At 68.2% G+C, this 56,964-nt stretch carries 48 protein-coding genes, 1 tRNA gene and 1 pseudogene (2 of these 50 running past the window's edge); 25 read left to right on the top strand and 25 right to left on the bottom strand.

Features of this window, described 5'->3' with window-relative positions; translation table 11 throughout:
- The 6 genes in view from CVV76_RS08935 to CVV76_RS08910 are tightly spaced (each overlapping or abutting the next) and all read left to right on the top strand, a layout consistent with a single transcriptional unit that may run on beyond the window.
- Nucleotides 1-826 carry the 3' portion of a cytosine deaminase gene (locus tag CVV76_RS08935; RefSeq protein ID WP_102224289.1) on the top strand. Its footprint begins 458 nt before the window's first position, so the window shows 826 of its 1,284 coding nt (coding positions 459-1,284); the start codon falls outside the window, past its left edge; it ends in the stop codon at nt 824-826.
- Entirely contained in the window at nt 823-2,223 is a 1,401-nt protein-coding gene (locus tag CVV76_RS08930; RefSeq protein WP_102224288.1) for an FAD-binding oxidoreductase, read from the top strand. The genes CVV76_RS08935 and CVV76_RS08930 overlap by 4 nt, the downstream gene beginning before the upstream one ends.
- Nucleotides 2,220-2,801 (top strand): NAD(P)H-dependent oxidoreductase, encoded by a 582-nt coding sequence (locus CVV76_RS08925; RefSeq protein ID WP_102224287.1) that lies wholly within the window; start codon nt 2,220-2,222, stop codon nt 2,799-2,801. The genes CVV76_RS08930 and CVV76_RS08925 overlap by 4 nt, the downstream gene beginning before the upstream one ends.
- Nucleotides 2,801-3,487, top strand: coding sequence for an NAD(P)H-dependent oxidoreductase (locus CVV76_RS08920; RefSeq protein WP_102224286.1), 687 nt, complete (start codon nt 2,801-2,803; stop codon nt 3,485-3,487). The genes CVV76_RS08925 and CVV76_RS08920 overlap by 1 nt, the downstream gene beginning before the upstream one ends.
- Nucleotides 3,484-4,458, top strand: a complete 975-nt coding sequence (locus CVV76_RS08915; RefSeq protein ID WP_102224285.1) for an isopenicillin N synthase family dioxygenase — start codon at nt 3,484-3,486, stop codon at nt 4,456-4,458. The genes CVV76_RS08920 and CVV76_RS08915 overlap by 4 nt, the downstream gene beginning before the upstream one ends.
- Nucleotides 4,455-5,258: a creatininase family protein gene (locus CVV76_RS08910; RefSeq protein ID WP_102224284.1), complete on the top strand. Its 804-nt coding sequence runs from the start codon at nt 4,455-4,457 to the stop codon at nt 5,256-5,258. Before CVV76_RS08915 ends, CVV76_RS08910 begins: the two co-directional genes overlap by 4 nt.
- Nucleotides 5,259-5,523: 265 nt before the next feature.
- Here CVV76_RS08910 and CVV76_RS08905 read toward each other — a convergent pair.
- Both CVV76_RS08905 and CVV76_RS08900 read right to left on the bottom strand, forming a co-directional pair.
- A tRNA-Gly gene (locus CVV76_RS08905) sits at nt 5,524-5,597 on the bottom strand.
- A 286-nt stretch (nt 5,598-5,883) separates the two neighbouring features.
- On the bottom strand, nt 5,884-6,606 hold the full coding sequence (locus tag CVV76_RS08900) for a winged helix-turn-helix transcriptional regulator (RefSeq protein ID WP_233192779.1): 723 nt from the start codon (nt 6,604-6,606) through the stop codon (nt 5,884-5,886).
- A gap of 178 nt (nt 6,607-6,784) precedes the next feature.
- On the opposite strand from CVV76_RS08900, the gene CVV76_RS08895 reads away from it, so the two are divergent.
- The 5 genes from CVV76_RS08895 (at nt 6,785) to CVV76_RS08875 (ending at nt 11,916) form a co-directional block, all read left to right on the top strand.
- Nucleotides 6,785-8,173 carry an FAD-binding oxidoreductase gene (locus CVV76_RS08895; RefSeq protein ID WP_102224283.1) on the top strand — a complete coding sequence of 463 codons (1,389 nt, stop codon included), beginning with the start codon at nt 6,785-6,787 and terminating at the stop codon, nt 8,171-8,173.
- 329 nt (nt 8,174-8,502) lie between these two features.
- A complete protein-coding gene (locus CVV76_RS08890; RefSeq protein ID WP_102224282.1) occupies nt 8,503-8,718 on the top strand; it encodes a DUF1127 domain-containing protein in 216 nt (71 codons plus the stop codon).
- Nucleotides 8,719-9,225: 507 nt separating this feature from the next.
- Complete coding sequence (locus CVV76_RS08885) at nt 9,226-9,912, top strand: SDR family oxidoreductase (RefSeq protein ID WP_102224281.1); 687 nt, start codon at nt 9,226-9,228, stop codon at nt 9,910-9,912.
- A 4-nt stretch (nt 9,913-9,916) separates the two neighbouring features.
- The gene (locus CVV76_RS08880; RefSeq protein ID WP_102224280.1) at nt 9,917-10,903 is read left to right on the top strand and encodes an amidohydrolase family protein; all 987 of its coding nucleotides are present in this window, start codon (nt 9,917-9,919) and stop codon (nt 10,901-10,903) included.
- Between the two features lie 230 nt (nt 10,904-11,133).
- Nucleotides 11,134-11,916 carry a gamma-glutamylcyclotransferase gene (locus CVV76_RS08875; protein WP_102224279.1) on the top strand — a complete coding sequence of 261 codons (783 nt, stop codon included), beginning with the start codon at nt 11,134-11,136 and terminating at the stop codon, nt 11,914-11,916.
- A 163-nt stretch (nt 11,917-12,079) separates the two neighbouring features.
- Here the strand turns inward: CVV76_RS08875 and CVV76_RS25395 are convergent.
- Nucleotides 12,080-12,305: pseudogene (locus tag CVV76_RS25395) on the bottom strand (nuclear transport factor 2 family protein); the annotation flags it as partial.
- Between the two features lie 40 nt (nt 12,306-12,345).
- A complete protein-coding gene (locus tag CVV76_RS08865) occupies nt 12,346-12,669 on the bottom strand; it encodes a hypothetical protein (RefSeq protein WP_102224278.1) in 324 nt (107 codons plus the stop codon).
- Nucleotides 12,670-12,715: 46 nt separating this feature from the next.
- On the opposite strand from CVV76_RS08865, the gene CVV76_RS24640 reads away from it, so the two are divergent.
- Both CVV76_RS24640 and CVV76_RS08860 read left to right on the top strand, forming a co-directional pair.
- The gene (locus CVV76_RS24640; RefSeq protein WP_146010273.1) at nt 12,716-13,093 is read left to right on the top strand and encodes a hypothetical protein; all 378 of its coding nucleotides are present in this window, start codon (nt 12,716-12,718) and stop codon (nt 13,091-13,093) included.
- 420 nt (nt 13,094-13,513) lie between these two features.
- Nucleotides 13,514-14,581 carry a serine hydrolase domain-containing protein gene (locus CVV76_RS08860; protein WP_102224277.1) on the top strand — a complete coding sequence of 356 codons (1,068 nt, stop codon included), beginning with the start codon at nt 13,514-13,516 and terminating at the stop codon, nt 14,579-14,581.
- A gap of 20 nt (nt 14,582-14,601) precedes the next feature.
- Here the strand turns inward: CVV76_RS08860 and CVV76_RS08855 are convergent, their stop codons facing one another.
- Complete coding sequence (locus CVV76_RS08855) at nt 14,602-15,321, bottom strand: Crp/Fnr family transcriptional regulator (RefSeq protein WP_158243122.1); 720 nt, start codon at nt 15,319-15,321, stop codon at nt 14,602-14,604.
- A 217-nt stretch (nt 15,322-15,538) separates the two neighbouring features.
- Between CVV76_RS08855 and CVV76_RS08850 the strand changes: the two genes are divergently transcribed.
- On the top strand, nt 15,539-16,822 hold the full coding sequence (locus tag CVV76_RS08850) for an MFS transporter (protein WP_102224275.1): 1,284 nt from the start codon (nt 15,539-15,541) through the stop codon (nt 16,820-16,822).
- Here CVV76_RS08850 and CVV76_RS08845 read toward each other — a convergent pair.
- A complete protein-coding gene (locus CVV76_RS08845) occupies nt 16,782-17,963 on the bottom strand; it encodes an amidohydrolase family protein (protein WP_102224274.1) in 1,182 nt (393 codons plus the stop codon). The two genes, CVV76_RS08850 and CVV76_RS08845, sit on opposite strands and share 41 nt — an antisense overlap.
- A 530-nt stretch (nt 17,964-18,493) precedes the next feature.
- Here CVV76_RS08845 and CVV76_RS08840 point away from each other — a divergent pair.
- Nucleotides 18,494-19,882: an MFS transporter gene (locus CVV76_RS08840; RefSeq protein WP_102224273.1), complete on the top strand. Its 1,389-nt coding sequence runs from the start codon at nt 18,494-18,496 to the stop codon at nt 19,880-19,882.
- Between the two features lie 61 nt (nt 19,883-19,943).
- Here CVV76_RS08840 and CVV76_RS08835 read toward each other — a convergent pair whose 3' ends face one another.
- From CVV76_RS08835 to CVV76_RS08800, 8 genes are all read right to left on the bottom strand, one after another.
- Nucleotides 19,944-20,324 carry a RidA family protein gene (locus CVV76_RS08835; RefSeq protein ID WP_102224272.1) on the bottom strand — a complete coding sequence of 127 codons (381 nt, stop codon included), beginning with the start codon at nt 20,322-20,324 and terminating at the stop codon, nt 19,944-19,946.
- 4 nt (nt 20,325-20,328) lie between these two features.
- On the bottom strand, nt 20,329-22,719 hold the full coding sequence (locus CVV76_RS08830) for an acetamidase/formamidase family protein (protein ID WP_199178544.1): 2,391 nt from the start codon (nt 22,717-22,719) through the stop codon (nt 20,329-20,331).
- Between the two features lie 70 nt (nt 22,720-22,789).
- Nucleotides 22,790-24,025 (bottom strand): acetamidase/formamidase family protein, encoded by a 1,236-nt coding sequence (locus CVV76_RS08825; RefSeq protein ID WP_102224270.1) that lies wholly within the window; start codon nt 24,023-24,025, stop codon nt 22,790-22,792.
- A 57-nt stretch (nt 24,026-24,082) separates the two neighbouring features.
- Nucleotides 24,083-25,711: an amino acid ABC transporter permease/ATP-binding protein gene (locus CVV76_RS08820; protein WP_102224269.1), complete on the bottom strand. Its 1,629-nt coding sequence runs from the start codon at nt 25,709-25,711 to the stop codon at nt 24,083-24,085.
- Between the two features lie 88 nt (nt 25,712-25,799).
- On the bottom strand, nt 25,800-26,732 hold the full coding sequence (locus CVV76_RS08815; protein WP_199178543.1) for an ABC transporter substrate-binding protein: 933 nt from the start codon (nt 26,730-26,732) through the stop codon (nt 25,800-25,802).
- A gap of 286 nt (nt 26,733-27,018) precedes the next feature.
- Entirely contained in the window at nt 27,019-27,636 is a 618-nt protein-coding gene (locus CVV76_RS08810; protein ID WP_102224268.1) for a class I SAM-dependent methyltransferase, read from the bottom strand.
- Nucleotides 27,637-27,652: 16 nt separating this feature from the next.
- A complete protein-coding gene (gene pssA, locus CVV76_RS08805; protein WP_332888538.1) occupies nt 27,653-28,405 on the bottom strand; it encodes a CDP-diacylglycerol--serine O-phosphatidyltransferase in 753 nt (250 codons plus the stop codon).
- Between the two features lie 2 nt (nt 28,406-28,407).
- On the bottom strand, nt 28,408-29,175 hold the full coding sequence (locus CVV76_RS08800) for a phosphatidylserine decarboxylase (RefSeq protein WP_269844485.1): 768 nt from the start codon (nt 29,173-29,175) through the stop codon (nt 28,408-28,410).
- A gap of 348 nt (nt 29,176-29,523) precedes the next feature.
- On the opposite strand from CVV76_RS08800, the gene CVV76_RS08795 reads away from it, so the two are divergent.
- From CVV76_RS08795 to CVV76_RS08760, 8 genes are all read left to right on the top strand, one after another.
- Complete coding sequence (locus tag CVV76_RS08795) at nt 29,524-29,988, top strand: hypothetical protein (RefSeq protein WP_102224265.1); 465 nt, start codon at nt 29,524-29,526, stop codon at nt 29,986-29,988.
- Between the two features lie 5 nt (nt 29,989-29,993).
- Nucleotides 29,994-31,718, top strand: a complete 1,725-nt coding sequence (locus tag CVV76_RS08790; protein WP_102224264.1) for a PHA/PHB synthase family protein — start codon at nt 29,994-29,996, stop codon at nt 31,716-31,718.
- Nucleotides 31,719-31,766: 48 nt separating this feature from the next.
- A complete protein-coding gene (gene fabI, locus CVV76_RS08785; RefSeq protein ID WP_102224263.1) occupies nt 31,767-32,531 on the top strand; it encodes an enoyl-ACP reductase FabI in 765 nt (254 codons plus the stop codon).
- 67 nt (nt 32,532-32,598) lie between these two features.
- Complete coding sequence (locus tag CVV76_RS08780) at nt 32,599-34,098, top strand: bifunctional enoyl-CoA hydratase/phosphate acetyltransferase (RefSeq protein WP_102224262.1); 1,500 nt, start codon at nt 32,599-32,601, stop codon at nt 34,096-34,098.
- Complete coding sequence (locus CVV76_RS08775; protein WP_102224261.1) at nt 34,095-35,309, top strand: acetate/propionate family kinase; 1,215 nt, start codon at nt 34,095-34,097, stop codon at nt 35,307-35,309. Before CVV76_RS08780 ends, CVV76_RS08775 begins: the two co-directional genes overlap by 4 nt.
- A gap of 23 nt (nt 35,310-35,332) precedes the next feature.
- Complete coding sequence (locus CVV76_RS08770) at nt 35,333-37,816, top strand: plasma-membrane proton-efflux P-type ATPase (RefSeq protein ID WP_102224260.1); 2,484 nt, start codon at nt 35,333-35,335, stop codon at nt 37,814-37,816.
- 140 nt (nt 37,817-37,956) lie between these two features.
- Complete coding sequence (uvrB, locus tag CVV76_RS08765; RefSeq protein ID WP_102224259.1) at nt 37,957-40,143, top strand: excinuclease ABC subunit UvrB; 2,187 nt, start codon at nt 37,957-37,959, stop codon at nt 40,141-40,143.
- Between the two features lie 227 nt (nt 40,144-40,370).
- The gene (locus CVV76_RS08760) at nt 40,371-41,111 is read left to right on the top strand and encodes a DUF4396 domain-containing protein (RefSeq protein WP_102224258.1); all 741 of its coding nucleotides are present in this window, start codon (nt 40,371-40,373) and stop codon (nt 41,109-41,111) included.
- On the opposite strand, the gene CVV76_RS08755 is transcribed toward CVV76_RS08760, so the two are convergent.
- From CVV76_RS08755 to CVV76_RS08710, 10 genes are all read right to left on the bottom strand, one after another.
- Nucleotides 41,095-41,430, bottom strand: coding sequence for a DUF5658 family protein (locus tag CVV76_RS08755; protein ID WP_102224257.1), 336 nt, complete (start codon nt 41,428-41,430; stop codon nt 41,095-41,097). The genes CVV76_RS08760 and CVV76_RS08755 overlap by 17 nt on opposite strands.
- 25 nt (nt 41,431-41,455) lie before the next feature.
- On the bottom strand, nt 41,456-41,773 hold the full coding sequence (locus CVV76_RS08750; RefSeq protein ID WP_269844484.1) for an antibiotic biosynthesis monooxygenase family protein: 318 nt from the start codon (nt 41,771-41,773) through the stop codon (nt 41,456-41,458).
- Between the two features lie 290 nt (nt 41,774-42,063).
- Nucleotides 42,064-42,540 carry an Hsp20 family protein gene (locus CVV76_RS08745; RefSeq protein ID WP_102224255.1) on the bottom strand — a complete coding sequence of 159 codons (477 nt, stop codon included), beginning with the start codon at nt 42,538-42,540 and terminating at the stop codon, nt 42,064-42,066.
- A 296-nt stretch (nt 42,541-42,836) separates the two neighbouring features.
- On the bottom strand, nt 42,837-43,706 hold the full coding sequence (locus tag CVV76_RS08740) for a trypsin-like serine peptidase (RefSeq protein WP_102224254.1): 870 nt from the start codon (nt 43,704-43,706) through the stop codon (nt 42,837-42,839).
- A gap of 296 nt (nt 43,707-44,002) precedes the next feature.
- A complete protein-coding gene (gene glcF, locus CVV76_RS08735) occupies nt 44,003-45,286 on the bottom strand; it encodes a glycolate oxidase subunit GlcF (RefSeq protein WP_102224253.1) in 1,284 nt (427 codons plus the stop codon).
- The gene (locus CVV76_RS08730; RefSeq protein ID WP_102224252.1) at nt 45,286-46,395 is read right to left on the bottom strand and encodes an FAD-binding protein; all 1,110 of its coding nucleotides are present in this window, start codon (nt 46,393-46,395) and stop codon (nt 45,286-45,288) included. Before CVV76_RS08730 ends, glcF begins: the two co-directional genes overlap by 1 nt.
- 74 nt (nt 46,396-46,469) lie before the next feature.
- A complete protein-coding gene (locus tag CVV76_RS08725; RefSeq protein WP_102224251.1) occupies nt 46,470-47,903 on the bottom strand; it encodes an FAD-linked oxidase C-terminal domain-containing protein in 1,434 nt (477 codons plus the stop codon).
- A gap of 107 nt (nt 47,904-48,010) precedes the next feature.
- Nucleotides 48,011-48,589 (bottom strand): thymidine kinase, encoded by a 579-nt coding sequence (locus CVV76_RS08720; RefSeq protein WP_102224250.1) that lies wholly within the window; start codon nt 48,587-48,589, stop codon nt 48,011-48,013.
- A 147-nt stretch (nt 48,590-48,736) separates the two neighbouring features.
- Nucleotides 48,737-52,078: a carbamoyl-phosphate synthase large subunit gene (gene carB, locus CVV76_RS08715; RefSeq protein WP_102224249.1), complete on the bottom strand. Its 3,342-nt coding sequence runs from the start codon at nt 52,076-52,078 to the stop codon at nt 48,737-48,739.
- A gap of 263 nt (nt 52,079-52,341) precedes the next feature.
- Nucleotides 52,342-53,592 carry an SAM-dependent methyltransferase gene (locus CVV76_RS08710; RefSeq protein ID WP_102224248.1) on the bottom strand — a complete coding sequence of 417 codons (1,251 nt, stop codon included), beginning with the start codon at nt 53,590-53,592 and terminating at the stop codon, nt 52,342-52,344.
- A gap of 235 nt (nt 53,593-53,827) precedes the next feature.
- On the opposite strand from CVV76_RS08710, the gene aspS reads away from it, so the two are divergent.
- Nucleotides 53,828-55,606 carry an aspartate--tRNA ligase gene (gene aspS, locus CVV76_RS08705; RefSeq protein WP_102224247.1) on the top strand — a complete coding sequence of 593 codons (1,779 nt, stop codon included), beginning with the start codon at nt 53,828-53,830 and terminating at the stop codon, nt 55,604-55,606.
- 79 nt (nt 55,607-55,685) lie between these two features.
- Complete coding sequence (locus CVV76_RS08700; RefSeq protein ID WP_102224246.1) at nt 55,686-56,441, top strand: alpha/beta hydrolase; 756 nt, start codon at nt 55,686-55,688, stop codon at nt 56,439-56,441.
- Nucleotides 56,442-56,553: 112 nt separating this feature from the next.
- Here CVV76_RS08700 and CVV76_RS08695 read toward each other — a convergent pair whose 3' ends face one another.
- Nucleotides 56,554-56,964 carry the 3' portion of a hemerythrin domain-containing protein gene (locus CVV76_RS08695; RefSeq protein ID WP_102224245.1) on the bottom strand. The gene runs 66 nt beyond the window's last position, so the window shows 411 of its 477 coding nt (coding positions 67-477); its start codon lies beyond the right edge, outside the window — the gene reads right to left on this strand; its stop codon occupies nt 56,554-56,556.

The following is a 56,964-nucleotide window of genomic DNA, read 5'->3' as shown; positions in this document are numbered from 1 at the left end:
CGACCTGCAGGCCTCCTGCCTCGTGGGCATCGACGGTGTCTCCGACGACGGCCCCTATGTGCAGACCGCCGATATCGTCGCGGAAAGCGGCGGGGTGCTGGGCTGCGTCACCTATCCGGTGGCCGATCTGAAGGAACGGCTGCGCGCCTTCTTTGCCCTTGCCGCGGCGCGCGGTCTGCACACCGACCTGCATGTCGATGAGACCGGCGATCCTTCGGTCGCGACTCTGCGCGTGATCGCCGAAACAGTGTTGGAGATGGGCTTCGACGCCCCCGTCACCGTGGGCCATTGCTGTTCGCTGGCCGTGCAGGAAGACGCCGAGGCCAGCCATACGCTGGATCTGGTGGCCAAGGCCGGTCTGAACGTCGTCAGCTTGCCGATGTGCAACATGTACCTGCAGGACCGGGTGGCCCAGAACGCGCCGCCCCGCACCCCGCGCTGGCGCGGGATCACGCTGGTGCACGAGATGCGCGCGCGGGGGATCAACGTCAGCTTCGCCTCCGACAACACCCGCGATCCGTTCTATGCCTATGGCGACCTCGACATGATCGAGGTGATGCGCGAGGCGACCCGGATCGCCCATCTCGACCATTCCGCCACCGACTGGGTCCACGCCTTTCTGACCAACCCCGCCAGGGCCTGCGGCTTCGACGCGCCCTCCCTCGCCCCCGGCGCGCCCGCCGATCTGGTGATCACCCGCGCACGTGGCTGGACAGAGCTGTTCTCGCGCCCGCAATCCGACCGCATCGTGATCCGGGGCGGCAGGCAAATTGACCGCACCCTGCCCGATTACGCCGACCTCGACCCCTTGATGAGCACGCCATGACCCCGAACATCGCCGCCGCCAAAACCGCCCTTTCCCATATCGAGCAGGATGAAAGCCCCTCGGCCATCCGCTCCAAAAGCCGCGATTTCTTCTGGTATTCGCCGCTTCTTAAGAAATGGCTCGACCATGTGGAGGCCGATTTCGTCGTGTGCCCGGCATCCGAGGACGAGGTGATCGAGATCCTGAAGGTCTGCTATGCCCACGACGTGCCGGTCACCGTGCGCGGTTCGGGCACCGGGAATTACGGCCAGGCGATGCCGCTGGCGGGCGGCTGCGTCATCCACATGAAGAACTTTGCCAAGGTGAAGGAGATCCACCCCGGCCGCGTCATTGCCGAACCCGGCTGCGTGATCCGCGACCTCGATCGCGAGACCAAGGAGAAATCGGGGCAAGAGCTGCGCATGACCCCGTCCACCGCCGCCACCGCCACAATCGGCGGCTTCATCGCCGGCGGATCGGGCGGTGTCGGCTCGGTCACCTGGGGCGCGCTGCGGGATCTGGGCAACATCATCCGCCTGCGGGTGATCACCATGGAAGAGGAACCCCGCATCCTCGAATTCCGCGGCGAGGAGCTGGCCCGCGTCAGCCACGCCTATGGCACCAACGGTATCATCACCGAGGTCGAGGTGCCGCTGGCCCCGGCCTATGACTGGGTCGACCTCTTCGTCTCGTTCAAGGATTTCTCCGCCGCCGCGCGCTACGCCGCCGATCTGGCGAACCAGGACGGCATCCTGATCAAGCTCGCCTCGGTCTACGAAGCGCCGATGGCGCATTCCTACTTCCAGCGTGTCAAACCGCATGTGACGCCCGACGATACCCTCGTGGGCCTCATGGTCGCCCCGCATTCCATGGACGGGTTCGAGACCTTCACCGCGCGGTGGGAGGGGGCAGAGATCCTCTATCGTTCCGACGCACCGACGTGGGAGCGTGATCCGGGCCCGGTGTTCGAATTTGGCTGGAACCACACCACGCTAAGGGCGCTGAAATTCCGCCCGGAGATCACATATCTGCAAGTGCGCTACGGCTTCCCCCAGCATCTGGAACTGGTCGAGAAGGTGCGCGAAACCTTCGGGCAGGAGGTTCTGCAGCACCTCGAGGTGATGCGCGAGAACGGCAAGGTCATGTTCGCGGGCCTGCCGCTTGTCACCTTCACCACGGAAGAACGGCTTGAAGAGATCGTGCGCCTGCACGAGGAGATGGGTTGCATGATCTTCAACCCGCACCGCTACACGCTGGAGGAAGGCGGGCGCCAGGCCCATGATCAGCGTCAGCTCGACTTCAAGCGCGAGGCCGATCCGAAGGGTCTGCTTAACCCGGGGAAGATGATCGCCTGGGATCGCAGCGACTGGGACTATTCAAAACCCTACGAATACCCGGGGATGAAAGCCGCCGAATGACCCGCGCCCTTGTCCTTTTCGCACATCCTGTGCCCGACAGCTTCAACGCCGCCGTCCACGAGACGGTGGTCGCGACGCTCATGGCCCGGGGCTGGGAAGTGGACGATTGCGACCTGTACGCCGAGGGCTTCGACCCGGTGCTGAGCGCGGCGGAACGGCAGGGCTACCACGACCTCGCGACCAACATGATCCCCGTCGCGCGCCAAGTCGAACGGTTGATGGCGGCGCAGGCGCTGGTGCTGGTGTTCCCGGTCTGGAACATGGGGTATCCGGCGATCCTGAAGGGCTATTTCGACCGGGTCTTCCTGCCCGGGGTCTCCTTCGCCATGGCCGACGGCGTGACCCGGCCGAACCTGACCCATATCGACAAGCTCGCGGCCTGCGCGACCTATGGCGGCGCACGGCTGAAGACCTTCCTTGCCGGCGACCCGCCGCGCAAGGTGATCTCGCGCGCGCTGCGCTACACGACGCAGCCGTCGCGATTCCGCTACCTCGCGCTCTACGACATGAACCGCGCGACAGATGCCGACCGCGCCGCCCACCTCGGCCGGGTGCGGCGCGAGATGGAGGCGCTCTGATGCGCGCCCTCGTCGTCTATTGCCACCCCCGCCCCGACAGCTTCACCGCCGCAGTGCGCGACACGGTGCTGGAACGCCTTGCCGCCGCGCGGGCCGAGGTGCGCCTGATCGACCTTTACGCCAGCGGCTTCCGCCCGGCGATGAGCGATGCCGAACATGCGGGATACCTCGAGGTGCCGGCGAACCGCGCAGGCCTTCACGCCGATGTCGAGGCCCTGATGTGGGCCGACACGCTGATCTTCGTCTACCCGACCTGGTGGTACGGGCTGCCGGCGATGCTCAAGGGCTGGCTCGACCGGGCGCTTTTGCCCGACGTGGCCTTCATCATGCCGAGGGGCGAGGGCGACACGATCCGCGCAGGCCTCACGCATATCACGCGGCTGGGCGTGTTCACCACCTGCGGGGCCAGCCGCATGCTGACATGGTTCGTGGGCGCCCCGGGCCGGCGAACGCTGCTGCGCGGAGTCGCGCTGATCTGCGCGCCGAGGGTTCGCCGCGCCTTCGCCGCGCATTACCTCATGGACAGTTCCACCCCCGACAGCCGCGCGCGGCACCTCGCTCTCGTCCGCCGGCGGATGGACCGCCTGATCGCCGGCCGCGCGCCCGCGCCCCGGCCCCGCTCCGCCCCGCTGTCCGAGACGTTGCAGGACGCCCTCGGCGAGGCCACAGACAAGAGCCGCTCATGACCGACGCGCCCCTGATCCCCCTTCTCGACTGGTCGCTCTACTCCGGCGGCGCCGACCGCGCGGGCTTCGTCGCGGCCCTCGGGCAGGCCTGCCGCGAAACCGGGTTCTTCCTGCTGGAGAACCACGGCCTGTCCGAGGCCCTGGTCGCCGAGACCTTCGCCCAGGGCGACGCCTTCTTCGCCCTGCCTGACGCCGAGAAGGCGCCCCTCGACATCCGCCGCAATCCCCACAACCGCGGCTGGGCCTGCCAGGGCTCGGAGGCGCTGGACGAGCAAAGCGGCCAGATGGACCGCAAGGAGGCCTTCAACGTGGGGTTCGACCTTCCGCCCCGCGACCCGCGCGTGGTCGCGGGGGAGCCGTTCCGCGGCGTCAATGTCTGGCCCGCGCTGCCGGGGTTCCGCGAGACGCTGATGCGCTATTACGAGGCGGCGCTGAACCTGGGCGTCACGCTGATGTCCGCGGTGGCCGAGGATCTGTCCCTGCCGCCCGACCGCTTCGGGCCCGAGTTCACCGAACCGATGGCGACCCTGCGCCTGCTGCATTATCCGGCGAGCGCGGGAACCGGCGCGGGCACCGGGGACCGCACCGGGGAAGGCATCGGGGAAGGCATCGGCGCGGGGGCGCATACCGATTATGGCGCCCTGACCCTGCTGATGACCGACGGGGTTGCCGGGTTGCAGGTGAAGCCCCGTGGCGCGGACTGGCTTGACGTGCCGCAGGTGCCGGGCGCCCTTGTCGTCAATATCGGCGATTGCCTGATGCGCTGGACCAACGATACCTATGCCTCGACGCCGCACCGCGTGCTGGCGCCGAAGGCGCGCCGACGCTCCATCGCCTTCTTCCTCGACCCCAACCCCGACAGCGTGATCGCCGCGCTGCCGGGCACCGGGACGCCCCGCTACCCGGAGGTCACGGGCGCCGACTACCTGCGCGCGCGCCTCAACGCCACCTACACGCCGGAGCCGAAATGACCACAGACCAGACGCGGCGCCTCGACTGGGCCCAGTACCGCACCACCGAATTCGCCGCGATGGACCCCGCGACCACGATCGCGATCCTGCCCACCTGCGCGATCGAGCAGCACGGGCCGCACCTGCCCACCGGGACCGACACCATGATCGCCGAGGGCATGCTGGCCGAGCTGCGCCGCACTTGCCCCGACGACCTGAACATCCTGATCCTGCCGGTGCAGGCGGTGGGCAAGTCGAACGAGCATGTTCACGCGCCGGGCACCCTGACCCTGACCGCCGAAACCGCGCTGCGCGCCTGGACCGAGATCGGGCTTTCGGTCGCCCGGGCGGGCATCCGCAAGCTGGTGATCGTGAATTCTCATGGCGGCAACCTCGACCTCGTGTCGATCCTGTCGCGCGAACTGCGGGTGCGTGCCGGCATGCTGGCGGTGAAATGCCAGTGGAGCGGGTTCGACCGCCCCGAGGGGATGTTCTCGGCCCGGGAACGGGGATTCGGCATCCATGCGGGCGATTACGAGACCTCGCTGATGCTCGCCTTCCGGCCCGAGACGGTGGACATGTCGAAGGCGAAGGATTTCCGCTCCTCCGCCGAGACCGCGCCGATCTCGCCGATCGGGCCGCTCTCCTACGGCTGGGTCTCCTCGGACCTGAACCCCGAGGGCGCGGTGGGCGAGGCCCATCTGGCCACCGCCGAGAAGGGCCGTACGACCTGCGCCGCGCAGGTCGCGGGCTTCGTCGAGATGCTGCGCAAGGTGCGCGACCTGCCGCTTGACGGATTCGCCCCCACCCTGCCGGGCTGATCGCGGACCACCACGGGGGATTGCAGCGCCGCACCCACCGCATCCGCGGCTGTTCCATACCCTCGGCACCCACCGCATCCGCGGGGGTTTCACACCCCCGCACCCACCGCATCCGCGGGGGTTTCACACCCCCGCACCCCCGTGGGATATTTTCGAGCAGAACGTGGGGGCGGGGCGCCTTTTCACCTTGCACGGGACGCTTCGAGTGGCAGGCCGCGCGGAGGGAGAGCCGCAGTGTCCCGGGAAGGCCAGTGTCGGGAAGTATTGGAGCGGGTGATGGGAATCGAACCCACGTATTCAGCTTGGAAGGCTGCTGCTCTACCATTGAGCTACACCCGCGCCTGGCCCTGAGCCATATTTTAGGGGGCAGCCGAGGTCAAGCGTCCTGGCGGCCGGCACCTTCGGTGTGAGTTCAGACAGAGCGTTCGGAGCCACCCTCGGAGCGCGTGCAGGAACGTGAAGCCCTGCGCCGATGCATGCGCTGCCGGAGTGGGTCTCCACGGGGGACGGCGCGCGCGCCCAAGCGGGGGCGGACCTGCACCGTGAGGGCATCACCCGCGAGCGGCGGAGGGCCGGGATCGGCCCAGGGGCGCGCCGAAGATCGCGACTTCTCCCCGGGGGCGGGTCAGCCGAGAGCTTCCCGGGCGCGTTTCTTCTCTGCCGCGAAGGGGCTGAGGCCGAGCCAGGTCTGCATGTCGCGCGACAATTGTCTGTCGCCCGTGAGCGTGAGGCTCTGCATCTCCCTTGCCGCGCGTACGGTGATCACCCCCATCCAGATCGCCGTCATCGTGCGCAAGTCGCAGCTGACGTAGAGGTCGACGTCGAACCCCGGATCGACCGAGCACAGGTCCACCTCTTCCCCCGGCTGGACCACCAGCCACCAGAGCCGCTGGGCCGGCGAAAGTTCGGGATACAGAAACTGAATCACGCAGCGGCGGTCGGGAAGCGGGGTCGGGTCGAGCCACCGCCGCATGTCCCACATCAGGAGCGAGGGATCGAGGTTCTTCAGGGAGACATCCGCCTCGAACCACCGCTGGCCCCAGAGACCGACCGCGTCGATTACCGCATGCAGGTCGCGCCCGGCGGGGGTCAGATGATATTCGGTTCCGCCATCGCCCGGGACGATCCGGGTCAGGATGCCGGCGCGCTCCAGCTCCTTCAGCCGTTTCGAAAGCAGGGCCGGGGACATGCGGGGCACACCGCGCCGCAGATCGTTGAACCGGGTCGACCCGACGACCAGCTCGCGCAGCAGGACCATGGTCCAGCGCGTGCAAAGCACCTCGGCGGCCATCGCGACAGGACAGAACTGATGGTAGCTGCCTTGGGTCATGAATGTGACCTCGTGCACATGAATATCCGCAGTCTACGCCAAAACAGCCTACGCCGAAATTGGCCTTCCGGCCAGTTCCGGCATCGGGCCGCGCGATTCACTTCGTGAACTGGATCGGTCTTCGCCCCGGCTTCTACACTGTCAGGGCGCCCAGGATTTTCGGGCGCGCACCTGTCCACCCACCGGAGGGAACGACATGTTGGATATAAAAGAAGCCATTACCGATTTCTCGACGGCCCTGCGCGGCACTCTCATCGGCCGCGATCACCCCGATTATGACGCGGCGCGCAAGCTCTACAACGGCATGATCGACAAGCACCCGCTGCTGATCGCGCGCTGCGCCGACGTGGCCGACGTCATCGCGGCAGTGAAATTCGGACGCGACCAGGGGCTGGAGATCGCCATTCGCGGCGGCGGCCACAACGGACCCGGCCTGGCAAGCGTCAGCGGCGGGCTGGTGATCGACCTGTCGGAGATGAAGGGCGTCCGCGTCGATCCCGCGAACCGCACGGTTCGGGTGGGGCCCGGGTGCAGCTCGGGCGATGTCGACCACGCGACCCATGCCTTCGGCCTTGCGGTGCCCTTCGGCATCATCGCCTCGACAGGCGTCGGGGGGCTGACGCTGGGCGGCGGCACCGGGTATCTGACGCGCAAGCACGGCCTGACCATCGACAACCTTCTCGAAGCCGACGTGGTCTTGGCCGACGGCAGCTTCGTCACCGCCAGCAAGGACAGGAACGCCGACCTGTTCTGGGCCCTGCGCGGCGGCGGCGGCAATTTCGGCGTCGTGACCAGCTTCCTGTTCCAGGCCCATCCGGTGTCGATGGTGCTGGGCGGGCCGCTGGCCTGGCCGGCAAGCCAGGCGGAGGAGGTGATGCGCGCCTTCCGCGATTTCGTTCCCGGGGCGCCCGAGGATCTGGGCCTGTGGATCGGGCTTCAGACCGTCCCCTCGGCCGCACCCTTCCCCGAACAGTTCTGGGGGCATGGCATCTGCCTCGTGATGGTGTGCTACAACGGCGACGAAGTGGAGGGACGCAAGGCGCTTGCGCCGCTTCTCGACAAGGTCCCGCCGCCGGCGCTCGATTGGACCGGGATGATGCCGTTTCCTGCGGTTCAGGCGATGTTCGACCCGCTGCTGCCGCCCGGTCTGCAGATGTACTGGCGCGGCGACTTCATCCACGACGTGCCGGACGCGGCGATCACGGCACATGTCGCCGAAGCCGCCAAGTCGCCAAGCGAGCTGTCGCTCATGCATCTCTACCCGCTGGACGGGGCGGCGGCGCGCGTCGGTGGCCCGGACACGGCCTGGAGCGCGCGGGACGCCCGCTGGTCGATGGTCATCGTCGGCTGCGATCCCGACCCGGGCAAGGCCGGCGCGGTCACCGAATGGACCAAGACCTACTGGGATGCGGTCCATCCGTTCAACGAGAGCGGCGGCTATTCGAACTTCATGATGGATGACGAGGGCGACGACCGGGTCAGGGCGTCCTACGGCGACAATTACCCACGTCTGGCCGAGATCAAGAACAAGTACGACCCGGACAACCTGTTCCACGTCAACCAGAACATCAGGCCCTCGGCCTGAACGATGCGGGACCGCTGGGGCGGGACCGCAGGCGCGGGATCGTGGCACGCGCGATCCCGCACCGCGGGCATCGGGCGCTGAGCGGGGAACGTCCCTGGCAAGGATGGCCGCTCAGCGCGCACCGGGGCCCTGCCTGGGCAGGACCGCCGAACGGCAGGGGCGGCAAGATCGGCGGGGGGCTTGCCCCGTGGGCCGCACGGGCCATCCCGCGATCCGCCTCTCGCGGCATGCACCGCCTGCATGCCGGATCTTCCCTTTCCCCGGATTGTGCAGGCGCAGCAATCGCATATGTTAGCGCCAACAGCGACGAACACGGAAGAGAGACGCAGATGGCGACCCTGAGCATGACCCAAGTGGCCGGCAATGCCCGTAACGGGCGGCTCGGCCTCCTGAAATCGCAACTCGACGCGGCCCTCGCGCGCCGGCGCGTCTACCGCACCGCGCTGAAGGAACTGCAATCCCTTTCGGACCGCGAAGTCGCCGACCTTGGACTGAGCCGCGCCTCGTTCCGCCACCTGGCGCTCGAGACCGCGAACCGCGGCTGACACCTTTTCGGAAGGCCCCTCCTCCTCCCTGGGCCTTTCGTTGCGCGCGGCGGCATCTCTCCTCCTCCCTGATGCCGCCGCGCTTTCTATCTCGGGCCCCGCCTTGCATCCGTGCGAAGCGGGCCGCCTCCCTCCCCCCACATCTTTCCCGAAATGAATCGTGCCGCCGGAACGGTGGCCGCGCCCCGCGATGGGCGGGGTCCACCGGCGAGATGGCCGCGACCAATCCGCGACACCCGCGCCTTCGGCTATCGGGGTGGACCGTCTTCCTGACAGCGCATGGCCCGGCCAGAGCGAGGCGGTGCATCGACCGGTTCGGTGTGCGCCGGTCATGGGCCCGGACCAGACCGGCAGCCCCCGGGTAAGCCGTTTCTACTCAAGCGGGCCAGTGCCCATGCCCTTCAGTTGCATCGGATGCAATGACTCCTTGCGGAGCATGCGTCTGGCGCAAATACCTCCGCCGCACCAGATCGACGGCAGAAGGACAGAGCCCGGAAAGGACACATCATGAAACGCATTCTCATCATCGGCGCCTCGCGCGGCATCGGTCATTCTCTGGCCTGCGAATTCGTGACCCGCGGCTGGCAGGTGACCGGAACGATCCGCGGCACGGCGGCGACCCCGCTGCATGCTCTGCGTGACGCGCACCCGCAGGCAGTCGAGATCGAACGTGTGGACATCAACTTCCCCGATCAGGTCGCGGCGCTGAAGTCGCGGCTGACCGGGCAGGCCTTCGATGCCCTGCTGGTGAATGCCGGCACGTCGAACGCCAACCAGGGCGAGACGATCGCCGAGACCACGACCGATGAATTCATCCGCGTCATGGTCACCAATGCCCTCAGCCCGATGCGGGTGGTCGAGGTTCTCAGCGATCTGCTGACACCCGAGGGCATCCTTGCCGTCATGTCCTCGGGCCAGGGCAGCATCGCGGAAAACACCAGGGGCGGGCGCGAGGTCTATCGCGGAAGCAAGGCGGCGCTGAACCAGTACATGCGCAGCTATGCCATCCGCGAAGGGGAAACCCGCCCGATGCTGCTGATCGCGCCCGGCTGGATCCGCACCGAGCTGGGCGGAGATGACGCGCGCTACTCGCTCGGGGAATCCGCGCCCAAACTCGTCGACGTGATCCTTGCGCAGGAGGGAAAACCGGGCCTGCGCTACGAGGATCGCGACGGCAAGACGGTGGCCTGGTGACCCCATGAAGATCATCGCGACCGAAGAACACATGGTCACGCCCGAGGTTGCCGGGGCCTGGGGCGCCCTCGGGCTGGCCGCGCGCGATCCTGGCGTGGCCTACCATGGCGTGGGCGAGATAGAGACACGGTTGCTTGACCTCGCCGAGGGCCGGATCGCCCTGATGGACGAGGCCGGCGTCGACGTGCAGGTCCTGTCGCTGACGACACCAGCACTGCACGACCTGGGTGCGGAAAGCATCGACATGGCGCGCCGCACCAACGACGTGCTGGCCGCGGCCCTCCGGCGCCATCCCGACAAGTTCCAGGCGATGGCAACCCTGCCCGTCGCCGCCCCCGAGGCCGCGGCGGAAGAGCTGGAGCGCTGCGTCACGGCGCTTGGCTTCAGCGGCGCGATGCTGTGCGGACGGGTGGGGGCGCGCAACCTCGACCATCCGGATTTCGCCCCGGTCTTCGAGGTCGCGGGCCGTCGCCGCATTCCCCTGCTTCTGCATCCCCGCGTCGCGCCGGATGCGGTGCGCACGGCGTGGTTCTCAGGTCTCGGCGATCAGGTCGAGGCCGCGCTGGCGGGCTATGCGGTCGGCTGGCATCTGGACGCCGGATTCCAGTTCCTGCGCCTGCTGCTGTCGGGCACGTTCGACCGCTACCCCGATCTTCCCATCATCCTCGGCCATTGGGGCGAGCTGGTCCTCTACTACGTCGATCGGCTCAGGGCGCTGGACCGGATCGCCGGGTTGCAACATCCGCTGGAAACCTACCTGCGGCGGAACGTCTTCCTCGGCGCCAGCGGCATGTTCTCGGTGGAGCACCTGCGCCGGGCGATCGGCATCGTCGGCCCCGAGCGGCTTCTGTTCTCGACCGACTACCCCTACCAGTACCGCCCCGGGCGGGAGGCACGGGCGTTCGTCGAGACCTGCGGGCTGACCGGGGAGGCGCTGGAAGGTTTTGCCCATCGCAACTGGCAGCAGTTGACCGATGCGATCCTGAGGTAGGCCCGCGTCTGCCGGGGCGCAGCCAGGGTGCAGTCGCGGCGAAGCAGGTCGGATCCCGGACGCCCGGCCGCCGGGGACCCGCTTGTCGCCTGGTGCCTGCTTGTCGCCTGGTGCCCCGCCCGGCACCGGCGCGGGAAAGGTTGCACCCGGCGCGTGGCGGACGTAGGCCGGGGGGATCGCCGCCCTCCCCCGGCACCCCGGCACCCGGTGCAGATCAGCAAGGAGCCCCGATGTCCTTCGCCCCCGACGCCTTTCGTCATCACCCCGGCCTCGCCGGCAAGATCCGCGACCCCGCGGAAAGCTTCTTCCGCGATCTCGACCTCGCGGAGATCGACGCGATCTGGGCCGAGGCCGATCTGGGCGCCAACCCGCGCTATCCCGATGCGGTCCGCGAGGCGATGCGCCACGAAACGCTTGCGCCGTGGCAGGGCAAGGACATCTGGGTCTTTGCCTACGGGTCGCTGATGTGGGACCCGGCGGTCTATTTCGCCGAGGTGCGCCGGGCGCGCCTTCCCGGCTACCGTCGCAGCTTCTGCCTGGTGGACCGGTCCGGCGGGCGCGGCACGGCCGAGGCGCCGGGTCTGATGGCCGCGCTCGACCATGGGCCGTCCTGCGACGGGCTGGTGTTCCGTCTCGCTGCCGAGACCGCCGACCGCGAGTCCGAGGTGATCTGGCGGCGCGAGATGATGGCGCCCTGCTACAAGGCGGTCTTCGCCCCGGTGGAGACGGCGCAGGGCCGCGTCCAGGCGCTGTGCTTCGTGGCCGACCCGAAGGCGGACATGATCGACACCGGGATCCGGCACGAGGATCAGGTAAGGTATCTCGCCACCGGCACGGGGCGGCTGGGAACCAGCCGGGAATACCTCGAGAACGTCATCGCGGGATGTCGGGAGCTTCGGATCGAGGATCCGACGCTGGACGCGCTGCTGGCCGAGGTCGACGCCTGGCCCGGGCGGACGCAAGCCGGGGATCGGGCGCCGACCCGGGATCAGGCACAGGTGCGTGAGGGCTGACCGCCCCTCCGACGCCCCCGGAAGTGGCCCCCGGGGACACACCCCGCGGTCCGCGGGTCAGGTCCGCGCCACCTCGAAGGCCGACCAGGCACGTTCGAAGGACGAGATGTCGAACCCCGGGAACGCGCGCGGCGTTGAGGACGATCCGCCCGGTCGCCTGCAACTTCGGTCTGCCGCACCAGATCACGTCCTCGGGCAGAAGGGTGCGGTCGGGAAATTCGGCCAGCGTCGCCATGGTTGCCCACGACGACCGAGGCGGGCGCGCGCATCATGATGTCATCGGCGTCGTAATCGTGCAGGGTGGCCATGCCGCGCTCTTCCCAGATCTCGCGGATGATGCCGATGATGTAATCCGGAAAGTCCCGGAACTTCGGGTCGAAACCTTTCACTGTTTCCATCATTCAGCTTTGCGGGCCGAGCCGCGCCCGATCAGCCGATCACGGTGGTCCAGCTTTGCAGCGTCACCAGGGCCTGGCCCTGGAACCACGCGTCCAGCAGGTCGAGACGCGCCCGGCCCGGATCCTCGGCCCGGACCGAGATCCTGCCATCGCCGCCGCAGCGCAGCAGCCGCGGCGTCAGGCCCGCCGCCGCCAGCGCAAGGCTGAACTGCGCCAGGCCCTGCCAGGTATCGGCGGTCTGGACGTCGAATTCATAGGAAAGTTCGCCCTGCGGAAAGGCGCGCCGGGTCTCGAGGATCTGCGCGACAGGAACTGCCAGTGCAGGGATCAACGTCTGTTTCGGGACAATGCCCATCTCGCCTCCTTCCGCGCGGCTGCGCGACAAACGTGAAGAAAACGCGATGGCTTTCTCCGCTTTAGCTGCATTTCTTTCGCGCCCGCAAGCTGATGCTCAAATCGGCGCGTCGTTCTTCATGCGTCTACCCCCCGCGGAACACCGCGGCAAGCCGATTCTCACCGGCCCGCCCTCGGCCATTTCCATCACCGGCCCTCCGGCCGGGGCGGCCGCCCGTCGCCCGTCAGGTCGGGGGAAGGCAATCCGCGGTCATGTCGTGGACCGGATCCTTGGCCGAGCACTGGATGCCGGAAATCGGGTATTTCGTGGATGTGGTCTGCTCGCACGCGGTCAATGCCAGGACGCTGAAAAGCATCGTCAATATGGCAAGCACTCTCATGATATGTCCCTCTCGTCCGACACAAGGCTGCTGCTTCGGGCCTGATCTCCGCCCCCGGCCGACGCGCCGTGCCCGTCGCCGGGGGCGGCCGTCACCTTCCCCGAATGTATGGCAACGTAGCGGACCCGCCCCCGCTCTTCCTTGATCGACGTCAAGATCTCGCCGCAACCCGATGCGGTCGCGCATATCGCCCGACGGAGCCGCGTCGGCCGACTCGCGCCCTCCTCCTGCAAGGTCTTCGCGACGGCTGATGACGCGGCGACGAACGCAAATATCCGGCGATCCGCCCCCGGGCACCGGTCAGTCAGGCCCGCCCGCGCTCCACTCCGGCAGGGCAAACGCCGAAATATCGGTCAACCCGCGCCGGCGGCTGCACGCCGAAGCCCCCCGCCAGCCTCCGCCCCTTGCGGTCGCGCGGCGCAGGGGACAAGCCGGGCAGGCAGAGCCTTCACGGAGCAAGACAAGATGACCACCGCTTTCGATCCCGAACGCATGGCCCAGGCGGTCGCCCTCGCCGAGGCGAGCGAATCTCCCTGGCCGCGGTCCATGTACTATGACGACGGCCGCTATGTCGGGAACGTGGAGTGGAACGAGACCGGCCCCTGGACCGAGATCGTCGGCCCTGTGGCGCCTCGCGGCGGGCCTGCCGGCCTCGTGCTGCGCGGCGGTCGGGAAATCGCGCGCTGGGGCGACGTTGACCGGGCCGACATGACCTTCTCGATCGCCAAGAGCTACCTGTCGATACTTGCGGGCGTGGCCCATGGCGACGGCCTGCTGCCGGACCTTGACGAGGCGGTCTGCATCCGCGTGCCCGGGCCGGTCTTCGAGGGGCCGCACAACGGCCAGATCACCTGGCGCCACTTCCTGCAGATGAACAGCGAATGGAGCGGGGAATTGTTCGGCAAGTCCGATCAGGTCGACCATTACCGACAGATCGGCCCCGGCGCCGACAACAGCCGCAAGGGCACGAAGCGCCCCCTGAAAACCCCCGGCAGCTACTACGAATACAACGACGTCCGCGTGAATGCCCTCTCCTTCGCGCTGATGTCGCTGTTCGGGCGCCCGCTGCCGGAGGTGCTGCGTACGCGGATCATGGATCCGATCGGCGCCTCGCAGGGCTGGCGCTGGGAAGGCTACGAGACCTCGTGGGTCGACATCGGTGGTCGCCGCATGCAATCGGTGCCCGGTGGCGGGCACTGGGGCGGCGGGCTCTTCATCTCGGCTGTCGATCACGCGCGCTTCGGCCAGCTGATCCTGCGCGATGGGGTTCACGAGGGGCAGCGGCTTCTGCCCGAGGGCTGGATGGCGCAGTCGGTGACGCCCTCTGCCACGCTTGCCAACTATGGTTTCCTGTGGTGGCTGAACCGCGGCCCGGCGGCCAATCCGGCGCTGCCCGCCGACGCTTTCGCGGCGCAGGGGGCGGGCACGCACCAGATCTGGATCGACCCGGAACATGACGTGGTCGCCGTGCTGCGCTGGGTCGCCGGTGACCGCGCGCAGAATGTGCTCGAAGCGATCGTGCGCGCGCTCTGACCGTGGGGGGCGCGCCGGGGTCAGTCCATCCCCGCGAGCTTTTGCAGCGCGGGCACGTCCATCAGGCGCAGCGTCCGCCGCTGTTCGCGCAGGATCAGGCCGGAACGCTCCAGCTGGCCGAGGCAGCGGCTCACGCTCTCGACGCTGAGCCCGAGGTAGTCGGCGATATCCTCGCGGCGCAGCGGCAGCTCAAGCAGGTCGCCCGAATGGAGCGTCGCCGCCTCCTTCTGCTTCAGCCAGACGAGGAAGGCCGCGACCCGCGCGCGGGCATCCTGTCGCGCCGTGGTCAGCAGGTGGCGTTCCGACTCGCGCAGTTCATGGCTGATCTTGCACAGCAGCGCGGCGTCGAGCCTTGGATCGCGCCGGACCAGCCCGTCGAGCGCGCGCAGCGGAATCTCCCACGCCCGCACCTCGGTCAGGGCGCGGGCGGTCTCGACATAATGCCCGCCCTCGCTCAACCCGATGAGATCGGCGGCAAAGAGGATCGACATCACCCGCCGGGTGCCGTCGGGCAGCAGGCAATAGGTCTCGGCGGTGCCCGAAACGATGTTCCAGATGAACTCGGCCCGGGCACCCTCGGTCTGGATCATCTGGTCGCGCTTGAATTCCACCGGGCGGGACATGCCGACGAGCGCGGCGCGTTCGCGGTGGGTCAACACCTGCGCGACGCCATGGCCCCCCGCATCGAGGAAAGATGCCGCGAGGATCGTCGGCAACGGCATATTGTCGAATTTGCCCAATCGAGTCACCTGGATCCCCGGGGTCGTCATGGTGAGCGCCTGGCGCCTGAAACCCCGTTGATACTGTCCCACCCCCGGGGCGTCGAGGCAAAAACACCCCCGCCCGGGGCCTGCCGGGCCGCCGCGCCAACCCCGGCGCCAGGGGCTGCGCCGTCCATTGACCTGCGCCGGATCGCGGGCTTAGCTGCGCGCCAGCAGACCGGAAAAGCCGCACCCGATGACAAAAGCCTGGATCGCCTTCGCCCTTGCCTCGGGCTTTTTTCTGTTCGAATTCGTCACCCGGGTCGAGCCCAGCCTCGCGACCGATGCGATCTCGTCCTTCTACAGGCTGACGCCTTCGGGGTTCGGCACGCTCGCCAGCCTGTTCTTCTGGGTCTACGCCCCGATGCAGATCGTCGTCGGGCTGGCCCTCGACCGCTTCGGCGCCCGGCGGCTGATCCTCCTCGGCAGCTTCGCCTGCGCGGCCGGCGTCCTGCTGTTCTCGGCCTCCGATATCGTCTGGATCGGGGCGCTTGGCCGGGTGCTGACCGGCTTCGGCGCTTCCTTCGCCTTCGTCTCGGCCCTCTGGCTGGTGAACCACTGGTTCGCGCCCGAACGCTTTGCCCTGCTCTCGGGGCTGGTCAACGCGGTGGGCATGCTGGGTACGGCCGTCGGCGCCGTGGCACTATCCGACGTGATCGAGGCCGAGGGCTGGCGCGCGGTGTTCCTCGGCACCGGGGCGGCGGGGACCGCGCTCTGCCTTCTGATCGCGGCCTTCCTGCGCGAGCCGCCCTCCCCCGCGCAGGAGGCGACCAGCGGTCCCGCCGAACATGTCCGCGACAGCCTCGGGGCGATCTTGGGCGACGGGCGGCTCTGGGCGGTCTCGATCGTGGGGATGCTCTACTACATGCCGGTGAACGTCTACGGCGGGTTGTGGGGCACGACCGAACTGGTGCGCGACCACCGCTTCAGCCAGGTCGAGGCCGAGACGGCGGTGTCGATGATCTTCTGGGGAATGGCGGCAGGCAGCGTCGCGGGCGGCTGGCTCTCGGACGTGCTGGGCCACCGCAAGTACCTTGTCTTCTTCGGTGCGGTCCTGACCGGGCTTGCCTATGCCGCCTCGCTCTACCTGCCGGTCACGGCCTGGCAGACGGCGGCCCTGCTGTTCGCCGGTGGCTTCTTCGGAGGGCTGCAGATGCTGACCTTCGCGATGGCGAAGGAAGGCCAGCCGGGCGGCCTGGTCGGCACGGTCGTGGCCTTCGTCAACATGATCGGGATCGCGGGCGCCCTGATCTTCCAGCCGCTGGTCGGCTACATCGCCGAGAGCGCGGGCGGCAACTTCCGCCTCGCACTGACGACGGTGCCGGCCTGCGCCGCCGTGGCCGCCGCGATCATCCTCTTCGTCGGCGAATACCGGCACCCCGACCATCTTCCGACCGGCGCACAGCCCCCGGCGGACACGCCCCCTCCCGGCGTCGGCGTCACGGGGCGGCGACCACGCAGGCGCCGTCGCGCGCGGTGACCCGCCCCCCCTTGAGCACCAGCTTGCGCGGGGCGCGGGTCACGACCGCCTCGGCCAGCGTCTCGCCCTCGACCAGCACGCAATCGGCGGTGCAGCCGACCTTCAGCCCGTAGCCCTTCACCCCAAGGATCGCGGCCCCGCCCCGGGTGCAGATCTCCAGCGCGAGTTCAAGCTCGTCGTCGCGGCGCAGGTTGTTGCGCAGACCCACCAGCATCGCACGCTCCAGCATGTCGGAATTGCCGTAGGGACCCCAGGTGTCGCGGATCCCGTCACAGCCCGCACCGGTCAGGATACCCGCGGCCTTCAGCTCCTTCACCGCCGGCACCGGGGCCGAGGCGGGCGCGGTGGTCAGGATGTGAATGCGCGCCTCGGCCAGCTTCTCGTGCAGCGCGGCGACGGCGGCGCGATCGGGCGCCCCAAGGCAGAAGGCGTGGCTGATCGACACCAGCCCCTGCATGCCCTGCGCGACCGTGCGGTCGATGATCTCCTGCATCGAGAACCAGCCCAGAGAGTCACGCTCGTGCAGGTGGATGTCGATCGGCTTGCCGTGCTTCTCGGCCAGCGCGAAGACGGTGTCGAGATGGCCCTTGGGGTCGTGCTCCAGCCCGCAGGGATCGAGCCCACCAACAAGATCGGCCCCCATCGCCAGCGCCGCATCCATCAGCTCGGCGGTTCCCGGGCGGGGCATCATGCCGGATTGCGGGAAGGCCACGATCTCGATGTCGATCAACCCGGCCAGTTTCTCGCGCGTGGCCATCACGCCCTCGACCGCGGCCAGCCCCTGCTCGGTGTCGATGTCGACATGGCTGCGGATATGGGTGCAGCCATACGAGATGGCGAGGATCGCATGGCGTTCGCTCTGCACCTGGGGATCGAGGGCCAGGGCACGCTTCACCTGGCGCTCGTTGTCGATCTTGTCCTGCAGGCTGGGGCCCACCTCGTTGCGGTACCACGGCATTCCCAGCAGGGATTTGTCGAGATGGGTGTGCGCCTCGACCAGCCCGGGGATCAGGATCCGCCCGCCGCAGTCGATCACCTCGGCCCCCGTGGTGGGGGCGGCGGCGAAACGGCCGTCCACGATGTACAGGTCGGTCGCGGGCGCGGCCATGGGCCGGACGTTCTTGAGGGTCAGTGTGGTCATGGATCCTTCCGGAGCTTAGGGTTGAGCAGGTCGCGCGGAGGGCCGCCAGACCCGAGGCCCGGCCCCGAAGTCCGGCGCTGAACCCCGGCGCTGAGGCCCGGCAGCGAACACCGGCACAGGGCAGCGGCCGGACCGCCGCCCCACGATCCACCATCCGGCGGGGAAAGGGTACCGCTTTCCCGCCCGGACAGGCCATCTTCCCGGCCATAGCATTGCGCGAATGGTGGCATCCGCAAATAGTATTGGCCGCCCCCCTGCCGACGCGCCAAGTTCTACCCCCAGATGAGGGGGATGAGGAGGAGCGCGGCCCGCGAAAGTTGGTGGGCCGCCACCTGTGGTTCTGCGGCCTGAGCTTCCATGCCGGCATCCGTGGCGAAAGGAGGCCGTGCCCCGATCGGGGCGCGGCACGCACGGTGCGGCGCGGAACCGCGGCGGAACGCTCGGCGCATTCCCCTTCCCCCATCTGTCCGGCGGCCCGCGGTCGCCGTCGCGATCCAGCCGGCCCAGCCGGCGCAAAGGGAGGAGACAGGATGAGCGAGAGAGCGGAGGCGCCGTCGGACGCCGCTGTGGCAAGGATCAATGCGCGGATCGACAGGTTGCCGCGCTGGGGCATTGCGGCCGGGGCGAAATGGGTCTTCGTGACCGCGTATTTCTTTGCCTTCTACGACATCATTGCGATCGGCGCCGTGCTGCCGGACGTGACCCGCGCCTTTCACCTGACGGGAAGCCAGCAGGCGCTGCCGCTGACCACAAGCCTGTTCGGCTACATCGTTGGCGCAATGATCTTCGGCCGCCTCGCCGACCATTACGGACGCCGCCCCCTGATGGCCGCGACCATGGCGCTGCTGGCGGTGTCCTCGGTGTTGTGCGGCCTGGCCTGGGACCTGTCGTCGCTGTCGCTGTTCCGCTTCCTGACGGGCATGGGGATCGGCGCCCAGATCGCGCTGAGCGCCACCATGATCAACGAATTCTCGCCCGCCCGACACCGCGCCCGCAACATCCAGCGCAACATCATCGCGGCGGGGGTCGGCGATGCGGTCGCCCCCTTCGTCGCGATGGGCCTCCTGTCGCTCGGGCCGGACGGCTGGCGGCTGGTGCTGGGGCTGGGCGTGCTGTCGGTGATTCCGATGATCCTGATCGCCTGGATGCCGGAATCGCCCCGCTGGCTGGCCGCGCGTGGCCGCGAAGCCGCCGCCGACGCGCTGGTGACCCGGATGGAGACGCGCCTGACCGCCGAAGGCGCCACCCTGCCGGAACCAGAAGTCACGGCCGACCTGCACGGGGTGAGCGAGGCCGCGCATATCCGCCTGATCGACCTGCTGCGTCATCCCTGGCTCGGCCGGGTGGTGGTGGTCACGCTCTACTGGGTGCTCCTCTACATCGCGATCTATGGATTTCTCGGCTTCGAGACGGTGCTTCTCGACAAGCTGTCGGTCGCGAAGCCGCAGGGCCTTCTCTATACCGCGCTGGGGGATCTGGCCTTTCCGATCGGAGCGGCGCTGCCGCTTCTCCTCGTCGACCGGATGCAGCGGCGCTATCTGCTGGGGATCTCCAGCGTGATCTTCGCGGCGGGGCTTGCCACCCTTGCGTTCAACACCGGCGCGACCACGGCGGTGATCGGGGCCTTCCTCGTGGCACTGGTACTGCTGATCAACTCGGGCGTGGGCTACATCTACACCTCGGAGATCTTCCCGACCCGGCTGCGCGCCACCGCGATGGGGTTTGCCGACGGCATCGGCCATATCGGCGGGATCGCCGCACCCTACATCGTGCTGACCAGCCTGACGCTCTGGGGCGCGCGCGGGGCCTTCGGGCTGCTTGCGCTCCTGCTGGTGGCCTGCGGCCTGCTGATCGCCTTCCTCGGCGTCAGGGATTCGGCGCAATCGCGGCTGGACAGCGGGATCGGCGAGCCGAGCTGACGCCTACAGGCGCGATGCCCGCCGAGGCGCGGTCCCTGCAGGGGCCGCGCCCTGACCGGTGTCATCTCCGGGCGATCAGGTCGATCTCGATCAGCGCGTCATAGGCAAGGCCGGTGACGCCCACGCAGGTCCTCGCAGGGCGCCGGTCGGCAGGGAAGTAGCTGGCGTAGAGCGCGTTCATCGCCGCATAGTCGCGCTGGAACTCGGTCAGGTAGACCCGCGCCATCATCACGTTCGTCCAGCCGAGGCCGATACCCGCAAGCACCGTCTCGAGGTTCGCCATCACGTTGCGCGTCTGCGCCTCGATCCCTTCGGGCAGAATACCGGGCGCGTCTGCCGTGTCGGGCATCTGGCCGGTGATGCAGATCAGCCCGTCCTGTTCCACGGCATGGCTGAACGGTGCGACGGGCTTCGGCCCGCCGGTGACCATGTGATACTGCATGGCTCTACTCCTTGATGTCTGGCAGCAGTGATTTGGGAATGATCGCGTGAATGCCCAGGTTGCCGTCGACCACCTGGGTCACGCCGAAATCGACGGCGGCCGAGATCTGGGCGATGGCGTGATCCTCGCTCAACCCGCCGCGAACCATCAGAAAGCGCCGCGCCTTGCGGAAGGCATCGCGCATCGCCAGGTCGAGCGAGGATTTGGCGTAGACCTCGCTCAACCCCTTCTTGCCGAATTCCGACAGGTAGTCGGGGTGGCTGAACCCGGTCAGCACCCAGGCCTCCGGCGTCTCGATCAGCGGGTAGCTGACATTGGCGATCGGCGCGCCGCGCTTGTGCAGCCGGATCGTGATCCGCCCGGTCATCGAGCATTCGATCGCCGTGCCCGCCAGTTCGCCGTCGCCCTGCGCCGCATGGGGATCGCCGATGGACAGAAGGGCGCCACTGACCGAGACCGGCAGATAGACCGAGGCCCCCCGCCCCAGCCGCCAGTTGTCGATATTGCCGCCGAAATAGGCCGGCGGGATGGAATCGATCAGGTTCTCTTCGCGCGGGGCAAGGCCGATGACGCCGAAATGCGGGCGCAGCGGCACCCGCAGCGGGCGCTCGGGTGCGGGGTCTATCGCCACCGCGCCGGGCCGCACCGGGATACCCGGGTAATCGTAGGTCGCATGGGTCACGCCGAAGGGATCGGTCTGTTCGGCCCAGCGGTAGGAATACAGAAGCTCGGCCTGCCCCGCCTCGCCGGCGTCGGGGAGGATCTCGAAGATGGAGACGGTCTCGCGCGGGTTGGGCGCGGTCAGCAGGTCGGAATACTGATAGCCCCACCAGGCCGAGACGTGGCTGCCGAAGATCCGCCCCTCATGGCCCGGGGCCCGGCTGGGCCGGGGCGCCAGCTCGTCGATATGCACCTCGACCACGTCGCCGGGCTCTGCCCCCTCGATGTGGATCGGGCCGGTGCAGATGTGCACGCCGAACCCCTCGCCCGCGCCGCGGCCGAAGACCGAGGCATCCTGCGGCCCCGCGCCGCGACGGTCGATGCCCTTGCGCCTGCCGTCCCAGTAAAAGATCTCCTCGGCCGCCGGATCGCCCGCGATCATCAGCTCCGGCGCGTCGGTGGCGTGCTGCGTCAGGGTCTCGATGATGACCTGATCGCCCGGCCGCACCGACAGTACCGGCGCCAGCGCGCGGCTGAAGTAGCCCCAGTGCACCGTCGACGCATCGACCTTGAGGTGATGCACCTGCCCCGGCGGCCCCGGGGTGTTCGACACCTCGTCCGACACCGTCCGCCGCACCCCGTCCGACCAGGCAAGACGCGGCTGGAACCGGGTCAGCGCGTCCATCGGCCAGCCACGGTTCTCGACCCCGCCCTCATCCTCGCGCCGGGCCTCGCCGATGCTGGCGCGGTAGGCGCCCGGCGGCTGGCCGAAGCGCTGCTTGAAGAGCCGGCTGAAGTTCGCGGCATCGCCGAAGCCGCAGTTGTAGGCGATGTTGGCAACCGGCACCTCGGTCTCGCCCGGCACCGACAGCATGGTGCGGGCCCGCTGCAACCGGCGCTCGCGCAGGTATTGGGTGAAGGTCTCTCCGGTCTCGCGAAACAGCCGCTGAAGATAACGCTCCGAGATCCCCTCCATCCGGCTCACCGCCTCGGCGCTCAGCTCGCTGTCGGTGAGGTGCGCCTCGATCCGCTGCGACACCCGGCCGATCAGCCCGGCCCCGGGGCCACGGTTGCCGTCGGGCGCAGCCTGCGCGGGCAGACCGAAGAACAGGTCGCTCAGCTGTTGGGCCAGCGTCGCCCAGTCGCCGTGCTGAAGACGCTCGATCTCGGCCGCGGCGGTCTCGACGGCGGCGGCGAAGACCGCGGCCATGCCCTCGCGCTGGAACGCCCGCGGGGCCGCCAACCCGGTGTTGGGCGACCGCCGCCCCGAAAGCTGCGCCTCTGGCAGGGTCACGCAGATCGCACGGCCGTCGCGCAGAAGGCGGATGTGCCAGCCGGGATCGACAGGCAACAGGCCCAGCTCTCCGCTGCGCAGGCTCAGCCCGTCATCGCCACGGCGGATCTCGACCGTCTCGTCAAGCGGCAGCAGGATCAGCGGCGCCCCGCCCCGCCGCGCGACCGGCGCGAGGCACCCGCCCGGGATCGACAGCCGCGCCAGCATCAGCCCCGGCGCCCCGCCATGTGCAAGACCCGAGCGATAGCCGGCCGCCTGCGACGCCCCTTTCCCCGCGCCAGCACCGGGACCAGTGCCCGGACCAGTGCCGCGCCCCGGCGCGATCTCCTGCAGGCCGATGCCGTCGAGAAAATCCAGCCAGGCGCGATCGCGCTGCTCGCTCGGGTAGGCTTCGCTCTGGAATCGCGTGACCGGCATCCCGACCTGGCCTGCCCTCAACATGGCGGGCCTCGGACGGCCCGCCCCGGATCCTAGGGAAGCTTTCATCCCGCGGCCAGAATCCGGGCGCCACTCACGTGAACAGATCCTTGCGGATCGAGCCGTGAACGCCCCAATTTGCATCAACCACCTGGGTGATGCCGAAATCCGCGGCGACGGACATAAGCGAAACCGCCTCGTCCTCGCTGAACCCACGGGTGGTCATCAGGAACCGGCGCAGCTTGCGGAACGCATCGCGCATCGCAAGGTCGAGGCTGGCGTGTTCGGCCACGGTGGCCTGCCCTTCCGGCCCCAGCGTCTGCAGGTAGTTCGGGAAGGTGAAGCCGTAGACCGACCACTGCCGGTCGTTTTCCAGAAGCGGGTGGTCGAGCCCTTCGAGGATCGTCCCCTCCAGATCGTCGCGCTTGTGCAGGATGAATTCGAAATCGCCGGTCAGCGAGGTCTCGATCGCGGTGCCGTTCAGCTCGCTGTCGCCCTGCGCCGCGTGGGGATCGCCGACCGAGAAGAAGGCGCCCTCGACGGCGACCGGGTAATACATCCGCACGCCCTTGCCGATGCGCCAGTCGTCGATGTTGCCGCCGGTGTAGTTCGGCGGGATGGTGCTGACGAATTCCGCCTCGGACGGCGCAAGGCCCATGGTGCCGAAATGCAGCCGCGCGGGCACGCGCACGCCGGGCAGGATGTTCTCGCGGTGCTGGACGAGGGCGTGGTCGACCCGCACGCCGGGATAGTCGATCGTCGGGTGCACGACCCCGTCGGGATCGGTCTGCGGCGTCCAGACGTAGTTGTAGACCGGTTTCGCCACCGGCTCCCCGCTGGTGTCGAGTTCGTAGATCGTGACCACCTCGCGCGGCTTCGGCTCCTCGATCAGGTCGTGGTAGTGAAACCCCCAGTTCGCCGAGGCGTTCGACCCGAAGCAGCGCCCCGCGTAGCAGGCCGAGCAACTGGGCCGCGGTCGCACGTCCAGCACCCGCACCTCGAGCACGTCGCCCGGCTCCGCCCCCTCGATCGCGACCGGGCCGGTCATCAGGTGCACCCCCAGCCCCTCGCCCGGCCCGTAGGTGAAGGGTGGCTCGACCGAACCCGCGCCGCGGCGCCAGACCGGCTTTTCCTCTCGCGTCCAGCGAAACACCGCCTCGGCGCCCGGATCGTCGCGGATCATCCGCTCGTAATCGTCGTTAGCGTGGTGGGTCAGCGTCTCGATCGTGGCGCGGTCGCCCGACTTCAGGGTCAGCGCGGGGGTGACCGCCTTGCTGAAATAGCCCCAGTGAACGGTCTTCGGCGAGACCGGAAGCGTGTAGTGGCGCATGGGAAGGGGTTCTCCTGCTCTTGCAAACGGGGGCCGGCGTGGGGCCGGATGTCGGTGTCAGGCCGGGATCGGCGCGTCCTCGGACAGCACGCGAAGGAAACGCGCGGTCCGCGGGTTCTCGGGGTGGCTGAGCATTCTGTCGGCGCGGCCGTCCTCGACGATGTGCCCGCCGTCGAGAAAGATCGCCCGATCGGCCACGTCACGGGCAAATCCGATCTGGTGGGTCGAGATCAGCATGGTCAGCCCATCCTCCTCGGCCAGCCGGCGGATCAGGCCGAGGACCCCGGCCACCAGCTCGGGATCGAGCGCCGAGGTCGGCTCGTCCAGGAGCAGCATCTGCGGGTTCGACGCCAGCGCCCGCGCGATGGCGACGCGCTGCTGTTGCCCGCCCGACAGGTGCCGCGGCAGGGCATCCGCACGATGCGACAGCCCGACCCGGTCCAGCAGGTCGTCGGCGCGCCGGGCGGCCTGTTCCGCCGGGACATGCTGCACCCAGCGCAGCGGCCCCGCGATATTCTCGCGCGCGGTGAGATGGCCGAAGAGGTTGAAGTTCTGGAACACCATGCCGATCCCGACTTCGGCCCGGGCATCGGCGATCTCGCGCGGAGACAGCGGCACGTTGTTGCCCGACAGGCCGATATGGCGGCCCAGCACCTTGATCCGGCCGCTGTCCCAGCCCTCAAGCCGGTTGATGCATCGCAGCAGCGTCGACTTGCCCGACCCAGACGGGCCGAGAAGCGCCACGATCTCGCCCTGCCGCACCTCGAGGTCCAGCCCGTCGAGAACGCGCTTCCCCTCGTAGGATTTCACCAGCCCGTCGATCTGCAGGACGACCTTGGCCGAGGCCAGCGTGCGTTCGCGCGCCGCGCGGTCGAGGGGCGGGAGATGCTCGGGGTCAGATTCCGGCTCGGGCTCGGCTTCGGCGCTTTCCGCCTCGGTCGCGATGGCCTCTCCGGTGGCGAGGGGGGCTGTGGGCGCCGGGGCAAGCTCGCGCCGGATCCACGGCATCAGGGCGGCCAGTCGCTGGCGCGGGTCGGGGCGATCGAGGTCCAGCGCGACCTCGATCAGGATCTGCACCAGCGCGATCAGCCCGGCCAGCACGATGTACATCAGCCCCGAAGCGAAGAAGATCGAGAAGAAATCGAAGGTCGAGGAGGCAAGCTGCGTCGAGCGCAGCGTCAGCTCCTGCACGGAAATCACCGAGGCGAGCGAGGAGTTCTTGAGGGCGCTGACCGCCTCGTTGCCAAGCGCGGGCACCATCATCCGGAACGCTTGCGGTGCCACCACCCGGCGCATGATCGCCGCCGGCCGCATTCCCAGCGCCTGGCCCGCGCTGGTCTGGCCGCGATCCACGCCCAGCACGTTGGCGCGGATGATCTCGGCGATGAAGGGCGCCTCGTTGAAGGTCAGCGCCAGCACCGCCGCCTCCAGCGCCGAAAGCTTGATGCCGATCAGGGGCAGCGCGTTGTAGGCAAAGACCATCTGCAGGATCAACGGCGTGCCGCGGAAGATGATGGCGTAGATCCGCGCCACCACCGCCAGCGCCCGGAACCGGCTCAGCTGCATCGCCGACAGGACGATCCCCATCAGAGAGCCGCCGACAAGGCCGCCGAAGGTGATCACAATGGTGTAGACGATCCCGGTCAGGAGATAGGGCTGCGAAAGGTATTTCAGGAACAGGTCCATGGCGTCCGTCCGGGATCTTGTGCGGAGAAGGGGGCGGGATGCCGGGCCGCGCGCGGCCCGGCACCCCGTTCGATGGCCTGGGGCCGGATCAGTCGGCGAGAACCAGCTTCGGCGTTTCCATCTGGTCCTTGGGCAGGTTCCACTTCGCCATGAGCTTTTCCTGCATCCCGGATTTCTGGATCGCTTCCAGCGCCGCCATCACCGCCGCGCGGAAGTCGTGCTTGTTGCGCGGCACCGCGATCCCGACCGAATAGGGCAGTGTCACCGCCGTCGCCTTGGACAGCTTGGCGGGATAGGCCTTCACCGCGCCGTCGACGGTGTTGGCGTCGTTGATGTAGGTGTCGGCCCGACCCGAAAGGATCGCCTGGATGCAGTTCGCGTTGTTGTCGTAAAGCTGGATCTGCGGGGCGGGCTTGCCCGCGGCCTTGCATTTCTCCGCCAGCGCCTGGATCAGCGGCACCTCGACATAGCCGGTGTTCTCGGCCGCGGTGGTTCCGCACAGCGACATGTCGATGCCGGTGATCTTCTTGGGGTTGCCCTTGGCCACGAGGACGCCGTCATAGACCTTGAGGTAGGTGATGAAGTCCGCCGCCTTGGCACGCCCCTTGGTGGCGTAGATGTCCGAGATGACGATATCCGCCTGCCCCGCCTCGAGCGTGGTGAGAAGTGCCGCAAAGGTCACCGACTTGTAGCTCAGCTTGAAGCCCAGGCAATGCGCGATCGCCTCGCCCAGGTCGATGTCGAAGCCGACGTATTTCGACGGATCTTCAGGGTCGAGCGCCTCGTAACCCGGCGTGTGCGGGTTGACGGCGTTGACCAGCGTCTTGCCCTTCAGGGCCGGGTACTTCTGCTGCAGCGCCTGGCAGGCGGCGGGGGTGTCGGCCGCCCGCGCCGCGGTGGTTTGCAGCAGGGTGAAACTGGCGGCGACAAGGGTCAGGCACAGCGCCATTGCGGCAATGCGCAGGCTGCGGTGCAGGTTGCGGCGCAGTAAAGGCAGGGCTCGTTTCTGAGAATGTTTCATGTTCCGCTCCGTTGGACAGGTCTGACCTTGGTGGGGCCGAAACCGATCTTAGGAGCGTGCCTCGGGGCCTCGATTGTCCGGGGCCGCACTGAATATTGTATTTTGCCACCGCCGGAGCAGGCTTCGCCCAGATATCCGGCAACGGGCGCCGCGGCGTCGCCAATTTCCGGGCAGAGGTTGGCCAAGCGCCGGCCACCGCCCCGAACCCGGGCGCAGCGTCAGCGGCCGAAGGTCCCCGCCCGGCGGCGAAGGGGCAAGGGATCGGCAAGGACCGGAAGAGCCGGCCTCAGGCGTCCTTGCGGAAGGCGAGGAAGGTCATCATGCCCAGCGGCGGCAGGGCGCGGCGTTCTGTCAGCGCCAGCCCCGTCTCGCCCATGACGGTCGAGATCGGAAAGTCGGAATGCCAGCCGATGAGGTTCGCCATCGGCGCAAAGACCCGTTCCAGCGTGGCCAGCGCGCCGGATTCGCGGGCGAAGTGGTTGGTGATCAGCACGATCCCGCCCGGCTTGCATACCCGCGTCATCTCGGCCAGCACCTTGCGGGGCTCGGGCACGACCGACATGATGTGCATCGCGACGACGTTGTCGAAGGAATCGTCGGCAAAGCACAGCTCGCGCGCGTCCATCTGCTGCAGCGATCTGACCTGCGAAAGCCCGCGTCCCTTGACCTTGTCACGGGCCTTTTCCAGCATCTCCTCGGAATAGTCGACGCCCGTCACCTCGACCCCTTTGCCATAGAGCGGCAAAGCAAGGCCGGTGCCGACGCCGACCTCTAGCACGCTGCCGCCCCGGGTGTTGACGTAGGACACCGCGCGGCGGCGTCCGGCCTGGGTCACTGCGCCGAACGTCTTGTCGTAGACCGGGGCCCAGAGGGCATAGGATTTCTCGATAGCCTGGATTTCCATGGTGCGGACCTTGCCGTTAACGAATTGACTTGGCAACCCGCCACGACCAGGCCATTCCGGCGAAATACGCCAGGCACAGGATCGACAGCGAGATCCAGGGAAAGCTGAGGAGCGCGGCCAGCACGGCCACGAAGCCGACCAGGAAGACGCGCGCGTTCTCACGATAGATCGTCAGCGACTTCAGCGACCAGGTCGGGATCCGGCTGATCATCAGCAGCCCCACGGCGACCATGTAGAGCGCGATCACCGGTTCGGGCACCAGCGGCACCCGCGACCAGGTGAACGAGACAAAGACCGGCAGCATCGCCAGAAAAGCCCCCGCCGGCGCCGGCACGCCGGTGAAGAAGCGTTTCGATGCGCCTGCGGTCTCCGCCTTGTTGCCGACATTGAACCGGGCCAGCCGCATCACGCAGCACACGACATAGATCACCACGGCGATCCAGCCCTCGTTGCGCAGGTCGCCGAACGCCCAGGTGTAAAGCAGGATCCCCGGCGCCACGCCGAAGTTCAGGAAATCGGCGAGGCTGTCGAGTTCGGCCCCGAGCGGGGTCTCGCTCTTCAGCATCCGCGCGAGGCGGCCGTCGAGCCCGTCGAACAGCCCCGCGACCAGGATCAGCTGCACCGCGCCCAGCGTGTTGCCCTCGATCGCGAAGCGGATCGCCGAGAGGCCGGCGCAAATCGCCGCCACGGTCACGAGGTTGGGCAGCAGGGTGATCAGCGGCAGCTCTGCCCTGCGCCGCGGGCGCTCGGTGGATCTGGGCTCGGTCATTGTCATTCCACCATTGCCTGGCGGCGGGGTTCATCTGCCTTGAGGTCGGCCAGCACGGTTTCCCCCGCGATCATGGTCTGGCCAAGCGCCACAAGCGGCTGGACCCCCTCGGGCAAGTAGACATCAAGCCGCGAGCCGAAGCGGATCAGGCCGAACCGCTCCCCGGTCCGAAGGCTCTGGCCCGGCGCGGTCCAGCACATGATCCGCCGCGCCACGAGGCCCGCGATCTGCACCACGGCGAGGCTCCGGCCGTCGGAAAGCTCGATGCGCAGGCCGTTGCGTTCGTTGTTCTCGCTCGCCTTGTCGAGCGAGGCGTTGACGAAGGTGCCGGGGTGATAGGCCACCTCGGTCACGCGCCCGGCGACCGGGCAGCGGTTCACGTGGCAGTTGAAGACGCTCATGAACACGCTGACCCGGGTCAGCGGCTCGGGGCCCATGCCCAGCTCGGCCGGCGGAACCGCCGGTTCGATCAGCGACACCACGCCGTCGGCGGGGCTGACCACCAGCCCCTCGCGCTGCGGCGTCGCACGCTTGGGATCGCGGAAGAAGTAATAGCACCAGACCGTCAGCCCGACCCCGAGCCAGCCCAGGGGCTCCCAGAGAAGGAACAGCGCCAGCGTCACGACGGCAAAGATCGCGACGAACTTGATCCCCTCTCGGTGCATCGGCTTGATGAAGGTTTCGAGCATGGTCATGCGAGGCTGGTCCCCCAAATCACTGAATGGCTGCACCGCTGGCGCGGGCAGCGGTGCCCGATGCCGCCGGTCCATCCCCCGTCGCATAGCAAGATCGTCGCGGCCTGACCATACGGCACGGCGCAGGAGCGCCCTGCCCGGCCCGTCTCTGCCGATCCGCGTGGGTCGGGCGGGGGCGGCAAAAGGCGCGCGGCGACTCGGGCCCGGAAATAACGGCGGCGTTACGCCTGCTCACGCCGTTTTGAAGGAATCTAGCGAATATCGGGGCCTGCAGGCCCCGCAACCTGCGCGAGATCAAGGCGCCGCACCGCAGCATGCCGAAAATGGCCCACAGGTGTTCCGGCCCCTGCGGCCCGTTGCACCGCAGCCGGGTATCCGCGCTGCAAGTCCCCAATTCGCTCGCCCCCCCCCGGAGGACACGACATGGCCACGACCAATACCACCGATCCCGTCACCTCGGCCCTTCAGCAGATGACTGCCGCCTTCCAGATGTGGCAGCCCGCTGCCGGGACTGCCATTCCCCGCCCGATGGACCTGCCTGCGCAGCTTTTCGCGGGCTATGTCTCGGACCTTCAGCAGATCTGCGGCGATGCGCTAGAGCAGCAGCGCGCCCTGTTCGCCGAAGGCGCCATGGCCTTCACCGAGAAGATGCCCGGGCTGCTGTTCACGCGCCGTCCGCAGGACCTGACCGAACTTCAGCTCGAGGCGATGGTCGCCGCGGTCGAGGCCTCGTCCCGGCGCGCCAGGATCTGGGCGGATCTGTCGAAGCGGCTCGGCGACCGCTACGCCGAGCTCGCGCACGAACTTGCGCGCGAGCTAGACAACGCGGCGACACCCGGCGACGAGAAGACCGAAGAACCCGTTTCCCGCGTCCGGAAGGCCGGTTGAGCACCATGAGCGGGAACACGGTCGCCCCCCTCGACAGGCAGTTGCACGCGGCCGAGGCCCGGCTTTCCTCGGGCATGTCGCCCGCCTCGGCGATGGCCGCCTACATGGACTGGTTCGTGCATTTCGCCAACTCGCCGGGCCGGCAGGCCGAGGTGGCAGGCAACGCCGCCCGCCGCTGGGCCGATTTCGCCGGCTACCTTGCACGCGCGATGACCGGACAGCCCGCCGACCCGGTGGTCGCGCCGTTGCCGCAGGATCACCGCTTCGCCGCGCCGGACTGGCAGACGATGCCCTTTGCCGCGATCTCGCAGTACTTCCTGATGATCGAACAGCTCTGGCGCGAGGCCACGAGCGGCGTCGAAGGGGTCGCCGAGCATCACGAGCAGATGGTTGGCTTCGGTGCCCGCCAGGCCCTCGATACGCTGTCGCCCTCGAACTTTCCCCTGACCAACCCCGAGATCCTTGCCGAATTCCGCCGCTCCGGCGGGATGAGCCTGGTGCGGGGCCTGCAGAACCTGATCGAGGACAGCCACCATACCCTGTTGGGCGAACCCCCGGTCGGCGCCGAGGAGTTCCGTGTCGGGCAGGAGGTCGCGATCACCCCGGGCAAGGTGATCTTCCGCAACCGCCTGATCGAGGTGATCCAGTACGCGCCCACCACCGCGACCGTGCAGGCCGAGCCGGTGCTGATCGTCCCGGCCTGGATCATGAAATACTACATCCTCGACCTGTCGCCGCAGAACTCCATGGTGCGCTACCTGGTCGAGAACGGCCACACCGTCTTCATGATCTCCTGGCGGAACCCGACCGAGGAGGACCGCGAACTGGGGATGGACGATTACGTCACCTCCGGCGTTCTGGCCGCGCTTGAGGCGGTGCGCGGCATCGCCGGCCCGCAGAAGGTGCACGCGGTGGGCTATTGCATCGGCGGCACGCTCCTGTCGATCGCGGCAGCGGCGCTTGGCCGCGACGGCAAGGACTGGATCGGCAGCATGACGCTGTTCGCCGCGCAGACCGACTTCACCGAGGCGGGGGAGCTCACGCTTTTCATCGACGACAGCCAAGTGTCCTTTCTCGAGGACATGATGTGGGCCAAGGGATATCTCGACACCAAGCAGATGGCCGGTGCGTTCCAGATGCTGCGCACCAACGACCTGGTCTGGTCGCAGATCGTGCAGGGCTACCTGATGGGCCGGCGCAGCCCGATGTCGGACCTCATGGCCTGGAACGCCGACGCCACGCGCATGCCCTTCCGGATGCATTCGGAATACCTGCGCCGCCTGTTCCTGGGCAATGACCTCGCCGAGGGCCGGTACCGTGTCGGCGACACCCCGGTCGCGCTGACCGACATCCGGGTGCCGCTGTTCGTCGTGGGGGCGGAACGCGACCACGTGGCGCCCTGGCGATCGGTCTACAAGGTCAACCTGCTGACGGATACCGACGTGACCTTCCTGCTCACCTCGGGTGGGCACAACGCGGGCATCATCAGCGAACCGGGCCACCCGCACCGGCATTACCGCCTCGCCACCAAGGCCGCGCACGACCCCTATGTCGGCCCCGAGGAATGGCAGGAAGAGGCGCCCGTGCACGAGGGCTCGTGGTGGCCCGCCTGGCAGGGCTGGCTGGCCGAACGCTCGGGCGAACAGGTCGCGCCGCCGCCGATGGGCCGCGCCGACAGGGGCCTTGCGCCCCTTTGCGACGCCCCTGGCACCTACGTTCACGAGAAATAGCCGCACGCTTCTGCACGGAGAAACAGGCATGAGACACCGGAGGTCACGATGACGAACCTGCAAGGCAAGGTGGGGCTGGTCCTCGGGATCGCGAACCAGAACAGCATCGCCTACGGCTGCGCCCGCGCCTTCCGCGAGGCCGGGGCGGAGCTGGCGATCACCTACCTTTCCGCCAAGGCGGAGCCCTACGTGCGCCCGCTGGCCGAAGCGCTGGACAGCCCGCTCATACTGCCCTGCGACGTGCGCGATCCCGGCGCGCTCGAGGCCGTCTACGACGCGATCCGCGACCGGTGGGGGCGGCTCGACTTCGTGCTGCATTCCATTGCCTACGCCCCGAAGGACGATCTGCACGGACGGGTGGTCGACTGTTCGCAGGCGGGGTTCGCCGAGGCGATGGACGTCTCGGTGCATTCCTTCGTGCGCATGGCCCGGCTGGCCGAGCCGCTGATGACCCGGGGCGGCTGTTTCCTGTCGATGAGCTATTACGGCGCCGAGAAGGTGGTCGGCCACTACAACCTCATGGGGCCGGTGAAGGCCGCCCTCGAGGCGACCGCCCGGGCCATGGCGGCGGAGCTCGGGGCCTCGGGGATCCGGGTCAACGCGCTCTCGCCCGGGCCGCTGCGCACCCGGGCCGCCTCGGGCATCGACCATTTCGACGCGCTGATCGAGCAGGCCGCCGCCCGCGCCCCGGAACATCGCCTCGTCAGCATCGACGACGTGGGCGCCATGGCCGCCTTCCTGGTGAGCGACGCGGCCGCCTCGGTCACCGGAGACACGATCCACATCGACGCCGGATATCACATCATGGGCTGATCGCGGCCACCTCCCCTCCTCCCTCCGGGCGGCCCGCGTCCGGCGCCCCAGTTGCAGGACCCTCCTCATGGACACCACCCCCGACCTGATCACCAACCTCACCTTCGAAGAGATCGCACCGGGCCAGAGCGCAAGCCTGACCCGCACCCTGACGATCCGCGACATCGAGCTGTTCGCCACGGTCTCGGGCGACATGAACCCTGCCCATGTCGACCCCGAATTCGCCAGGAGCGACCTGTTCCACAAGGTGATCGCCCACGGCATGTGGGGTGCATCGCTGATCTCCACCGTGCTGGGCACCCAGCTGCCCGGACCGGGCACGATCTACCTTGACCAGAGCCTGCGTTTCCTCGGGCCGATCGGGCTGGGCGACACGGTCACCGTCACCGTTACCGCCCGCGAGAAGGACGAAAAGCATCACCGCATCACCTTCGATTGCCGCTGCGTCGACCAGTCGGGCAAGGTGGTGATCGACGGCGTCGCGCTGGTGATCGCACCGACCGAGAAGGTATCGCGACCCCGCGTCGTGCTGCCCACCGTCACCCTGCGGCAGCCCGGCGCCAAGTTCCGCGCGATCATCCGCCAGGCCGAAGCGCTGCCGCCGCTGCCGACCGCCGTGGTGCACCCGGTGGATGCCAACGCGCTTGGCGGCGCGGTCGCCGCGGCGCAGGCCGGGCTGATCGCGCCGGTACTGGTCGGCCCCGCGGCCCGGATCCGCGCCGCGGCCGAAGAGGCGGGCCTCGACATCGCGCCCTATCGCCTTGTCGCGACCGAGCATTCGGCCGAAGCCGCCGCCACCGCCGCGCGGCTTGCGCACGAGGGCGAGGTGCAGGCGCTGATGAAGGGCAGCCTGCACACCGACGAGTTCCTTCACCCCGTCATGGCGGCCGAGAACAACCTGCGCACCGCGGCGAGGCTCAGCCACGTGTTCCTGATGGATATGCCCAGCTACGACCGCCTGCTGTTCATCTCGGACGGGGCGATCAACATCGCGCCCGACCTCTCGGCCAAGCGCGACATCGTCCAGAACGCCATCGACATGGCCCACGCGCTGGGGATTGCGGAACCCCGCGTCGCCATCCTCTCGGCGGTCGAGGTGGTCAATCCGCGCATCCCCTCCACCCTCGATGCGGCGGCGCTTTGCAAGATGGCCGAGCGCGGCCAGATCTGCGGCGGCATCGTCGACGGGCCGCTGGCCTTCGACAACGCGGTCTCGCCCGCCGCCGCCAGCACCAAGCATATCGTCTCGCCGGTGGCGGGCGCCGCCGACATCCTGATCGCGCCGGACCTGGACGCCGGGAACATGATCGCCAAGCAGCTGGAATACCTGGCCGGCGCGGCGGCAGCGGGGGTGGTGCTGGGCGCGCGGGTGCCGATCATCCTGACCAGCCGGGCCGACGATGCGCAAAGCCGCCTCGCCTCCTGCGCGGTGGCGGCACTGATCCGCGCCCACAAGGCCGCGGGCGGGGCGATCGCCGGAGCCGCGGCGGCGACGGTCGGGACGACAGGCAAGGGCACTGGCGTGGACGGCGCTGGCATGGACGGCGCGGGGGCCGGGCAGCCATGACCGACACCGTCCTGACCCTGAACGCGGGCTCCTCCAGCCTGAAGTTTGGCCTTTACCGCCTGCGTGGCGGCACCGCCGATCCCGCCCCGCTGGCCGACGGCCATGTCGACGGGCTCGGCTCGGCCCCGCATCTGCGCATCGTCGAGACGGGCGCCGCCCATGCGCTTGACCACCGGTTGCCGGCCGGGGCGGACCATGGCGCGATCCTGCGCCTCGTCCTCGACTGGATCGCGCGGCATGAGGACGGCTTGCGGCTGGTCGCCGCCGGCCACCGGGTGGTGCATGGCGGCCCGGCCTTCACCCGGCCCGTCGTCGTCACGCCGGAGACGCTCACCCGTCTCGACGCGCTGACGCCGTTGGCCCCGCTGCATCAGCCCCACAACCTCGCCCCGATCCGGGCGCTGGCCGAAGCTGCGCCGAATCTGCCGCAGGTCGCCTGCTTCGACACCGCCTTTCACGCCGGAAACGCCCCGGTCGCCACGCATTTCGCCCTGCCGCGCGAGCTGACCGGCGCGGGCATCAGGCGCTATGGCTTCCACGGCCTGTCCTACGAATACATCGCAAGCCGGCTGCCCGATATCCTCGGGCCCGTCGCCGGGGGCCGCGTGGTGGTGGCCCACCTCGGCAACGGCGCCAGCATGTGTGCGATGAAGGACAGGCGCAGCGTGGCCTCGACCATGGGGTTCACCGCCCTCGACGGGCTGCCGATGGGCACCCGCTCGGGCGCGATCGACCCCGGGGTCCTGCTTTACCTGATGAAGGAAAAGGGCATGGGATACGAGGCGCTTTCCCGGCTGCTCTACCGCGAATCGGGGCTTCTCGGCGTGTCGGGGATCAGCAACGACATGCGCACGCTTCTGGCCAGCGACGCCCCCGAGGCGCGCGAGGCGGTGGAGATCTTCACCTACCGCATCACGCGGGAGCTGGGCTCCCTCGCCGCCGCGCTCGGCGGGCTCGACGCGCTGGTCTTCACCGGGGGCATAGGCGAACACGCGGCCCCCGTGCGCGAGGCGGTCTGCCGCGCGGCTGACTGGCTGGGCCTGCGCTTCAACCCGGCGGCGAACGACGCCGGCGCACATTGCCTCAGCAGCGCGGGCAGCGCCGTTGCGGTCTGGGTCATTCCCACCGACGAGGACCTGACCATCGCGCGCCACACCGCCCGCGTGGTCGGAGGCCCGGTCGGAGAGGCCGCCGGGACAGACGAGAGATGAGAGACGCGACGACAGGAGCCAGGATGACCGCCGGCACCCCCACCCCGGAGGCAGCGCAACCCGCCCTGCCCCCCACCGATCCGAAACGCGGCCTGACCGCGGCCGAGGCCGACACGCGGCTGGCCCGCTTCGGCCCGAACGCCCTGCAGGAGCGCCGACAGAGCCTGCTGAAGCGGATCCTGGGCTATTTCTGGGGGCCGATCCCCTGGCTGATCGAGGTCGCGGCGGTGCTGTCGCTGGCGCTTGGCGACTGGGCCGATTTCGGCGTGATCCTCGCGATGCTGCTTCTCAACGCCGGGGTCGGCTTCTGGGAGGAGAACAAGGCCGACAACGCGATCGCCCTGCTGAAGGAAAAGCTGGCCCCCACCGCGCGGGTCCTGCGCGATGGCACGTGGCAGGAGATCGCGGCGGAGCAGCTGGTGCCGGGCGACATCGTGCGGCTGGCGATCGGCAACATCATCCCGGCCGACCTGCGGCTGGCCGAGGGCGCATATCTGTCGGTCGACGAGGCGGCGCTGACGGGGGAATCCCTGCCGGTCGACAAGGCCCCGGGCGACACCGCCTATTCCGGCGCGGTGGTGAAGCTGGGCGAGATGACCGGCGAGGTCACCGCCACGGGCATGCACACCTATTTCGGGCGCACGGCGGCGCTGGTGCAGTCGGCGGCCCCCAAGTCGCATTTCCAGCAGGCGGTGATGCGGATCGGCAATTTCCTGATCGTCAGCGCGCTCGCGCTGGTGGCGCTGATCGTCGTCGTCTCGATCCTCCGGCACGATCCGTTCTGGCGCACGGTGCAGTTCGCCCTTATCCTGACCGTCGCGGCGATCCCGGTGGCCCTGCCCACCGTGATGTCGGTCACGATGGCGGTCGGGGCCGAGCGACTGGCGCGGATGAAGGCGATCGTCGCGCGGCTGGTCTCGATCGAGGAGCTGGCGGGTGTCGACGTGCTGTGTTCGGACAAGACCGGCACCCTGACCCTCAACCAGCTGACGGTCGAGGCCCCGCGCCCCGCGCAGGGCGCGACGGAGGACGACCTGCTGCTGGCGTCGGCCCTGGCGTGCAACGCCACGGCGCCCGACGCGATCGACCAGGCCGTACTGGCGGCGGCAAAGGGGCTGGAGGCGCTTCCCGGCTATAGCCGGGGCCGCTTCACCCCCTTCGACCCGGTCTCGAAACGGACGGAGGTGGAGGCCACGAAGGACGGCGCCAGCTGGCGCTTTTCCAAGGGCGCGCCGCAGGTGATCCTCGACCTTGCCAAGGTTGCGGGCGACGCGCGCGCCGTGATCGAGGCCGAGGTCGTGGCGCTGGCCGACAAGGGGTTCCGCGCGCTCGGTGCGGCCCGCGCCGCCCCGGGGGGCGCGTGGCAGTTCCTCGGCCTTCTGCCGATCTTCGACCCGCCGCGCCCCGATGCCGCCGACACCATCGCGAAGGCCGAGGCCATGGGCCTCGAGGTCAAGATGATCACCGGCGACCACGAGGCGATCGCGCGCCAGATCGCCGGGCAGCTCGGCCTCGGCGAGCAGATCGAGCCGGCGGGCCAGCTGCTCGACGGAGCCGACGGCGAGGTGATCGCGCGGGTCCGCGCCGCGGACGGCTTTGCCCGGGTGCTGCCGGAACACAAATTCCGCATCGTCGAGCTGCTACAGAAAAGCGGCAGCATCGTCGCGATGACCGGCGACGGCGTGAACGACGCCCCCGCCCTGAAGCAGGCCGACGCGGGTATCGCCGTCAGCGGCGCCACCGATGCCGCCCGCGCCGCCGCCGACCTGGTGCTGACGGAAAAGGGCCTTTCGATCATCACCGAGGCGATCGCCGAGGCCCGGCGCATCTTCGAGCGCATGACCAGCTACGCCACCTTCCGCATCGCCGAGACGATCCGGGTGCTCTTGTTCATGACGCTGACGATCCTCGCCTACAACTTCTACCCGGTCACCGCGATCATGATCGTTCTGCTGGCGGTGCTGAACGACTTTCCGATCATGATGATCGCCTATGACAACGTCACCGTGGCCGAACGACCGGTGCGCTGGGACATGCACCGGGTGATCACCATCGCAAGCACCCTGGGCGTGTTGGGCGTGGCCGAGACGTTCCTGCTGTTTTGGTACGTGGACAGCGTGATGCACCTGCCGCGCGAGGTGATCCAGACGCTGATCTTCCTCAAGCTCCTCGTCTCGGGGCACATGACGCTTTACGTCACGCGCAACCAGGGCTGGTTCTGGCAACGGCCCTGGCCCGCGCTGCGGCTTTTCCTCGCGACCGAGACGACGCAGGTCGTGGGCACGCTCTTCGCGGTTTACGGCGTGCTGGTCACGCCGATCGGCTGGCCCATGGCGCTTCTGGTCTGGGCCTATTGCCTTGTCGTGCTGCCGGTCGAGGGCGCGGCGGCGATGACACTCCGCCGCCTGCTGACCCGGCGGCGGGAGGCCCGGGCGCAGATCGGCGCGCAGCCCAGTGCTCGGGCCCAGGCGCGTCCCGCGCCTCAGGGCGGGACGACGGGGCGCTAGGCAGGGCCGCGCCGCTCCTGCGACCCGGACACCCCCGGCCCGCACCGGGGGCCAGTACCGTGGCGCAGATCCGCGATGCGAAGGGTTGCACCGGAACAAAAACGGACCAGATTGGGGGAAACCCCTCAGGGAATCGTCCGATGCCGCACAACAATACCAACGCGCCGACGCTCCGGCCCGACGTGCTTACCCGCCCCAAGCTGGAGGGCGGCCGGCGCTTCGTCATGCAGACCCCGTTCCAGCCGGCGGGCGACCAGCCCACCGCGATCGCGGAACTGGCCGGCGGCGTCACGGCGGGCGAACACGATCAGGTCCTGCTGGGCGCCACCGGCACCGGCAAGACCTACACCATGGCCAAGATCATCGAGGAAACCCAGCGCCCGGCGATCATCCTTGCCCCCAACAAGACACTGGCCGCCCAATTGTACGGCGAATTCAAGGGCTTCTTCCCCGACAACGCGGTGGAATACTTCGTCAGCTACTACGATTACTACCAGCCCGAGGCCTATGTCGCCCGCTCGGACACCTATATCGAGAAGGAATCCCAGATCAACGAACAGATCGACCGGATGCGCCACTCGGCCACCCGGGCGCTGCTGGAACGCGACGACGTGATCATCGTGGCCTCGGTCTCGTGCATCTACGGCATCGGCTCGGTCGAGACCTACTCGGCCATGACGCAGGATCTGGTCGCGGGGGAGACTTACGACCCCCGCCAACTGATCCAGGAACTGGTGGCGCAGCAATATCGCCGCAACGACGCCGCCTTCCAGCGCGGCAGCTTCCGGGTGCGCGGCGACGTGGTGGAGCTTTGGCCCGCCCACCTTGAAGATCGCGCCTGGCGGTTCTCGTTCTTCGGAGACGAGCTGGAAAGCATCGTCGAGTTCGACCCGCTGACCGGCGCCAAGACCGACACGTTCAAGCAGATCCGCGTTTACGCCAACTCGCACTACGTGACCCCGCGCCCGACGATGAACCAGGCCGTCGTCGGCATCAAGAAGGAGCTGCGCGACCGCCTCGCCCAGCTGGAAAAGGAAGGGAAACTTCTTGAAGCGCAGCGCCTCGACCAGCGGACCTCCTTCGATCTGGAGATGCTGGAGGCCACGGGCGTCTGCAACGGGATCGAGAACTACTCGCGCTATCTCACCGGCCGCGCGCCGGGTGAGCCGCCGCCCACCCTGTTCGAATTCATCCCCGACAACGCCATCGTCTTCGCCGACGAAAGCCACGTGACGGTGCCGCAGATCGGCGGCATGTACCGCGGCGACTACCGGCGCAAGTTCACCCTGGCCGAGCACGGTTTCCGCCTGCCGTCCTGCATGGACAACCGACCGCTCAAGTTCGAGGAATGGGACGCGATGCGCCCTCAGTCGGTCTTTGTCTCGGCCACTCCCGCCGATTGGGAGCTTGACCGCACCGGCGGCGTTTTCACCGAGCAGGTAATCCGCCCCACCGGCCTGCTCGACCCGCCGGTCGAGATCCGCCCGGTGGAAATGCAGGTCGACGACCTTCTCGACGAAGTGCGCAAGGTGGCCGCTGCCGGGATGCGCACACTCGTGACCACCCTCACGAAACGCATGGCCGAGGACCTGACCGAATACCTGCACGAACAGGGTATCCGCGTGCGCTACATGCATTCCGACATCGACACGATCGAGCGGATCGAGATCCTGCGCGACCTGCGCCTCGGCGCCTTCGACGTGCTGATCGGCATCAACCTTCTGCGCGAGGGGCTCGACATCCCGGAATGCGGGCTGGTGGCCATTCTCGATGCCGACAAGGAGGGCTTCCTGCGTTCGGAAACCTCGCTGGTGCAGACCATCGGCCGGGCCGCGCGGAACGCCGACGGGCGGGTCATCATGTATGCCGACCGCATCACCGGCTCCATGCAGCGCGCGCTGGACGAGACCAACCGGAGACGCGCCAAGCAGATCGCCTATAACGAGGAACACGGTATCACCCCCGCCACGGTGAAGAAGAACGTCGAGGACGTGCTGGCGGGCCTGTGGCAGGGCGACACCGACATGAACCGCGTGACCGCCAAGGTCGAGGCCCCCATGCACGGCGCCAACCTCGAGGCGCATCTCGACGCGCTGCGTGTCCAGATGCGCAAGGCCGCGGAAAACCTGGAGTTCGAAGAGGCCGCGCGCCTGCGCGACGAGGTCAAGCGGCTGGAGGCGGTGGACCTTGCCGTCTCCGACGACCCGCTGGCGCGGCAATCGGCGGTCGAGGCGGCGGTGGAGGCCGCGGGCGCCGCCAAGGGCCGCTCCACCGCCGGCCGCCCGGGGATGAGTTCCAAGCCGAGGAAACGCCCCGCGCGCAAGTGACGTGCCGGGGGGCAATGCATCCGTCCCGCCCGCTCAACCGCGGGAAAGGTTAAGAAAAAACTTCGCCGCCTCAGGAACCGCCCTGCCCCTGCGACGTTGTGTCTGTGTCCGGCTTGCCTGTCCGGATAGCGTCTAACGTGCCTTCTGTCCCCGGCACGCGCCCCGGTCCCTTCCCCAGAGGGCCGGGGCAGACGCCTCTAACCTTTCCGAACCGGACCGTTGTCTTCATGTATCCTTCCTGGCTCGTCGTTCTGTCCTGGCTCACAATCGTGCTGGGGGTGGCGTCCGCGCTCTGGGTGGCGATCGACGTCCGCCGCAGACCGCCGCCGATGGGCATCATGGCCGCGGTCTGGCCGCTGACCGCGCTGTTCGGCGGGCCCATCCTTGTCGCCTTCTACCTGCGCCATGGCCGCTCGCCCGAGGGCGGCGCCGACCACCACCATCATCACCACCATCATCATGGCGACAACCACGGCGGTACCGCCGATCCCTCAGCCGTCTCCGTCACCAAGGGGTCGCTGCACTGCGGGGCCGGCTGCAGCCTCGGCGACATCCTGGCCGAAAGCGCCGCCGCGCTCTGGCCCGGGATCCTGACCTTCTTCGGCTATCCCGGGTTCTGGCCGGACCGGATCTTCGCGGCCTGGGGCCTCGACTTCATCCTCGCCTTCGTGCTGGGGATCGTGTTTCAGTACTACGCCATCGTGCCGATGCAGGGGCTGAAGCCGTTGCAGGGCATCGTTGCGGCGGTGAAGGCCGACGCGCTGTCGCTGATCTCGTGGCAGGTGGGCATGTACGGCGCCATGGCGATCTTCCACTTCTGGGTCTTCCCCGATCTGATCGGGGCGCGGCTGATCCCCGCCTCGCCGCCGTTCTGGCTTGCGATGCAGATCGCCATGGGCGCGGGCCTGCTCACCGCCTGGCCAACCAACCGCATGCTGATCCGCCACGGCATCAAGGAAGCGATGTAGCCCCCGGCCGCCGCGCCGCACGGGCCCGCCGCCGCCTCCGGCGCCAGACCCGCAGGTTGTGCATGACCACCCACAGGTACAGCAGCGCCACGGCCCAGAGCAGAAAGCCCGACCCCTGCCACCACAGCCACAGCGTCAGGCCCAGCCCCGCAAGCTTGGCCAGTGCAAGACCCCCGACCCGGCCAAGCAGCCGCATGCAGGCCGCGACCAGAGGGTTGGCCTCGCGCGCGCCCCGCCCCATGGCCATCAGGGTCGTCGCCATGTCAGCAAGCTGCAGCACACCCACGGCCAACGCGGCAAGGTCGATGCTCCGGATCATTCCCGCAAGATCTCCTGACGGATGCTCAGAACACTGCCGCCACCTCGTACATCACCGGTTCGAACCGCGAACAGAGTGACGAGATATGGCGGTTGCGCTCGCGCATCTCGGGGCTGCGCAGCATGGCCTGGAAATCCTCGCGGCGGCGCCACTTGGAATAATTCGCGATCCGGGTCTGGGCGTCGTTCACATGCAACCCCGCCGCCAGGAAACCAGGCTGCTTCGAAATGAAGCTGGCATAGGCATCGGTCAGCGCCTCAAGAAGATCGGCACAGGTGCCGGGGGTCATCTCGAAGGTGGTGATCACGGTCTGTCCGCTGAAGTCGTCGTCGATCTGGGGCACGGGTTCTCTCCTCCCAAACATGAACCATGCCGCCAGCCTAGCATGAAAGCGGCCACACCGGATCTGTAGCGCAGCTCCGCCGCCACACCTTGATCTGGCGCAGATACCATGCCGCCCTCTTCCTTCCCGTCTTTCTGCTCGAAAATATCCCGGGGGGTGCAGGGGGCAGCGCCCCCGCCGGTCCCGCCGTCCGGGCCGCGCGACATGCGAAAAGGGGCGCGCCAGCGGCACGCCCCCCGAAGTTTCCAGTCCGATCCGGTCTTTCCTGCGATCGGGGTCTCTCCGGCCGATCAGGCCTCGGCCGGCGCTTCCTGCGCCTCGACGGCCTTGGCCTCGAGGTCCGAACTGCGCGCGATCTCGATCCGGCGCGGCTTCAGCGCCTCGGGCGTCTCGCGCACCAGGTCGATGTGCAGCATGCCGTCGGCATGGGCGGCCCCCGTCACCTTCACGTGGTCGGCCAGCGCGAAGCGGCGCTCGAAGGCGCGGGTCGCGATACCACGATGCAGGTAGGTTCGGTCGGTCGCATCCTCGGCCTTGCGGGCGGCGACGACGAGGGTGTTTTCCTTCACCTCGACGTTCAGCTCGTCCGCCGCGAAACCGGCGACGGCGATGGTGATGCGATAGCCGTTCTCGGCGGTCTTCTCGATGTTGTAGGGCGGGTAGGTCGATTGCCCGACGTCATTGGTCAGGGCGCGGTCGACGAGGTCGGCGAAACGGTCGAAGCCGACGGTTGCCCGGTAAAGCGGGGCAAGATCAAAGGTACGCATTGTCATCCTCCATGGAGCGATGTGGTGTTGCGCCTTCCCCTGCGGGGACAGGCAGGAAAACCGGGCCCGTCATGGCACCCGGACAGGGCTTAGGTATGTATCGCGCAACGGCGCTTCAAGACCCCGCCAGCCCCCTGCGGGCCGTCTGCATGGCAAGGCGCAACCCCCTGCAATCACGCCGGAAACACGGCGCTGGAAACATGGTGTCGGGGCACGCACTCTCAGGGTACGGAGCATGGCTCACGGGTTGGGGATCAAGGCCGATATCTAAGGGCCGGCACTTCAGGGCCCCGGGGTCACGGACGCAGGAACTTGGCCCCGCCGGCGCGGATGCCCCCGGCTCCCATGCCCCCGGCGCGAATGCCGCCGGTCGGCAGCACCCCCGTCACCGCGCCGCCGTCGCCCGGCACCGGCGCCCGGACGAAGCGGCTCCCGTCCGACGCCTTCAGCTCGGCGCGCAGCGTCTTCAGCGGATCTTCGGCCGCGATCCCCAGCGACACGGGCTTGCCGCGGATCACCGCCTTGCCCGAGACCACAGCGACGATCTCGGGCCGGCCGTCGACGAACTGGAACACCGGCGCACCCGAGGCGCCGAAATCAATGTCGCAGCTCATCACCACGATCGAGTTGCGCCGCGCCAGAACCTGGCAGGCCTTCTGGTAGGAGGGCACCTCCGACCGCCCCTGGGCATAGGACACGACCCCCACCGTCGCCCCCGGCGCCGGCGGCGCGCCAACGTCGAAGGGCTGAATCGACGGCAACCGGATCGGGCTGTCGAGTTCCAGCAACGCAAGGTCGTAGTTCACGTCGCCCGCCGACTTGCGGTCGGAATAGACATAGGACGGATGCGCCAGCGCCCGGCGCACGTCGCGGTAGGCATCGGCCCGCCCGTTGCGCCAGCCCGCCAGGAACCGCAGCTTCGAGGCATCGACCAGCTTTCCGGTCGACGGATCGTGCAGGCAGTGCGCCGCGGTCAGCACCAGCGTCGGAGAGATCAGCGCCGCGGTACAGAAGCCCCGCCCACCGATGTCGAGCTGCCCGACCCCGTTCCAGCCGGCCACCTCGTAGCCGGTCTCGAGCTTCTCCAGCGCGGCGTCGGCACGCGCCGCGATCGGCAGCACAAGGCTGAAAAGGCTGAGAATCGCCAGGAAGGAGGCAAGGCGCATGAGGTCGGTCCGGGGTCTCGGGTCTTCGTATCTGATCTTTGGCGTGGCACGTCCGATCGGCACAACCGATAGCCCGGCCCCACGGCCAAGATACGGCAAGTCGGCGGCGCCGGGCCGAAAATGCGCGTGAACACTGCGCATCCTTCCGCAACCGTTGCCCCCGTGCCGCGCCGGGCCGCGCCGTCTCGTTACAACAACGACCCCATTACAACGACCGGCGGCGCGGGATGTTCCGCCGCGCGCCGCAGTGCCCCCAGCCCCCGCACGGTCACGCCAGGCCCGTCACGCCAGGCCCGTCACGCCAGCGCGCGCGGCTTCGGCCCACCCGTCGCCCAGTCGAGCAGCTCCACCGTATGCACCACAGGCACCCCGGTACCGGAGCCGATCTGCATCATGCAGCCGATATTGCCCGCCGCGATCACCTGCGGCGCCTTCGCCTCGAGCGTCTTCACCTTCCGCGCCTTCAGCTCGGCCGAGATCTCGGGCTGCAACAGGTTGTAGGTCCCCGCAGAGCCGCAGCACAGGTGGCTATCGGCAGGCTCGACCACCTCGAAACCCACCTGCTTCAGAAGGGATTTCGGTGCGGTCTTCACCTGCTGCCCGTGCTGCAGGGAACAGGCCGCGTGATAGGCGACCCTGAGACCCCGGTCGATGCCCTCGGGAAGGCCGATCCGCTCCAGCAGCTCCGACACGTCGACGGCAAGGTCCGCCACCTCGGCCGCGTCCCCGGCCAGCGAATCCGCCGCGAACATGTGGCCGTAATCCTTCACCGTGGTGCCGCAGCCGCTCGTGTTCACCACGATCGCGTCCAGCCCTTCGCCCCGCTTCTCGGCCATCCAGGCGCGGATGTTGCGCGCGGCGCTGGCGTGGCTGTCGTCCTGCATCCCCATGTGATGGGTCAGCGCCCCGCAGCAGCCCGCGCCCAGGGCCACCACCACCTCGCAGCCGAGGCGGCGCAGAAGCCGGATCGTCGCGTCGTTGATGTCGGTGTTGAGCGTCTTCTGCGCGCAGCCGGTCATCAGCGCCACCCGCATCTTCCGCGGCCCCTCCGCCGCGAACACCTGCGGCCGGTCGCCCGCCGAGGGCCTGGGCAGCCTGTCCGGCGCCATCGCCAGCATGGCCCTGAGCCGCGCATCGGGCATCAACCGCGCAAAGGGCCGCCCCAGCCGCGCCGCCATCAACGCCAGCCGGAACCGCCCCGGGTGCGGGATCACCTTCGCCAGCATCCACCGCAGCAGCCGCTCGCGCGGGGGGCGGGTGTAGGTTTTCTCGATATGCGCCCGGGCATGATCGACGAGGTGCATGTAATGCACCCCCGACGGACAGGTGGTCATGCAGGCAAGGCAGCTCAGGCAACGGTCGATATGCTTGACGGTCTTGGCATCCGCCGGCCGCCCGCTCTCCAGCATGTCCTTGATCAGGTAGATCCGCCCGCGCGGGCTGTCCAGCTCGTCGCCCAGCACCTGATAGGTCGGGCAGGTCGCGGTGCAGAACCCGCAATGCACGCAGGCCCGCAGGATCTCGTTCGCCCGTTTGATGCCCGGCTCGGCCAGCTGCGCCTCTGTGAAATTCGTCTGCATCAGCCCATGATCCCCGGATTGAGTATGCCGCGCGGATCGAACCTTGTCCGGATCCCCTGCGAGATGGTCGCCAGCGCCGGCGCCTCGGGATGGAACGGCACCACCGCGACCCGCGTGTCCGCCTCGGCCCGCACCAGCGTTGCGTGCCCCGGCACCTTCAGCCGCGGGCGCAGGTCCGTCCCCGGCGCCACGAGCGCCCAGATCAGCCCGCCGGCCCAATCCATCGCCACCGCCTCGGCACCAAGCCCGTCCACCACGTCCGGCGCGTCCGACGGCTTGACCGAGATCCGCCAGACATCGCCCGCGCGCCCCGCCAGCGCCGTCACGTCGCGGATCGCCGACCAGCGCGCGGCCACCGCCCCCGGCGCCTCCTCGATCCCGACCTCGGCGTGCCGTCCCATCAGCGCGGCAAGCTTGCCCGCACGGGCCGCCACCGAGGCCGCGAACCCCTCCAGCCGCAGGATCACGCCCTCGCCCGGCACCCAGGCCGCCCCGCTCACCTCGTAGGGCGTGCCCATGGCCGCGGCCATCGCCGCCACCGCCTCGCGCGGGCCGGCGACGGCCACCACCAGCGAGGCCGCCGCCTCCGGGACCGGCAGCACCTTGAAACTCACCTCGCTCAGCACGCCCAGCGTGCCGTGACTGCCCGCCATGAGCTTCACGAGGTCATAGCCGGTGACGTTCTTCATCACCCGCCCGCCGTTCTTCACCACGATGCCAGCGCCGTCGACGAACCGCACCCCGATCAGGCTGTCGCGGCAGGCCCCTGCCTGGATCCGCCGCGGCCCCGAGGCATTCGCCGCCACCACGCCGCCGACGGTGCTCTCGCCCGAACGCCCCAGAAGCCCGCGCAGGTCCGGCACCTCGAAGGGCAGCCTCTGCCCCTCGCCCGCCAGCGTCGCCTCGATCTCGGCCAGCGGCGTTCCCGCCCCGGCCACCAGCGTCAGCGCCCCCGGCTCGTAAAGCGAGATCCCCGACAGCCCCGCGGTCTCCAGCACCTCGCCCGTCACCGGCCGGCCGATCGTCCGCGTCCCGCCACCCCGCACCCGAAGCGGCCCAGCCGCCCCGCGCACCATCTCGGCCAGTTCTGCCTCGCTTGTCGGCCTCATCCCAAATCCATCTTCTTCTGAGCAAAAATATCCCGGGGGGGTGCAGGGGGGCAGCGCCCCCCGCTCCTCCCGCGTCACGCGGCCCGTCGCCCGGCGCTCACGCGCAGCGGGAACACCTTCGCGGGGTTCAGCAGCCACTGCGGATCGAACACGTCCTTCACGCGCATCTGCGCCTCCAGATCCTCGGGCGCGAACTGCACCTCCATCAGGTCGCGCTTCTCGATCCCCACGCCATGCTCCCCGGTCAGGCAGCCGCCCACCTCGACGCAGAGCCTGAGGATATCCGCCCCGAAGGCCTCGCATTTCTCCAACTCGCCCGGCGTGTTCGCATCGAACAGAATCAGCGGGTGCATGTTGCCGTCACCCGCGTGGAAGACGTTTGCCACGTCCAGACCGTAGTCGCGGCTCATCTCGCCGATCCGGCGCAGCACCTCGGGCAGCGCGGACACCGGGATCGTCCCGTCGAGGCACATGTAATCGTTGATCTGCCCCATCGCGCCGAAGGCCGACTTGCGGCCCAGCCAGATCTTGCGCGACTGCTCCTCGGACTGGCTCTCGCGCAGCTCGACCGGGTCGTGGCGCAGCGCGATCTGCTTGATCAGGCCCAGCTGCGCGTCGATCTCCGCCGGGCTGCCCTCGACCTCGACGATCAGCAGCGCCTCGCAATCGGGATAGCCGGCGCCCGCGAAATCCTCGGTCGCGCGGATGCAGGGGCGGTCCATGAACTCGATCGCCACGGGCAGGACGCCCGCCTTGATGATGTCTGAGACACAGGCCCCGGCCACCTCGCTGCGGTCGAACCCCATCAGCACCGGCCGCGCCCCCTCGGGCTTGCGCAGGATGCGCAGCGTGGCCTCCGTCACCACGCCCAGCTGTCCCTCGGACCCGCAGATCACCCCCAGCAGGTCCAGCCCCGGCGCGTCGAGATGCGCGCCGCCCACCTCCACCACCGTGCCATCCATCAGCACCATGGTGACGCCGAGCAGGTTGTTCGTCGTCACCCCGTATTTCAGGCAATGCGCCCCACCCGAGTTCATCGCGATATTGCCCGCGATGGCACAGGCCAGCTGCGACGACGGGTCGGGAGCATAGAAGAAATCGTCAGCCTCGACCGCGCCGGTCACCGACAGGTTGGTGCGCCCGGTCTGCACCCGGATGAAGCGGTTGGGATAATCCGTCTCGAGAACCGCGTTCAGCCGCGCGACGCCCAGGATCACGCAATCCGCCGTCGGCAGCGCCCCGCCGGCGAGCGACGTGCCCGAGCCGCGCGGCACCACCGGCACGCCCTCCTCGTGGCAGATCTTCAGGATCGCCGAGACCTCCCCGGTGGAGCGGGGCAGGACGGCGCAGAGCGGCGGGCAGCGGTAGGCGGTGAGCGCGTCGCATTCATAGGCGCGCGTCTCCTCGATATCCGAGACCAGCGCGTCCTGAGGCAACACCTCTGCCAGCCGCGCGACAATCCGATCCTTGCGCGCCAGGACCGCGGAATTCGGGGTCGGCATTTCCATCGCTGTCCTCCCACGGCGAACTGGTCAGGAAATATAACCAATTCAGGGGGTGGCGCAAGTGGAGCGGGCCGGCCCGCGTATTTGGGGAACAATGAAAGGGAAAGGCGTCAGTCTTCCATCACCTCGCGCCCGTGGCGTCGGCAGAGCGCGACGTAGCTTTCGTTGCCACCCACCTGCACCTGCGCGCCCTCGCGCACCACCTGACCCTTGGCATCGAGGCGGGCGACCATGGTGGCCTTTTTGCCGCAATGGCAGATCGTGCGGACCTCGCGCATCTCGTCGGCCAGGGCCAGGAGCGTGGCGGAGCCGGGGAACAGCTCGCCCTGGAAATCGACGCGCAGGCCATAGCACATGATCGGCACGCCGAGGTCGTCGACCGCGCGGGCCAATTGCCAGACCTGCTCGGGCGACAGGAACTGCGACTCGTCGAAGAAGATGCAGTCGACCGCGCTTGCGGCGAGGCGGCTCTCGATCTTCACGAAGACGTCCTCGCCCGGTTCGAACACGTCGGCCTCTTCGCTGATGCCGATGCGCGAGGCGATGGTCCGGGTGCCGGCCCGATTGTCCAGCCGCGCAGTGACCAGGTAGGTCTGCATCCCCCGCTCGCGGTAGTTGTAAGACGCCTGGAGGAGCAGCGTCGACTTGCCCGCGTTCATCGTGGAGTAGTGGAAGTAAAGCTTTGCCATGGGGCAGGTCTGCGCCTTTCGCGTCGGAGGGAAAGGTCGGGACGCCGCCGTCCCGCTCTGTGGATAACGCGATCGGCGGCCCTATGGTTCAGTTCCGCCACGAGAATTCGGGCAGGCGCCGGCGCCCCGGAACGGGACGCCGCTTTTTCAGCCCTGCAGCGTGCGCACGCCGATCTCGCCCTCGCCGCGCGACTTCATCGCGGCGACCGCGGCGATGGCGCCCGCGGCGGTCGTGTAATAGGCGATCTTGTCATAGAGCGCGACCGAGCGGATCTCGCGGCTGTCCTCGATCGCCTGGCTGCCCTCGGTGGTGTTGAACACCAGCGCGATGTCGGAATTCTTCATCCGGTCGACGATGTTCGGACGCCCCTCGTAGACCTTGTTCACCACCTCGCAGGTGACGCCCGCAGCCTCGAGGAACTTGGCCGTACCCCGCGTCGCCACCACGGCGAAACCCATGGCGGCGAGGTCGCGCATCGCGTCGGCCATCGCCTCGGTCTTGTCCATGTCCTTGATCGAGACAAAGACCCGGCCGCCCTCGGGCAGCTTGGTCCCCGCGCCCATCTGGGCCTTGAGGAAGGCCAGCGCGAAGTTGCGGTCCCAGCCCATGACCTCGCCCGTCGAACGCATCTCGGGCCCGAGGATCGTGTCGACGCCGGGGAAGCGGGCGAAGGGCATCACCGCCTCCTTCACGCTGTACCAGGGCGTCTTGGGGTCGGCCAGAGTCAGCGGATCGGCCAGCGGCAGCGGCGTGTCGGGGCCCACCCCTTCCGGGTACGGCGCGCGCATCGGGAAGGACGAGAGCTTTTCCCCCGCCATCAGCCGCGCCGCGATCGACGCGATCGCGCTGTCGGTGGCCTTGGCAACGAAGGGCACGGTGCGCGAGGCCCGCGGGTTGACCTCCAGCACGTAGATCACGCCGTCCTTGATCGCGAACTGCACGTTCATCAGGCCGACCACGTTCAGCCCCTTGGCCATCAGCACGGTCTGGCGCTTCAGCTCGGCCACGGTCTCGGGGGTCAGCGAATGCGGCGGCAGGCAGCAGGCGGAATCGCCCGAGTGCACGCCGGCCTCTTCGATATGCTCCATGATCCCGGCGACATGCACGTCGGTGCCGTCGCAAAGGGCATCCACGTCGACCTCAATCGCGCCGGAAAGGTAGCTGTCCAGAAGCACCGGGTTCTTGCCCGAAACCACCACCGCGTCGCGGATGTAGCGCTCAAGATGCGCGTCGTCGCGGACGATCTCCATCGCGCGGCCACCCAGCACGTAGGACGGCCGGATCACCAGCGGATAGCCCACTTCGGCCGCGATCCGGAACGCCTCGGTGTCGGAATGGGCCAGGCCGTTCTTCGGCTGCTTCAGCTCCAGCTTGTTCAGAAGCTTCTGGAACCGCTCGCGGTCCTCCGCAAGGTCGATCGCGTCGGGCGTGGTGCCGAGGATCGGGATGCCCTCGGCCTCCAGGTCGTTGGCAAGCTTCAGCGGCGTCTGGCCGCCGAACTGCACGATCACGCCGTGCAGCGTGCCGCGCTCCTTCTCGACGCGCAGGATCTCCAGCACGTGTTCCAGCGTCAGCGGCTCGAAATACAGGCGATCCGAGGTATCGTAATCGGTCGACACCGTCTCGGGGTTGCAGTTGACCATGATGGTCTCATAGCCCGCGTCGGTCAGCGCGAAGCAGGCGTGGCAGCAGCAATAGTCGAACTCGATCCCCTGCCCGATCCGGTTCGGACCGCCGCCGAGGATGACCACCTTCTTGCGGTCGGAGGGGCGCGATTCGTCCTCGACCTCTCCCATCACCGGGGTCTCGTAGGTGGAATACATGTACGGGGTCTGGGCCTCGAACTCGGCCGCGCAGGTGTCGATCCGCTTGAAGACCGCGGTGACGCCCAGATTGCGGCGGGCCCGGCGGACCTGGCCTTCCTCGCGGCCGGTCAGCTTGGCGAGGCGGGCGTCGGTGAAGCCCATCATCTTGAGGCGGCGCAGGCCCTGCTCGTTCATCGGCAGGCCGTCGCGGCGGATCGATTCCTCGGCCTCGACGATCTCGCGGATGCGCGACAGGAACCACGGGTCGAAGGCGGTCGCCTGCTGGATCTCGTCGTCGGTCAGGCCGTGGCGCATCGCCTGGGCGATCAGCCGCAGGCGGTCGGGCGTCTGCTGCGAGATCGCCTTGATCACCGCCGCCTTGGCCGACGGGCCTTCGGCACCCTCGATCGCGATCTCGTCGAAGCCGGTCAGGCCGGTCTCCAGCGAGGCCAGCGCCTTCTGCAGCGATTCGTGGATCGTGCGGCCGATCGCCATCGCCTCGCCCACCGATTTCATCGCGGTGGTCAGTTCCGGCTTCGATCCCGGGAACTTCTCGAAGGCGAAGCGCGGGATCTTGGTCACGACGTAGTCGATGCTCGGCTCGAACGAGGCCGGTGTGACCTTGGTGATGTCGTTGTCCAGCTCGTCGAGCGTGTAGCCCACAGCAAGCTTGGCCGCGATCTTGGCGATGGGGAAACCGGTCGCCTTCGATGCCAGCGCAGAGGAGCGGCTGACGCGGGGGTTCATCTCGATCACCACCATGCGGCCGTCGGCGGGGTTGATCGCCCATTGCACGTTCGATCCGCCGGTCTCGACCCCGATCTCGCGCAGCACGGCGATCGAGCCGTTGCGCATGATCTGGTATTCCTTGTCGGTCAGCGTCAGCGCCGGCGCCACGGTGATCGAATCGCCCGTGTGCACGCCCATCGGATCGACGTTCTCGATGGAACACACGATGATGGCGTTGTCGGCGCGGTCGCGCACAACCTCCATCTCGTATTCCTTCCAACCCAGCAGCGATTCGTCGACCAGCACCTGCGCCACCGGCGAGGCGTCGAGGCCCGAGCGCACGATGCGTTCGTAATCGTCGCGGTTGTAGGCCACCCCGCCGCCGGTGCCGCCAAGGGTGAAGGCCGGGCGGATGATCGCGGGCAGGCCGATATCCTCCAGCGCTTCCAGCGCCTCGGCGACGCCCGCCTTGATGTCGAACTTGCCGTTCGCAAGCTTCGGCGCGGCAACGATCGTCGCCTTGGGGTTCTCCAGGCCGATGCGGTCCATCGCCTCGCGGAACAGCTTGCGATCCTCGGCCATCTCGATGGCTTCGCGGTTGGCGCCGATCAGCTCCACCCCGAATTTCTCGAGCACACCCATGTCCGCAAGGGCGAGCGAGGTGTTCAGACCGGTCTGCCCGCCCATCGTGGGCAGCAGGGCATCGGGGCGTTCTTCCTCGATGATCTTGGCTACGACCTCGGGGGTGATGGGTTCGATGTAGGTGGCGTCGGCAAGGCCCGGATCGGTCATGATCGTCGCGGGGTTGGAGTTCACCAGGATCACCCGGTAGCCCTCTTCGCGCAGCGCCTTGCAGGCCTGTGCGCCGGAGTAGTCGAACTCGCAGGCCTGGCCAATGACGATGGGCCCTGCGCCGATGATCATGATTGACTTGATATCGGTTCTTTTCGGCATCGTCCGGCCCCTCGATCGCGCAAATTGTCGGGGTTATAGCCAGCAAGACGCGGGGTGCAAGCCCCGAAGCGACGCAGGGCCACCCCAAGCCGCCGGGCGCGCACCCCGCGTGGGGCACCGCCCCTCCTTCATTGTTCCGCAAATACGCATGCGCGGCGGGCCATCTTGCAGACCGGGAACAATCGCTGCGCCCGCCCTGCCCGATCCGGCAAGGGCGGACGCAGCGGGCGTTCGCTGTCAGATGCCGCGCGCCGCGCCGGGGCCTATTCGGCCGCCTCGGCCCGCTGCGGCACCTCGACCATGTCGTTCGCCGGGCCGTCGTCCTTGTAGAGGTAGTCGCGCGTCAGCGGCACGGCCTCCTGCTTGTGGGCAAGCTGTATCTGGAACACGCACTGGTCGTTGTAGCGGAACGTCAGTTCGCAGGCGACGAGGTAGAATCGCCACATCCGGCAGAAGCGCTCGTCATACAGCTCCTTCGCCTCGTCGACCCGGGCCATGAACCGGTCGTGCCAGTGGCGCAGCGTCTCGGCGTAATGCAGGCGCCAGACCTCCACGTCGGTGGTGTAGAGCTGCTCCTTCTCCACCGTCGCCATGGTCTCGGACAGCGCCGGGCAATAGCCGCCGGGGAAGATGTACTTCAGAATCCACGGGCTGGTGGTGCCGGGCGGGGAAGGCCGGCCGATCGTGTGCACCAGCGCCACGCCATCCGGGGCGAGCCGATCGTAGATCGTGCGGAAATAGGTGCGGTACTGCGGCACGCCCACGTGTTCGAACATGCCCACCGACACGATGCGGTCGAACTTGCCCTGCACGTTGCGGTAGTCGCAGAGGCGAAATTCCAGCCGGTCCTCGAGCCCCGCTTCCTTGGCACGCTGCACCGCGATCTTGTGCTGCTCCTCGCTGAGCGTCACGCCCAGCACCTTGGCGCCGTAGTCGCGCGCCAGCGTCAGGCCCAGGCCGCCCCAGCCACAGCCGATGTCGAGGACCGTCATGCCCGGCTCGATCAGCAGCTTCTTGGCGATGTGGTGCTTCTTCGCCTCCTGCGCCTCTTCAAGCGAATAGGTCGGCTCGCGGAAATAGGCGCAGGAATACTGCCGGTCCGAATCGAGGAAGAGATCGTACAGCTTGCCCGACAGGTCGTAGTGATGCGCCACGTTGCGCTTCGACCGCCCGGTCGGATTGAACTGGTCGAGCATCCGCTTCATCGACTGCAGCCGCATCGTCCAGTTGCGCCAGTTCTTCGGCGCGTCCTGGATGTTCTGCAGCGCCAGCGTCAGAAGACCATAAAGGTCGTCGTTCTCGATCTGGATGGTGCCGTCGGTATAGCCCTCGCCCAGGGCCATGTCCGGATTCATCACCATCTTGCGCGCCATGTCGGGATCCGTGACCTTCACGGTCACGCTCGGCAGTCCGCCGTCTCCATGACGCAGTGTCTTCCCGTCGGGCATGTGCAGCACCAGCGAGCCTTTCCGCACCAAACCCGACAACATCCTGTCAAGCAATCCTGTCCACATCCCAATCTCCTAGAAGTTCCCCGGCGGCTGTCCCGTCAATTAATCTTTGTAAACCAAAGCTAGGGCGGAATTCACGAGAGGCAAAACGGTGCCGACACAGATTCGTGATGAGCCGCCGACCTTGCAAACGGGCCCCTGCTTACATGGCAGGCATCGAGCGGCTGCGCTTGACTTCCCGGCCGGCAGGCTGTGTATCGGCGCGAAACCACTTGAGAGCCTCGGGAAGGGGAAGATCATGCACGCCTATCGCAGCCACACCTGCGCCGCACTCACCAAGGCCGAGGTCGGCGAGGCCGTCCGCCTGTCGGGCTGGGTGCATCGGGTGCGAGATCACGGCGGCGTCCTGTTCATCGACCTGCGCGACCATTACGGCGTGACCCAGATCCTGTGCGACAGCGACTCGCCCGCGTTCAAGGACGTGGAAAAGGTCCGCTCGGAATGGGTGATCATGATCGAGGGCAACGTGAAGGCCCGCGACGCCTCGCTCGTGAACCCCAAGCTGCCCACCGGCGAGATCGAGGTCTACATCCGGTCGATGACCGTGCTGGGCGCGGCCGAGGAACTGCCGCTGCCGGTCTTCGGCGATCAGGACTACCCCGAGGAAACCCGCCTTGCATACCGCTTCCTCGACCTGCGCCGCGAAACGCTGCACCAGAACATGATGCTGCGCTCGCGCGTCATCAAGTCGATGCGCGACCGGATGTGGGACACCGGCTTCACCGAGTTCCAGACCCCGATCATCACTGCATCCTCGCCAGAGGGCGCGCGCGACTTCCTCGTGCCGTCGCGCCTGCACCCGGGCAAGTTCTACGCGCTGCCGCAGGCGCCGCAGCAGTTCAAGCAGCTGATCATGGTGGCGGGCTTCGACCGTTACTTCCAGATCGCGCCCTGCTTCCGCGACGAGGATCCGCGCGCCGACCGTTCGCCCACCGACTTCTACCAGCTCGACGTCGAGATGAGCTTTGTCGAGCAGCAGGATGTCTTCAACGCAGTCGAACCCGTGCTGAAGGGCGTGTTCGAGGAGTTCGGCGGCGGCCGCAAGGTCGATCAGGACTGGCCGCAGATCGCCTATCGCGACGCGGCCATGTGGTACGGCACCGACAAGCCCGACCTGCGCAACCCGATCAAGATGCAGGATGTGAGCGAGCATTTCCGCGGCTCCGGCTTTGCGATTTTCGCAAAACTCCTTGAGACCGAGGGCAACGAGATCCGCGCGATCCCCGCGCCCACCGGTGGCAGCCGCAAGTTCTGCGACCGGATGAACAGCTTTGCCCAGAGCCAAGGCCTGCCCGGCATGGGCTACATCTTCTGGCGCGAGACCGACGGCCAGATGGAAGCCGCGGGCCCGCTGGCCAAGAACATCGGCCCCGAGCGGACCGAGGCGATCCGCCAGCAGCTTGGCCTTGGCGTCGGCGATGCGGCGTTCTTCCTCGGCGGCAAGCCCAAGGTGTTCGAGCCGGTCGCGGGCCGCGCGCGCACCGTCATCGGCGACGAACTGGGCCTGACCGACACCAACCGGTTCGCCTTTGCCTGGATCGTCGACTTCCCGATCTACGAGAAGGACGCCGAGACCGGCAAGATCGACTTCGAGCATAACCCCTTCTCGATGCCGCAGGGGGGCATGGACGCGCTGATGGGCGACCCGCTGGAGGTGAAGGGCTATCAGTACGACCTGGCCTGCAACGGCTATGAGCTGGTGTCGGGCGCGATCCGGAACCACAAGCCCGAGATCATGTTCAAGGCCTTCGAGATCGCGGGCTACCCGAAGGAAGAGGTCGAGAAGCGCTTCGGCGGCATGGTCAAGGCGTTCCGCTACGGCGCCCCGCCCCACGGCGGCTGCGCGGCGGGCATCGACCGGATCGTCATGCTGCTGGCCGACACGGTGAACATCCGCGAGGTCATCATGTTCCCGATGAACCAGCGCGCCGAGGACCTGATGATGAACGCCCCCTCGGACCCCACGAACGAGCAGCTGCGCGAGCTTGGTCTGCGCGTGGTGCCGAAGGAAGACTGACGGCTTCCGGCCGAGAGGGCTGGACGCCCCCTGCCCCGGCCTTAGCTCCTCTCCCGTCGCATCAGGACGGGAGAGAGAGATGACCGACTACATGGCAGGCGCCGAACCCTTCACCTTCGAGGGGGACGAGACCGGGGTGCTGGTGATCCACGGCTTCACCGGCTCGCCCCAGAGCATGCGCTACCTCGGCGAGGAACTGCACAGTCGCTATGGCTTCACCGTGGTCTGCCCCGCCCTTCCCGGCCATGGCACGACACCCGAGGCGATGGCCGAGACCGGCTATCTCGACTGGCTGGGCGCGGTCGAGGCGGAGCTGAAGGCACTGGCCGCCCGCAAGCGGCGGGTCTTCGTCACGGGGCTTTCGATGGGCGGCACGCTGACCCTGAACCTTGCCGCGCGCTTTGGCGACACGATCGCCGCCATCGCCCCGATCTCGGCCGCGGCGGGGCCCATGCCCGATCCCTTCATCGACCTGATGGCGCTGAACCCGCGGCCCGATTTCGTGCCGGGCATCGGGTCGGACATCAAGGCCGAAGGCGTGACCGAGGTCGCCTATGATCGCACCCCGGTGATCTGTCTGCGCGAGATTGCGGCGCTGATGCTGATGACGTGGAACATGCTGCCGCGCATCACCTGCCCCACCCTGGTGATCCAGGCCGAGGAAGACCATGTCGTGCCGCAGGCAAACGAGATGGAGATCGTCACGCGGATCCGCGCCGACGATATCCGCCTCCAGCGGCTGCACCACTCCTACCACGTCGCGACGCTGGACAACGACAAGGACCTGATCGTCCGGCGCGTGGGCGACTTCTTCCGCGAGATCGCCGCATCCTAGATCGACACGGCCCAGATCGACACGGCCTAGATCGCAAAAGGGCCCCGACGTCCGGCGCCGGGGCCCAAACTTTTCGAAGAGGTCTGCAAATTCCTTCCAGGAAATTTGGCGCTCAGTCCTCGAGGTGGTCCTTCTGCTTGGCGTCGACGAGGTCCTTCTCCTTCGCCTTGCGGGCCCGGAAGCGGTCGCCGTACGCGCCGACCTGGCTGTCGTCGATCACCTTGCGGGCGCGGGTGAAGATCTCGTCCTCTTCCTCGTCCATGTGGTGGGTATAGTCGTGCTGCAGCGTGTGGAACTTGTTGAGCCAGCCGGAGCTCGACATGTCCATCTCGTTCAGCGCGTCCAGCAGGTCGTCCATCTCGGCGTGTTCCTCGACCGAGTGGCGCGCGGCATCCTGGCCCCAGGTCTTTTCCATCAGCTTGGAGTAGAAGGTCTCCTCCTCGGCCGCGGCGTGGGACTTGATGTCGTAGTAGAACTCGCGCCAAGCCTCGCGGCGGGCGTCGCTCGCGCCTTCGGTGCCGGC

This window comes from Acidimangrovimonas sediminis (assembly GCF_002871005.1).
GTDB classification, from domain to species: Bacteria; Pseudomonadota; Alphaproteobacteria; order Rhodobacterales; family Rhodobacteraceae; genus Acidimangrovimonas; species Acidimangrovimonas sediminis.
This window is presented reverse-complemented; position numbering and strand designations above follow the sequence as displayed.

Bases quoted from the DNA above. Each gene is read 5' to 3' on its own strand.
- CVV76_RS08930 (WP_102224288.1), top strand. From the start codon at position 823: ATGACCCCGAACATCGCCGCCGCCAAAACCGCCCTTTCCCATATCGAG.
- CVV76_RS08925 (WP_102224287.1), top strand. From the start codon at position 2,220: ATGACCCGCGCCCTTGTCCTTTTCGCACATCCTGTGCCCGACAGCTTC.
- CVV76_RS08920 (WP_102224286.1), top strand. From the start codon at position 2,801: ATGCGCGCCCTCGTCGTCTATTGCCACCCCCGCCCCGACAGCTTCACC.
- CVV76_RS08915 (WP_102224285.1), top strand. From the start codon at position 3,484: ATGACCGACGCGCCCCTGATCCCCCTTCTCGACTGGTCGCTCTACTCC.
- CVV76_RS08910 (WP_102224284.1), top strand. From the start codon at position 4,455: ATGACCACAGACCAGACGCGGCGCCTCGACTGGGCCCAGTACCGCACC.
- CVV76_RS08895 (WP_102224283.1), top strand. From the start codon at position 6,785: ATGTTGGATATAAAAGAAGCCATTACCGATTTCTCGACGGCCCTGCGC.
- CVV76_RS08890 (WP_102224282.1), top strand. From the start codon at position 8,503: ATGGCGACCCTGAGCATGACCCAAGTGGCCGGCAATGCCCGTAACGGG.
- CVV76_RS08885 (WP_102224281.1), top strand. From the start codon at position 9,226: ATGAAACGCATTCTCATCATCGGCGCCTCGCGCGGCATCGGTCATTCT.
- CVV76_RS08880 (WP_102224280.1), top strand. From the start codon at position 9,917: ATGAAGATCATCGCGACCGAAGAACACATGGTCACGCCCGAGGTTGCC.
- CVV76_RS08875 (WP_102224279.1), top strand. From the start codon at position 11,134: ATGTCCTTCGCCCCCGACGCCTTTCGTCATCACCCCGGCCTCGCCGGC.
- CVV76_RS08865 (WP_102224278.1), bottom strand. From the start codon at position 12,669: ATGGGCATTGTCCCGAAACAGACGTTGATCCCTGCACTGGCAGTTCCT.
- CVV76_RS24640 (WP_146010273.1), top strand. From the start codon at position 12,716: ATGGCTTTCTCCGCTTTAGCTGCATTTCTTTCGCGCCCGCAAGCTGAT.
- CVV76_RS08860 (WP_102224277.1), top strand. From the start codon at position 13,514: ATGACCACCGCTTTCGATCCCGAACGCATGGCCCAGGCGGTCGCCCTC.
- CVV76_RS08850 (WP_102224275.1), top strand. From the start codon at position 15,539: ATGACAAAAGCCTGGATCGCCTTCGCCCTTGCCTCGGGCTTTTTTCTG.
- CVV76_RS08845 (WP_102224274.1), bottom strand. From the start codon at position 17,963: ATGACCACACTGACCCTCAAGAACGTCCGGCCCATGGCCGCGCCCGCG.
- CVV76_RS08840 (WP_102224273.1), top strand. From the start codon at position 18,494: ATGAGCGAGAGAGCGGAGGCGCCGTCGGACGCCGCTGTGGCAAGGATC.
- CVV76_RS08835 (WP_102224272.1), bottom strand. From the start codon at position 20,324: ATGCAGTATCACATGGTCACCGGCGGGCCGAAGCCCGTCGCACCGTTC.
- CVV76_RS08830 (WP_199178544.1), bottom strand. From the start codon at position 22,719: ATGTTGAGGGCAGGCCAGGTCGGGATGCCGGTCACGCGATTCCAGAGC.
- CVV76_RS08825 (WP_102224270.1), bottom strand. From the start codon at position 24,025: ATGCGCCACTACACGCTTCCGGTCTCGCCGAAGACCGTTCACTGGGGC.
- CVV76_RS08820 (WP_102224269.1), bottom strand. From the start codon at position 25,711: ATGGACCTGTTCCTGAAATACCTTTCGCAGCCCTATCTCCTGACCGGG.
- CVV76_RS08815 (WP_199178543.1), bottom strand. From the start codon at position 26,732: ATGAAACATTCTCAGAAACGAGCCCTGCCTTTACTGCGCCGCAACCTG.
- CVV76_RS08810 (WP_102224268.1), bottom strand. From the start codon at position 27,636: ATGGAAATCCAGGCTATCGAGAAATCCTATGCCCTCTGGGCCCCGGTC.
- pssA (WP_332888538.1), bottom strand. From the start codon at position 28,405: ATGACCGAGCCCAGATCCACCGAGCGCCCGCGGCGCAGGGCAGAGCTG.
- CVV76_RS08800 (WP_269844485.1), bottom strand. From the start codon at position 29,175: ATGGACCGGCGGCATCGGGCACCGCTGCCCGCGCCAGCGGTGCAGCCA.
- CVV76_RS08795 (WP_102224265.1), top strand. From the start codon at position 29,524: ATGGCCACGACCAATACCACCGATCCCGTCACCTCGGCCCTTCAGCAG.
- CVV76_RS08790 (WP_102224264.1), top strand. From the start codon at position 29,994: ATGAGCGGGAACACGGTCGCCCCCCTCGACAGGCAGTTGCACGCGGCC.
- fabI (WP_102224263.1), top strand. From the start codon at position 31,767: ATGACGAACCTGCAAGGCAAGGTGGGGCTGGTCCTCGGGATCGCGAAC.
- CVV76_RS08780 (WP_102224262.1), top strand. From the start codon at position 32,599: ATGGACACCACCCCCGACCTGATCACCAACCTCACCTTCGAAGAGATC.
- CVV76_RS08775 (WP_102224261.1), top strand. From the start codon at position 34,095: ATGACCGACACCGTCCTGACCCTGAACGCGGGCTCCTCCAGCCTGAAG.
- CVV76_RS08770 (WP_102224260.1), top strand. From the start codon at position 35,333: ATGACCGCCGGCACCCCCACCCCGGAGGCAGCGCAACCCGCCCTGCCC.
- uvrB (WP_102224259.1), top strand. From the start codon at position 37,957: ATGCCGCACAACAATACCAACGCGCCGACGCTCCGGCCCGACGTGCTT.
- CVV76_RS08760 (WP_102224258.1), top strand. From the start codon at position 40,371: ATGTATCCTTCCTGGCTCGTCGTTCTGTCCTGGCTCACAATCGTGCTG.
- CVV76_RS08755 (WP_102224257.1), bottom strand. From the start codon at position 41,430: ATGATCCGGAGCATCGACCTTGCCGCGTTGGCCGTGGGTGTGCTGCAG.
- CVV76_RS08745 (WP_102224255.1), bottom strand. From the start codon at position 42,540: ATGCGTACCTTTGATCTTGCCCCGCTTTACCGGGCAACCGTCGGCTTC.
- CVV76_RS08740 (WP_102224254.1), bottom strand. From the start codon at position 43,706: ATGCGCCTTGCCTCCTTCCTGGCGATTCTCAGCCTTTTCAGCCTTGTG.
- glcF (WP_102224253.1), bottom strand. From the start codon at position 45,286: ATGCAGACGAATTTCACAGAGGCGCAGCTGGCCGAGCCGGGCATCAAA.
- CVV76_RS08730 (WP_102224252.1), bottom strand. From the start codon at position 46,395: ATGAGGCCGACAAGCGAGGCAGAACTGGCCGAGATGGTGCGCGGGGCG.
- CVV76_RS08725 (WP_102224251.1), bottom strand. From the start codon at position 47,903: ATGGAAATGCCGACCCCGAATTCCGCGGTCCTGGCGCGCAAGGATCGG.
- CVV76_RS08720 (WP_102224250.1), bottom strand. From the start codon at position 48,589: ATGGCAAAGCTTTACTTCCACTACTCCACGATGAACGCGGGCAAGTCG.
- carB (WP_102224249.1), bottom strand. From the start codon at position 52,078: ATGCCGAAAAGAACCGATATCAAGTCAATCATGATCATCGGCGCAGGG.
- CVV76_RS08710 (WP_102224248.1), bottom strand. From the start codon at position 53,592: ATGTGGACAGGATTGCTTGACAGGATGTTGTCGGGTTTGGTGCGGAAA.
- aspS (WP_102224247.1), top strand. From the start codon at position 53,828: ATGCACGCCTATCGCAGCCACACCTGCGCCGCACTCACCAAGGCCGAG.
- CVV76_RS08700 (WP_102224246.1), top strand. From the start codon at position 55,686: ATGACCGACTACATGGCAGGCGCCGAACCCTTCACCTTCGAGGGGGAC.